A 57,671-nucleotide genomic window follows, 5' to 3' on the forward strand; every position below is an offset into this window, starting at 1 on the left:
TGTCTACGCTTGGATTTACAAAGTGATCGACGTTTTGTGGAAGTATACATTCGTTCACGTATACGCCAGGGTTATGGACCTTTAAAAATAAGTCAGGAATTGAGTAGTAAAGGAATTGATAGGGAATTAATTCAGCAATTCTTACAACAAGAAGAAGGTAATTGGTTGACTTATGCTTTGGATGTTTGGCATAAAAAAAATAAAGGACAACTTGATTTATCTTTTGACGAATTGCAAAAACAACAGCGTTTTTTGCTGTATCGTGGATTTGGAATGGATACCATTGTTCAAGTGAAAAAAGAATTGAAAAAATAAAAATGAAATCGTAGTCTTGGGGAAAGCAAAGCCTCTGTAGCCGGATTAGCGCAGCGTAATCGGGAGTTCCGATCATAATACGGTGCTATAAGTGGAGATCCATCGCTAGGTTCGGGATGATGAAGCGTCTCGCTGCGCCGCCCCAGGTTATGATTAAAAATTAAAATTAACTCAAATTGGTGTTGATTAGAAAATGAAAAGTTCTGAAATTAGAAAGGCATTCTTTGATTATTTCACACAACGTGGTCATCAACTCGTGGAATCCAGCTCTTTAATTCCTGCAAATGATCCTACTTTATTATTTACCAATGCAGGTATGGTGCAATTTAAGGATTTATTTTTAGGACTAGAAACGCGTTCTTATCAACGAGCCGTTACAGCACAACGCTGTGTGCGTGCTGGTGGAAAGCACAATGATTTGGAAAATGTGGGTTATACCGCAAGACACCATACATTTTTTGAAATGTTGGGCAATTTTAGTTTTGGCGATTATTTCAAACGCGAAGCTATAAAATTCGCTTGGGAATTTTTAACTCAAGTTCTGCGTTTACCCGAAGAGCGTTTGTGGGTGACTGTTTATAGAGAAGATCAGGAAGCAGAAGATATTTGGTTAAAAGAAATGAAAGTTTCCGCTACACGCTTTTCACGATGTGGTGAAAAAGATAATTTTTGGTCCATGGGGGATACTGGTCCTTGTGGCCCTTGCACTGAAATTTTTTATGATCATGGTCCTGAAATCGCAGGGGGTCCTCCGGGAAGCCCTGATGAAGATGGGGATCGCTATATAGAAATTTGGAACCTGGTATTCATGCAGTTTAATCGGGATAAGGATGGAAACCTACATCCGCTACCCAAACCTTCCGTGGATACAGGTATGGGGCTCGAGCGACTCGCAGCAGTAGTGCAAGGCGTACACAGTAATTATGAAACAGATACTTTCCAATATTTGATTCAATCTACGGCAAAACTTGGAAATATTACTGATTTAAACCATACCTCGTTAAAAGTGATTGCTGATCACATTCGTTCTTGTGCGTTTTTAATTGCTGATGGAGTAATTCCGGGCAATGAAGGGCGGGGGTATGTGCTGAGAAGAATAATTCGCAGAGCGATAAGACATGGTAATAAGTTAGGTTTGCCAACTCCATTTTTTTCAAGGTTAGTTGAACCTTTAATTAAAGTCATGGGTGATGCTTATCCTGAATTGATAAAATATAAGCCTCATATAGAAAAAATTCTTAATCAAGAAGAGAATCAATTCGCTCGTACTCTTGATCAAGGTTTACGCTTATTGCAAGAACAAATGCATTCCCTTGGCGGCCATGAAATATCAGGGGAAATCGCATTTAAGCTCTATGATACTTATGGTTTTCCTGTTGATTTAACTGCTGATATCGCCAGAGAACAAGGCCTCTATGTGGATATGGAGGGTTTTAATCAATTGATGCAACAGCAACGCGAACAATCTCAGGCTGCCAGCCAATTTAGCGTCGATTACAGTACCAGTGCACCATTGGATTACCAATCTGATTTTCATGGGTATGAGAAAAAAGAGATGGAATCCAAAATTATTGCTTTGGTTCAGGATGGAAAAGAAGTTAAAACTTTAAACGAAGGCATGAAGGGAGCTATAGTCCTTGATCACACGCCGTTTTATGCAGAGAGCGGGGGACAAGTAGGCGATAAAGGATTGTTAAGAGGACCAGGTTTTAGTTTTCGGGTCGACGACACTCAAAAGAAAGCTCAAGCCATTGTGCATTATGGAGAAGTAGTCGAAGGTAATGCATCCCTAGATCAGTTAGTTAAGGCGCAAATCGATAACGAACGTCGAGAGGCAATTCGTTTAAATCATACTGCAACTCATTTGTTGCATGCAGCACTTAAAACAGTCGTTGGGCCACAAGTCCAGCAAAAAGGTTCATTAGTTGATGCAGAGCGTGCGCGTTTTGACTTTTCTCATTTTGAATCATTAACTGCAGAACAAATACAAGCAATTGAACAATTGGTCAATGATCAAATTCGTGCAAATAATGAAGTTGTAACCCAGATTATGGATATTGAGTCTGCTAAAAAAAGCGGTGCGGTCGCTCTTTTTGGGGAAAAATATACCGATAAAGTGCGTGTATTATCCATGGGAGAATTCTCTAAAGAACTTTGTGGCGGAACACATGCACGAAGGACCGGTGATATCGGGTTGTTTAAAATCGTTGCCGAATATGGGATCGCCAGTGGGGTACGACGTATCGAGATGGTAACCGGTCGTTATGCTTTAAGCTGGGTTAATGAGCAACAGTTTTTATTAAGTGAATTAGCCTCTTTATTAAAAACCACAACCAATAATCTACCAGATAAAATCACGCAACTCATCTCTGAAAATAAGGGTTTGGAAAAGGAAATTACGAAGTTGCAAAGTGAGAAAGCACAAAAATCAGGTGCCGATCTGGCTAATGAGGTAGAAAAAATCAATGGGATTAGTTTGCTTGTAAAGCAATTGGAAGGAGCAGACAGTCAAACCATGCGTACTACCTTGGATCAATTGAAATCAAGACTTGATTCCGCTGTGATTGTTTTATTTACACTCGATCAAAATAAAATGAATGTGATTGCTGGAGTGAGTAAAAATATTTTAGGTAAAGCACCTACTGCAGCCACTCTGGTAAGACATCTCTGCGGAAAAGGTGGTGGTCGGGATGATATGGCCCAAGGTGGAGGAGTTGCTCCGGATGACTTGGAGAAGAAGATAGAGGAAATCAGAGAAATGGTTCGCCATTCATAAATCTATCGGATGTAGCCTGGATTGTTCCAGGTTACCTTTGTAAAAATGACAGTATATAGGGAGATGAGATGCGATTTTTACAAGAGTTTAAACAATTCGCCATCAAAGGAAATGTAATTGATCTTGCTGTCGCAGTGGTTATTGGTGCAGCATTTGGCAAAATCATTAGCTCTTTGGTAAGTGGTATTGTCATGCCTTTAATTGGTCTATTATTAGGTGGAGTCAATGTTGCAACTAAAACGTTTACAGTCGGTGATGCAGTGGTGAAGTGGGGCGAATTTCTCCAGGCAGTAATTGATTTTACTATCATTTCATTTTCAATTTTTGTAGCAATTAAAGCGATTTCCCTATTAAGAAAAAAGGAAGAAAAGAAAGAAACGCCACCCACAAGAGAAGAAACTTTATTGGCTGAAATTCGTGATCTATTGAAGGAAAAAACAGGTACACCAGACCATTAGTTTTTATTGTAGCCTGTGTTCTGCTTCGATGCACCCAGGCTAGATATACTATTTTCTAGACAGGTTCAACCTTAAGTATTTGTAAATCTGCTATAGTTTTAAGAATACATCTTATTAAGGACAGTCATGAGCGGGTTACTGAATTTAATTGCAATAATTGTTGTTTTTGGGTTGGTGTTATGGTTAATAGATACTTTTATTCCTATGCCACCATCAATTAAAAGTCTGTTAAATGTACTGGTGCTTATTATTCTAGTTATCTACATTTTGCAGTTTTTTGGATTGATAAAAACAATCTTACCTATGATTACAATCTTTAAGTGAGTTCATTAATTTTGGTGCATTTTAGATTAACGGATCATTTCTGAAAGAAAAATCACAGGAGTGATTGGCTAAAGAAGATAGTCAACAGACTGGCGTGCGTATTGAATTTTTAGGCCAATTTACATTGCACCTCTTATTCAATCTAGAATAGGAGATGCATTAATTAAAGAGACTAATGTTCTTGCTCCTTATCGGGCTAGGCGTTAAATCAAAAATACTATCAAATCTTGCCCATTTTCTTGTAAAGAAAAAATGGCAATCGAGTAATTACCGCCATAATCATTCGCCAAAAATAAGGATAATAGAAGATCCTTCTTCTACGCATCAACGCTTTCCAGCAAGCTTTTGCACAAGACTCTGGTGGTGCTGCATAAAAAATTCCCGGAAGGCCATAGGTTTGTTTGGTGTCAATAAAGCCTAAGCGGGCGATGGTGATGTGTTGATTATTGCTGGCAGCCTGTTGTAGGCCTTGAAGATAAACTTCGATACTTGCTTTACTTGCACCATACAGACTGTTTTTGGAGCGTCCTCTGCATGCCGCAACGGAACTTAAAAAAAGTAAATGATGTTCTTTTTGCTGACGATTTAAATAGCTGTGGATGATTAGGGTAGTCGTTAGAATATTGAGTCTGATGAGGTGGGTTATTGTCTCGACATTAAGATGCTCATTATCGGTGAAATCACTGTGGGCAATGAACAAATCCAATTCACTCTCTGTTGTTTTAAATACAGTGATTAACTTATCGACCTGTTCAATCAGATCCACAACAAGTATGTCGCAATTTATGTTATATCGAAGCATAATATCATTGGCAATGATTTGGAGCTGCTTTTGTTGGCGTCCTACCATGAGTAATTGATGCCCCGAACGAGCAACAATATGTGCAAATTTTTCGGCAATAATGGAGGTTGCGCCGAGTATCACCCAAGTTCTTTGCGTCATTTTATAATCCCTAATCGTTTTGCTAGATCAGAGTGCATTGTACAGCCATAATGGCCTAGAGTCTGAGAAAATTGTTGATGATTCTCATACATGCTATGAAATTGTTTTTCATTCAAAAACAAATCTTTAGCTAAGTAAATTCGACCGTTAAGTTCAGTGATTCGCTGATTCATCGCAGATATTGCTTGTGTTGCCTGAGGATTATGGACGAAATCAACGGCTAAGGTAAATCCTGGTTTACAAAAAGAGAGTAAGCCCTCACCGGGTTCGGTAAACAACTTGAGCACTGCGAGAGTAGGGGTGGCTTTATTAATCCGCATTAATTCGATTAACTGCTCCAAAATAATTGGAGCATGATCGACATCAAATACAGCTTGGAATTGGAGCAATCCTCTTGGGCCATAAAGTCTATTCCAGTGCATGAGTTTATCAAGTGGATTATTAAATTGTTCCAGTGCTAGTGTTTCTTGACCTTTTTTACTGGTAAAAAAATGCTGATTAAACAATTTCATATTCCATCGCTTGATCAGAGAAAATGGAATTTTAGGTACGGTATGGATCTTTGTTTTCTTTGTGTTGACAGGTTCACAATGATCCGCTGTAGATAGAATGGCTCGAGGGGTAGAATTCAGAAGATCAAGCCAAGAGACTTGATAGTCATAATGAATACCCTCGGCTACCATATATTCAGTTAATGCTCGGATGGATTCAAATTGCTTGTGTTCTGCATGAACAAAGCGAGGAGCTTTTTTTAGACGAAGTTCGGCTCGAGTAATAACACCGGTGAGTCCTAAGCCTGCAATGGTGGCATGAAATAAGTCGCTGTTTTCTTCACGGCTGCAATGAAGTTTTTTATTGCCCATGAGTAGATCAAACCCAAGGAGATGATGGCCAAAACTACCAGCCTGGTGATTGTTTTTTCCATGCACATCATGAGCAATTCCTCCGGCTACGGTAGCATGAACGGTACCAGGAAGAACTGGAGGAATGAAATCAGGATGTACTAAAAATAAATCTTTGAGTGATACTCCACCTTGACATACTACAATCCCGGTCTCATGATTAAAATTGATAAAATGATTCAGACGCGCGGTGTCGATAATCATACCATTAGTATTAAAACAACTGTCGTTATAACTTAACCCTGAGCCTCGTACGAGAATGTTTTGCTGAGGATTATGAGCAAGATAATCAGCAAGTTGCTCTTCATTATCTGGACGTAAGCAAAACGATTGACTAAAGCGTGCACGGCTAAAATTCGTGAACTTTCTTGTTTTGCAGTGCATTTTTTCTTCATTCAATTATATTCTATACTAAGACTATAATTCATTTAGGAACACATTTAAAAGGAATTATCATGAAAACATATTTAATCTTTTTCGGACTTTTCTTTTCTTTTTTAGTTTTTGCAGCTGATATCCCTCAAGATAATTTAGGCGCACAAAAATATGACAAGTCGCAGTGTTTTAATAATACAGCCCAAGATTGTATTAACTCACAATGTTTGAACTCAGATCAAATTGATTGTCAGGATAATTGTCGGAAAATGGCACAAGCGAAATGCCAGCAACAAACAAATGAATAAAGTTGCTTGTATTTTTACCCATTAAGTTTGAATGCATAGTCAAATGATTGGCATATGATTTTTTTGACTGTCAAATTAAATAGGTTCCTCATCCGGCGATCCGTCATCACAAGGGCAACTAGGAATCCCTCAAAATACTGTGCTATGCACGGAAAGCCCTCGCTACGCTCGGGGGGACGAGAGTCGCTCGGGATGAGCAGATTGGCTTGAGCTGACGAGTGTTGCTTGGGTGATGGGATCCGATGAATCATTCTGCCGCGCTGTATCCAAGTTGCAAGTCCTACTCCTATGACAACGCTTTATATAAATGGCATATAGTTTGCATAACGTAGATACTCAATAGAAAAATCAGGTGGTTCCTTGAATTTAATGAGTGAATTCAAGTTTAAAATTAGTATGGATTGCTTATATGGCTGATAAAAACGTTTTATCGCAAGAAGAAATAGATGCTCTGCTGAAAACTGTGGATGAAAATCCTGAACACCTCCATCAAGACTCAGAAGAGCCTGCGGTAACTGATGAAAAAGACGACAATAAAAGAACAAAAGCTAATAAAAAGAAGGTTACTGAGGCTGTATTTGAGACAGTAGAAATAAAAGACGAAAATGATGTAAAAACACTGAATTTCACGGCTCAGGAACGCATCGTCAAAGGCAAGTTACCTGTATTAGATAGAATTTATGATCGCGCTGTGCGCTTATTTGCATCCGATGTCTATAACGTTACCGCCAAAGATTTTGAGATTAAACAAGATCCATTGCTCATTACCAAACATCGCGATTTTATGGAGAGCCTACCCAATCCGAGCTTAATGTGTATTTCTAAATTTAAGCCATTACGTGGTAAAGGGATTATTCTTTTTGATAGTACTTTTGTCTACGATCTGGTCGACTATTATTTTGGTGGAAGCTCGCAATTTTTTGCTCAAAAAGACAAAACTGATTTTACTGCGACTGAGTTACGTGTAATGGATGTGATTACCAAGAAACTCATTGCCAACTTGACTCAGGCATGGAAGCCCATTATCCAACTTGAGATTACCAAGTTTAATGATGAAACAAACCCACAGTTAGTCAATATAGCAGAACCTGAAGAAATGTTGTTAGTAGCACGCTTTTCGATGGATTTTGGCAAAGAAATAGGAACTTTTTATTTCATTTTACCTTACTCCATGGTTGAACCGATTAAAGAGCAATTGGAACTTGGTGCTTCTAGACCCGATGATGAAATTGATCCTAACTGGGTTAAATCGCTGAAAGAAGAATTAATGGATGTTGAATTAACGGTAAGCTCTGTCATGGCTGAAACAAAAAGCACTCTAGGGGCAGTGATGTCATGGCAAGTAGGTGATTTTATACCAATGGAAATGAAAGAAGTGGTTACTTTAGATATTGAAGGAATCCCAGGTTTTACGGCAACTCAAGGTGCTGCAAATGAAAAACGTGCAGTAAAAATAATAAAAAACATTAGTTATTAGGAGATAAGTAATGTCTCAAGAAATGGAACAAGCCAAACCAGCAAATACTCTTTCTCAGGAAGCAGACAGCGATAAACTGGATTTAATTTTAGATATACCGGTATCTGTAAAGGTAGAAATTGGTCATACCAAAATGACCATTCGTAATTTGCTTCGATTAAACCAAGGCGGGATTGTTGCCCTGGATCGTTTAGCGGGTGATCCGCTTGATGTGTTAGTCAATGGCACTTTAGTCGCGCACGGAGAAGTTGTAGTAGTGAATGATAAGTTTGGGGTGCGATTAACCGACATTGTCACTCAAGCAGAACGAATTAAGCGATTAAGATAATGCAAAGTGCACTCAATCAGGGAGAGCTCATCCGTGTGGTGATGGGCCTATTGGTGGTTTTATTACTCATCATGGTATTGTCTTGGGTAGTGAGGCGATTTCATGGTATGCACATGGGCTCGACCAAGGGATTTCAATCCATGGCCAGTATGATTTTGGGACCTAAAGAAAAAATCACCTTATTAAAGGTGGGGACTCGTTATTTATTGGTTGGCTCAGGTTCCGGAAACATCACATTGCTCCATGATTTTGGCGAACAGCTTCCACCAGGATTTGAGGACACTCTAAATAAACCTTCATTTGCGGCTCTGCTTAAATCGGTTGTGAAATCATAAGATGAACATAATAAATTTAATTATCCATTGGTATCCAATATTCTCTAATTCTCATGAGGGAAGTCTCCATCATTTCGAATGTCGCTCGGGATCTTATCGCTTTAGCACAGGGTTGCGATGGGCGATTTCTCGTGACAATCGGGATGATGGCCAAACATCCCGTATTCCGCTGCGCTGTACCCAGGCGACACTATTTCTTATTTTATTTTGTTGCTTCCCACTGGTTTTACAGGCAGCACCGTTATCCCTGCCTGCAATGACCGTACAACCTGGTGCCAATGGAGAACAGACCTACAGTGTGAACCTCCAAATTTTGATTTTTATGACGTTGTTAACCGTGTTGCCTGGGATGTTGATGGCAATGACAGCGTTTACAAGAATAATTATAGTGCTTTCCATTTTACGTCAGGCTATAGGGATGGCTCAAACCCCGACCAATCAAATTTTAATTGGTATTGCGCTATTTATGACTTATTTTGTGATGTCACCTGTATTTAATAAAATCAATGACACTGCAGTACAACCTTATCTCAAAGAGACTATTAAATTTCCTCAGGCCCTGGCCAATGCACAAGTACCTTTACGGGAATTTATGTTAAATCAAACACGCAAAAATGATTTATCCATGTTTGAAAAATTCGCTCAAGAAAATCCCGCTACGCTTAATGAAGTACCCATGAGTGTCGTGATTCCAGCATTCATCACCAGTGAATTAAAAACAGCCTTTCAGATTGGATTTATTTTATTTTTGCCCTTTTTGATTATTGATATGGTGGTATCCAGTGTTCTGATGGCAATGGGTATGATGATGTTATCGCCTTTAATTATTTCATTACCCTTTAAGATCATGCTTTTTGTTATGGTGGATGGTTGGACACTCATTTTAGGCTCACTGGCTTCAAGTTTTGCTATGAGTTAATGCGGTATTACGTCCAGAGTTATAAATTAAAAGGAAATAGGGACTCTTTACAATGCGCTATCCTACTCCACTTCATTCCTCCTTGCAGTGGGAATGACCTAGGGATGGGGCCGAGAAAGTAGCGGTGTAAACAGAACCCCAAATTATAGGGAAATAATATGACTCCAGAGTCTGTAGTTTCTATATTCAGTGAAGGTGTGTATTTAATGCTGCTATTGATCACAGTGCTCATTCTTCCTGGTTTAATTATTGGTGTTCTCGTTTCTATGTTTCAAGCAGCAACACAAATTAATGAAACGAGTTTGAGTTTTATACCCAAATTATTTATTACCTTTTTGATGCTTGTATTTGCTGGTCCTTGGTTATTGAAAACGATGGTGAATTACACGGATTCGTTAATTACCAATATTCCTTACTTAATAGGCTAATTCAAGATGAAGCTGGATTATCCAACAATTATCGGTATGATAAGTCAGGCCATTTGGCCAATGGGTCGTATTGGCGGGTTATTGCTTACAGTACCAGTATTTTCTTCTGCCTTATTACCAGCGCGCATTAAAATTATTTTCCTTTTTGTACTAAGTTGTGTCTGTGCTTTTATGGTTCCTAAAGAACTTTCTTTTCTGAATTTCAAAGGAATTTTTTTAGGATACATCCTCCAGGAATTGCTCTTTGGTTTGTTAATGGGATTTGTCTTACAACTCGTTTTTCAGGTTTTTGTTTTGGGCGGACAAATTATTGCAATGCAGGCAGGCCTCAGTTTTGCAGTGATGATGGATCCTGCAAGCAGAGCCAGTGTCCCGCTTGTTAGCCAGCTTTATTCCATGATGATGACCTTAATTTTTTTGGCACTTAATGGTCATTTGACTGTTTTTGAAACCTTATTGGATAGTTTCAGAATCATGCCTATAGGACAGCTTTCTGTGACTCAATCTATGGTTTGGAATGTCATTTTATTTTCGGGCTGGATGTTTAAACAGGCCCTATTGATTTCAATTCCAGCTTTATTGTCTTTACTTATTGTGAGTCTTGCCTTCGGAATTATGTCTCGCGCAGCACCACAATTGAATATTTTTTCTTTAGGATTTCCTATAACGTTGATCATGGGAATGGTTGTGATTAAGGTGGGTTTGCCTAGTGTTGCCGCACAAATGGCGGATCTTATCAAAGATGGGATGCGTTTTATGATAGGGATGTTGCACTGATGGCAGAGCAAGAACAAGCACAAGAAAAAACCGAACAGCCCTCGGCCAAACGGCTCAAAGAAGCGCGAAAAAAAGGTCAGGTTGCTCGCTCAAAAGATTTCAACACCACAGTGACCTTACTTTTTACTGCTTTGGGATTTCTTATTTTTGGTAAACAGTTAGCACATCAGATGGCAACAATGATGCGTCAAGCTTTTGAATTTGATACACGCGTCATTATTACACCCATAACAAGTTTAGAACGTTTATTTTTTCTGGCTAAAATGGGATTTTGGTCTTTAATACCCTTATTGGCTGTAATTTTTCTGATTACTTTGGCTGCTCCTTTGCTGATGGGGGGCTGGGTGTTTAGCGGGCAAGTGATACTACCTAAGTTTTCACGACTCAACGTATTTCAAGGACTTAAACGAATGGTTTCGGTGAAAAGTTTTGCTGAAATGATTAAATCGTTTTTCAAGTTTCTTTTAGTCGCAGTTGTAGCCATAGTGGTATTGAAATCACAAGTACCTGCCTTGTTAGCTTTGGCTCATGTTCCCATAGAAACAGCAATTGGCAGCGGTGCTTTGATCGTAGTGAAGTCATTTGTATTAATTACTGCCAGTTTGATTGTTATCGCTGCTTTTGATGTGCCTTTTCAATTGTATGAGCATCAAAAAAACATGAAAATGACGATGCAAGAATTGAGAGATGAATATAAAGAAACAGAGGGTAAGCCTGAGGTAAAAAGTGCTATTCGTCGCGCCCAGCAGGAAATCTCGAGGCGGCGGATGATGAATGAAATATCTAAAGCGAATGTCGTGTTAACTAACCCCACTCATTATGCCGTAGCCATTAGTTACAAAGAAAAGAGTCATAAGGCACCCATAGTTGTGGCAAAGGGCAAAGACTTAGTTGCTTTTCAAATAAGCAAAGTTGCAAAATCACATCAAATTCCCATTATATCGGTGCCACCCTTAGCACGTGCTCTCTATTTTTCTACCAAATTAAATAAGGAAATACCCAGAGGACTCTACGTCGCTGTAGCCCAGGTTTTAGCCTATGTGTTTCAACTGCGAGATAAGGAACGTTACGATTATAAACCCACGGTATTACAGGATGTTCCTATTCCGCCCGAATTAGCGCGCAAAGCAGAGGAGAATGTGAATGAATAAAGCATTGCACTACATTCAATATTGGCTGCGTCAAGGTTTAGGTACGCCTTTAGTGCTTGTCATGATGCTTGGCATGATGATGCTGCCTTTGCCTCCATTTTTATTGGATGTGTTTTTTACTTTTAATATTGCTTTATCTCTTGTAGTGCTGTTAGCGGTAATATACAGCGAAAGACCTCTCGATTTTGCTGTATTTCCAACCGTGATACTGCTTGCTACCTTGTTGCGATTGTCGTTAAACGTCGCTTCAACTCGCGTGGTGTTACTCAATGGTTATAAAGGAACTGATGCTGCTGGGCATGTGATTCAATCATTTGGTGAAGTAGTTATTGGTGGAAACTATGCGGTAGGTCTTGTCGTATTTATTATTTTAGTAGTAATCAATTTTGTTGTGGTCACCAAGGGTGCGGGTCGTGTATCTGAGGTCAGTGCTCGTTTTACTTTAGATTCTTTACCTGGGAAACAAATGGCTATCGATGCTGATTTGAATGCGGGGTTAATCAATCAAGAGCAGGCAATAAAACGTCGATTAGAGGTAGCACAGGAAGCAGATTTCTATGGCTCTATGGATGGTGCCAGCAAATTTGTTCGTGGTGATGCAATTGCTGGAATTTTAATTTTGGTTGTAAACATTATTGGTGGTTTGATTATTGGTGTTTTTCAACATGGAATGAACGTTTCTGATGCGCTGCATAATTATATCCTATTAACTATTGGTGATGGTTTGGTTGCGCAAGTACCTTCTTTAGTTTTATCCACTGCCGCAGCCATCATTGTTACGCGAGTTTCTAGTGCGCAAAATATGGGACATGCAGTTATTTCCCAATTGCTGGCTAACCCGCGTTCATTAATTATTGCAGCGGCAATTATCGGATTGATTGGTATTATCCCTGGAATGCCTCATGTCGCATTTATTTTACTTGCCGCAGGTTTGTCGGGAATTGCTTATTTGTTTCAACAGCAAGAAAAAGTAAAACGCAAAGAACAACTCAATCAGGAAAATGAATCTCTGTCTATGCAAAGTCCTAGTATTTCATCGGAACTCTCATGGGACGATGTGAATCCAGTTGATGTGATTAGCCTCGAAGTAGGATATCGCCTGATACCTTTAGTCGATCAGTCACAAGGCGGTGTTTTACTTTCTCGCATCAAAGGGGTTCGCAAGAAAATATCTCAAGAACTGGGGTTTTTAATTCCCTCTGTGCACGTACGTGATAATTTGGATTTAAAACCTAACCATTATCGAATTAGCTTGGCGGGAGTTGTAATGGGAGAGGCCTCAATTCATTTAGATCGTAGTTTGGCTATAAATCCAGGACAAGTTTTTGGCGAAATAGAGGGAATAAAAACTCATGACCCAGCATTTGGTATGGAAGCGGTTTGGATAAATGAAAGTCAAAAAGAGCAGGCACATACTTTGGGGTATACTGTAGTAGATGCCTCAACAGTCGTTGCCACGCACTTAAGCCAAATACTAGAGCAAAACAGTCAACAGCTATTAGGTTATGAAGAAACACAGCAGCTCTTAGATAAGCTGGCAATAAATTCACCTAAATTGGTAAAAGAGCTGGTGCCTGATGGACTTTCATTAGGCATGGTCAGTAAAGTATTACAAGGATTACTAGTAGAACACATTCCTCTAACTGATATTCGGACAATAGTCGAAACTTTGGCGGAGCTAGCGCCAAAATCTAAAGATACAGAGTACTTAATCAGTCAAGTACGTATTGCCTTATCACGATTAATTACGCAAAAAATCAGTGGTATCCATGAAGAGCTGCCGATTATCACATTAAAACCCGAGTTGGAACAATTATTGCAAAACATTATTCAGAGTAGTGGATCTGGAGGCGTAAATTTTGAGCCAGGAATGGCAGATAAGATACAACATTCTTTAACACAATTAGCAATGCAACAGCAGGCAAAGCAGGAGAGTTCAGTTTTGGTTGTACAACCGGGGATACGCGCAGTGTTGGCACGATTTGTGCGTAATATCTCTCATGACTTTCATGTTTTGTCGTATCAGGAGATTCCTGATAACAAACAAATAAGAATAGTAGGCACAGTAGGATAGAAATGGTCACTTTTTCCTCATGGAACAGTGACCTAGGCCAGGAAAACGGAGCCAAAGAGTATAAATTTCTCAGTTTTCCTACAATCGGACTACAATTTCTATAGAGGCATTGCGTGAATAGTGGCAAATTTCTTCATAAGCAGGAGGCTTTATGAAATTAAAACGTTTTGTTGCGGCCGACACACGCAGCGCTATGAAACAAATTAAAGAGACACTTGGTGCTGATGCCGTTATTTTGTCCAGTCACCACATAGAGGGTGGAGTAGAGGTCGTTGCGGCCATTGATTTTGATGAAACAATTCTATCAGCTTCTGCGGCAGTTGCTTCGGCTGAGCCACCGAGTCAGATGAATAAATTTCAAATGCAAACGCCTCTTGATGATATGCGTCAAGAAATTCAAACGTTAAGAGGCATGCTTGAAGCCCAATTACGGGGAAATGTGGGTGTTTACGAGCCTTTGCATACCATTTTGCTGCAGAAGCTTTTGTATCTTGGCGTAAGTCATACGACCGCTGCCGCTTGGGCATGTTCCGTACGCCCCGATTTTAATCAGCAAAAAGGATGGGACGCGATATTGAATTTAATTTCTGAGCAATTAACCATTCGTGACAACCATAGGATAGAAGAGGGCGGCGTTTATGCTTTTGTTGGACCAACTGGTGTCGGAAAAACGACGACCCTGGCCAAAATTGCGGCGAGATTTACCCTGAGATTTGGGGCAGATAAGTTAGGGCTTGTCACGATGGATACCTATCGAATTGCCGCACAAGAGCAACTCATGATGTATGGAAAAATTTTGGGGGTAAAGGTTTGTGTTGCTCAGGATGAGGTCTCTTTGGCGCGAGTATTACGACAACTAAGCGATAAGAAATTAATTTTGATTGATACTGCGGGGATGAATCCGGCAGATGAACGAGTTGTAAAACAAATGCATGTATTGAGTACTTATTTGCAGTCGATTTCGAGAGTTTTGGTTTTACCTGCAACCAGCCATTATCAAGTATTAATTGATGCAATAAGACGTTATGAAGCCAATCAAGTCGATCAGTGCATTTTAACCAAGCTGGATGAGTCATTAGCTGTAGGTGGTGCACTCAGTGCACTCATTGAATCAGGTTTGGGGGTCAGCTATCTCACACACGGACAACGTGTCCCTGAAGATATTAAAATGGCAACACGTCACCAGCTTATTGAGCTGCTTGCGGAGCAGGAAACACAATTGTTTCGGGGGGACAATGCTGGAAAAGCACATCAAGGTGCTGGGAGAGAATATCATGTCTAAAGTAAAGCAGAATATAAGTGATCAAGCTTCAGGTCTGAGGAATCTATCACGTGCGAAACCCATTAAAGTAATTGCTGTTTCTGCTGGGAAAGGAGGTGTAGGTAAGAGTAATGTTTCCGTCAATCTGGCAGTTGGTTTGGCTCAGCTTAATAAAAGAGTCATGATACTTGATGCCGACTTAGGATTGGCAAATATCGATATCATGCTCGGATTGCATACTAAATACAACTTGTCTCATGTAATTCAGGGAATCTGTCATTTAAGTGACATTATTTTGCCAGGACCTAATGGCATTAGTGTCATTCCTGCAGCCTCAGGGACAGAGTTCATGACTCAACTCTCCTCACCAGAGCTCGCCGGAATCATCGATGCGTTTAATGAACTCACCGATGATTTAGATTACATGATTATAGATACCGCTGCGGGGATTTCAGAAACCGTTCTCAGTTTTACTCGTTCATCGCAAGAATTAATTGTCGTTGTATGTGATGAACCGACCTCATTAACTGATGCATATGCTTTAATTAAAGTAATGAGCAAGCGTTATGAATGGACTCGTTTTCATATACTGGCCAATATGGTGAGAAATGAAAGAGATGGGCGGGAATTATTTAACAAATTATTCAAAGTTTCCGAGCAATTTCTTGAGGTTCAGCTAGACTATTTAGGAGCGGTACCTTTTGATGAACACATACACAGGGCAGTAAAAATGCAAAAGCCTGTATTAATTGCTTATCCTGATTCTGCTGCTGCTTCGGCACTCAGGCAGTTAGCAGATGAAGTCTCTGAATGGCCTCCCAGTTCTTTATTGGGCGGTAATACCAGTTTCTTTTTAGAGCGTTGGGTTGCAGGTGAATTTTAAGGAGAATATTGTGGATGCTTTGGCTGCCTATAGCAAAGTAAATCAGCAAATCCAAGAAACGCTGGTAAAAAACCATGCCTTGTTGGTTAAACGCATAGCACATCATTTATTGGGGCGTTTGCCTCAAAGTGTGCAGTTGGATGATTTAATACAAGCGGGAATGCTTGGATTGCTGGAAGCAACAAAACATTATGATTCTTCCAAAGGCGCATCATTTGAAACCTATGCAGGAATTCGAATTAAGGGGTACATGCTTGATGAAGTAAGACGTAATGATTGGGTACCTCGTTCTGTATATCGAAATTCAAGAATGATCTCTGAAGCAGTAAAATATCTCGAGCATCGGTTAGGAAGAGAAGCTAAAGATTCAGAAATTGCAGCTGAGCTTGGCATCTCACTCGATGAGTACCATGAAATGTTACAAGACTCCGTGAGTAGTCATTTATATGGCTTTGAAGATCTGGGAGTTACCGATGATGTTTTGCAAGTCGAAGATGGATATGCTGAGCCTCATGCCAGTGTATTCCATAGTGATTTAATGCGTCGTTTATCGGAGGTTATTCGCGGATTGCCGCATAAGGAGCGAATGGTCCTTTCTTTATACTATGAGCAGGATTTGAATTTAAAAGAAATTGGGGAAGTTATCGGCGTTAGTGAATCACGTGTTTCACAGATTCTTAGCCAGGCAACACATCGGATTAAATCACGTTTACCGGAATAAAAAAGAATGGATGTTTTAACTTTACTAGGAATGTTAACCAGTTTTCTAGCCATTATAATCGGCCAAGTGTTTGAAGGCGGTAATATGCAGGCATTAGTCAATTTGTCTGCATTGTTTATCGTGCTTGGAGGAACAATTGGTGCGGTTATGGTACAAACACCACTGATTACCTTTAGGAGAGCATTTACTATTTTACCTTGGGTCATCAGACCACCCAAACTTGAATTTGAATCCTGCCGTAACAAAATGTTTGAGTTGGCACGAAAAGCGCGTCAACTGGGATTGCTTTCTTTGGAAGAACATTTGGAAGTTGAAAAAAATCCACTCATTAGCAAAGGATTGGAGTTATTGGTTATTGGTGTAGATAAACTCACTATTAGACAAGTTCTGGAGGATGAGATTGAGCGAATTGAAAATCATGACCTCCATGCAGCACAAGTTTTTGAAAGTATGGGAGGGTACAGCCCAACTATAGGAATCATGGGAGCAGTATTAGGGCTCATTCAAGTCATGCGTCATTTAGCCGAGCCCAGCGAATTGGGATTAGGTATTGCAGTTGCTTTCGTAGCGACTATATACGGGGTTGGCATGGCTAATCTTATTTTTTTACCTGTGGCGAATAAATTAAAAAGTTGTATTGCCCATAAGGTGCACTACGATGAGATGATAGTAGAAGGTTTAGTCGCCATCGCCTCTGGGGAAAGTCCTGGGATCTTGTTGTTAAAACTCAATAACTTTGGCCAGCACAAGAAAGATGAAATCAAGAAAAAAAAGAAATGAACAACATAACGACCACCATCGTTGGGTAGTCTCCTATGCAGATTTCATTACCTTGCTTTTTGCATTTTTTGTAGTGATGTATGCTATTTCTTCCGTGAACACATCTAAATACAAATCGCTCTCGGAGGGGATGAAATCGGCGTTTAATAATAAAGATGCGGCCCGTGCGATTAAGTCAACGGACAATAAAAAAGACGGACCACAAACCAAACAAGTTCATGGACTCTATAATGATGGTCTTGATGAATTAAGCCAATCGTTATCAGAATTGGAAGATGGCAATTATAAAATTGACCGCCAGGAAGGCTGGATTGAGCTGGACATCAAATCAGGAGCTTTGTTTGAGTCAGGTGAAGCAGATTTAAAACCAGATGCTTTTGTTAAGTTAATGCGATTGGCAAGTAAAATTAAAAAATCATCCTCTATTATTGCTATTGAAGGGTATACTGATAATGTCCCTATAGAAACCCCTCAGTTTCCATCAAACTGGGAACTTTCAGCCATGCGTGCGGCGGTTGTTGGCCGGACTTTAAATTCATTTGGCATTTCAACGGAACGTATTTTAGTAACAGGTTATGGTGAACAATTTCCAGTTGCAGACAACATCACAGATCAAGGGAGAGCGGCAAATCGCAGGGTGAGTATCGTTATCGCCTTGAATCGAAATATTCCTCGTCTTTTGAATCCGGCATTAAGTGAGCCAACTCACCGCGTAGTCATCGGGAATTCTGGAAATAAGGATACAAAATGATTATTTTTCTTTTAAGCTTAAATGCAGTCATTCTCTCATTAGGAGTGAATTACCTATTGAATCAGCGAAAAAAATTAATCGCGTTTCAGGAAAAGTTAGATACACAACAAAAATCAATCGATGAAATTACCAAAGATCACCCCATGTTAATTCATGCTGATTTATTATTCTCCAAGCAATTAAAGGAAATTAATACGCAATTAATCAGCATGGATAATCAAATTCAAGATTTGGAAAATAAACGAGATAATGATGGGGGTTATCGTCACGCGTTGCGCATTTTGGAAATGGGTGGTAATCGAGATGAAATTGTCGAAAGTTGCCATTTGTCTCCTGCTGAAGCTGATTTACTAATGAACTTACAAGCCTACCGAACAGCAATGAAGACTTCATAAAGTTGTTTTTTTCATTGCATTCACGGTAAAATCTCAAGCTTATTTTTTACTAGGTTAAGCTTACATAAAATTGTAGCCCGGATTAGTCAGGTATCCCGGATTAGTATCGTGTAATCCGGCTATGAAACATGCGGTTACAATTAGAGTATTGACTCAATCACTATTTTTTAAAGAGACACTTATGTTAGAAGTAAACCAAATTAATCTTAATCTGGTGGATCTTGAAAAGCGAGTAGAAGCGCTTAGGGGGTATCTTTGACTTTGACGCTAAAAGTGAGCGCTTGGAAGAGGTTGTTCGTGAACTGGAATCGTCTTCAGTTTGGGATAATCCGGAAGTTGCTCAAGCGTTAGGACGTGAAAGAACACAGCTGGAAGCAGTAGTTTCTACTTTAACTCAATTAAATCAATCCATTATTGATTTCCATGAATTATTTGAGATCGCACGCGAAGAAAATGACGAACAAACGATAAATGAAATTGGTGAAGAGTTATCCTCGGTTGAGCAAAAAGTTGCTGATCTTGAGTTTCGTCGTATGTTTTCAGGGAAAATGGATAATTCAAATGCTTATTTGGATATTCAATCCGGTTCAGGTGGAACCGAAGCCCAGGATTGGGCTGAAATGTTATTGCGCATGTATCTGCGTTGGGGGGAACAACACGGATTTATTACTGAATTAATTGAATGTTCTCCTGGCGAGGTCGCTGGTATTAAAAGCGCTACAATCTATTTTAAGGGCGAGTATGCTTTTGGATGGTTGCGCACAGAAACTGGGGTGCACCGCTTAGTACGAAAATCTCCTTTCGATTCGGGAAACAGGCGACATACTTCTTTTGCTGCAGTATTTGTTTCACCTGAAATTGATGATGACATTGATATAGAAATTAATCCGGCTGATTTACGTATCGATACGTACAGAGCGTCCGGAGCTGGTGGACAGCATGTTAACCGAACTGATTCGGCGGTACGTATTACTCATGCTCCCAGTGGGATTGTAGTACAATGCCAGAATGATCGAAGTCAACATCGTAATAAAGATCAGGCAATGAAGCAGCTGCGTGCAAAGTTATATGAATTGGAAATGCAAAAGAAAAACGCGGAGCAGCAGGCATTAGAAGCCAGTAAATCAGACATAGGTTGGGGATCTCAAATCCGTTCTTACGTATTAGATCAATCTCGTATTAAAGATCTACGCACTGGTGTTGAAACGAGCAACACCCAGGCAGTATTGGATGGTGCATTGGATCAATTTATTGAAGCCAGTTTAAAGGCAGGAGTAGGGCAGCATGAGTGATGAGCAAATAGAACATATCGATGAAAGCGAAGTTTATTATATTCGCAAACAAAAATTGGCTGAATTACGTACAAAAGGTTTTAATTTTCCAAACCAATTTCGTCGTGAAAATTTAGCTCAGGAAATTATAAAACATTACGATTCATTAGATAAGGAAACCTTAGCACAACAGCATGTTAAAGTAATTGTAGCGGGTCGTATTGTATTAAGACGTATTATGGGAAAGGCTAGCTTCTTCCATATTCAAGATTTTTCTGGACGTATTCAAGTATACATTCGCGCGAATGATCTCCCTGAAGACTATGAAGAATTTAAGCATTGGGATTTAGGCGATATAGTCGGTGTTCAAGGTGAGTTATTCAAAACAAATACAGGTGAGCTGACAGTACATACCGAACGTGTCCAATTATTAACGAAATCATTGCGCCCTTTGCCTGATAAGTTCCATGGCCTAGCCGATCAAGAAGTGAAATATCGCAAACGTTATGTTGATTTGATTGCTAATGATGAAAGCCGTCTTACTTTTTTAACGCGCTCGCGATTAATTCAAGCGTTTAGACAATTTATGGATAAAAACTACTTTCTGGAAGTGGAAACACCCATGATGCATCCTATTCCAGGCGGTGCTATGGCTCGGCCTTTTGTTACGCATCATCATACATTGGATATGACCATGTATTTGCGTATTGCCCCCGAGCTTTATTTAAAACGTCTTGTTGTAGGCGGTTTTGAGCGAGTTTATGAAATTAATCGTAATTTCCGCAATGAGGGTATATCAACGCGTCATAATCCAGAGTTTACAATGGTTGAGTTTTATCAAGCCTACGCAGATTATAAGGATTTGATGAATTTTACTGAGGAATTATTACGCTATCTCTGTGATACGGTAATAGAAAAGCGCCAAGTTGAATATCAAGGCCAAATTATAGATTTTGATAAGCCATTTACGCGCATGACTGTAAAAGAGGCAATTTTACATTACCATCCTGAAATTGATGCGTCTCAACTTGAGAGCATTGTCAGTTGTCGTGCGATTTTACAGAAAAAAGGTTTTCCTTTTAAAGAAACTGACGGCTTAGGTAAGCTGCAAATTATATTGTTTGAGGAAACTGTTGAACATCAGTTATTTCAGCCTACTTTTATTACGGGTTATCCCACTGAAATCTCACCTTTGGCCCGCCGCAGCGATGATGATCCAGAAGTAACTGACCGTTTTGAATTCTTTATTGCGGGCCGAGAAATTGCTAATGGATTTTCTGAGTTGAATGATGCAGAAGATCAAGCAGAGCGTTTTCGTAAGCAAGTTGAAGAAAAGGATGCAGGTGATCTCGAAGCCATGCACTTTGATAGTGATTATATCGAAGCTCTGGAATATGGCTTGCCTCCCACAGCAGGAGAGGGCATTGGAATAGATCGCTTAATCATGTTATTTACCAACTCACAGTCAATCCGTGATGTGATTTTGTTCCCTCATCTGCGGCAATAAAATGAAATCCATCTCCTGCTTGTGAGCAAAGAGGTGGAGGCATTGTTATTAAGTTAAGAAGAAATCCCTCTCCCATTGGTGGGAGAGGCGTAGGGGTGAGGGTTCATTTGCTGTAATCAATACCCACATCTGCCCCGATGGGTCCCTTCTCCCGTATGTGGAGAAGGGACAATACAACCTGAATATTCTAGAATGTACCCAAAGATCCTGATGGTAACAATCAGGCAGCATTTTTAGAGTTTTGTAGGACTCCCAAGTACAAAAATAATAATAATTATCAGGAGGCTTATGTTTGTTACTCAACTCCAGAAGGCGATTACATACATTAGAGAAACGCAAGAGATAGCCCTATTTATTACAATGGCTGATACAAGGTTATCAGCGATGTTTCGTATATCACCTTTATTTTACATCACATTGCCTTTTATAGGTTTTTTGTTGACGGTAAATGCGATAATTAACGGGTATAAACTTGCAAAAGCCAGCAACCGCAATTTTGATCAATGGTCACTTTTTTTAACTTCTGCAGTTTGTGCGGTATTAGCAAGTATATCACTTTATGGCGCTGCTCTATCCAAATTATTTAGTTTTAGCTTTGCAGCAGGTCCTTGGTTTTTTTTCAGTAGCTTAGCCTTATCATTAGGGCATCAGTTGGTCATGTTGGCACTCAATTCATATAGAGCTTATGAGTCTCCCCAAAACAGTACTCAACGAATGCATTACCTACAGGCGGCTTTCAATAACTTGTTTGTGATATCTTTCTTAGCTGCCGCCTTAGGGGCAGTTGTATTTGCCTTACTCTTTCCTATTGTTCCTGCACTAGGTACGGTATTTTCCCTTGCGGCGGTCGTGTTTACTGGTGTTGATATCTTGTGGCGTATGATTCCTCATGAGATAAAAAAATCCATTAAGGGATGGTTTTATTTGAGTAAACCTAATGTCATCCAAGATGCGATTGCAAATCAGGAGGAAACTTTAATACCCCAGGATTCTAACGAAATGGAGCCGAGGCATCATAGACTGTTTACTTGTTGTGATTACAGTGCATTGATTCGCACAATGGCTTTGGAAGAGGCCAAACCTTATCTGTTAAAACTTATTCGTCAGAAATTAATCAGATTAGCGCACAATCAAGATTCACAGAATGAGACAATAAAAGATAAAATTTACTTATTGACAGCAATGTCAAAAGTAATACAAAGCTCAGAAGATATCTCTAAAAAGGATGTGTTGACGAAATTTCCTTTAGCTTTTCAACACTTTTGGGCTGAGAAGGGAGAGGTAGAGCAATTATTTGATGCTGTACTTGTTTTTCGAAACAGAGAGCAAGCAAATCAGGATACTCCTTCATCACAAGTCGTATTTACTGGATAGCTTTTACCTCTTAATAAGTATTTATCGAGTCGTTATGAGATGGGAAGTTAATTGGTTTTTCTTTTCAGATTTATTTTATTTGCTGTATAATTATCTTTCTTTGTGATTTGAATATCACTCAATTGCTTTGTGCGTGGGCTATATTAATACTATGCATTACTAAAAAGTCTCCGAGATTAGAGAGTTATCATGCCTTTTAAATATCGAGCAATTACAGCAAATTGTGGTAATGATACTATTGGTATTGAAGCCAGTAGCAATCTTGCCAATAATATCGATGCGGATGGAGCAGATTTTTATATTATCAACTGTCAAGAAACCCACTTTGAGAAAACTCAAAAACAGCTTGAAGAAGCGTTAATTAAGAAGGGCTATAAAGTCAAGTGTTTGGCGCAAATGGCTACCCATACTAAAGCGGATACTCAACTTCATTCGAATACAGGAATAGCAACCTTTATTGTTTATAAGAATGAATTAGATTTAAGCGATATCAAGTCAGCCGAAGCAAGACGTACTCCTGCAAGTGGTTTTTTGGAGAGAATCAGTAGTGGTTCAGGATTCAATAAAGGAGGATTGGTTACTAATTTTGCCATAAAGCGAAACGATGGGGAGCGTATCGATATACAAGCGGTAAGTGGGCATTTAGATGCAAGCAGTATGTTGAAGCGCAATCAAGATTGGCATATGCTCCATAAAAAAACGATAAAAGATGTGCGCAATTGGGATCAACTTCTGGCGGCCTGTCCTAATTTAATGGTTTCAGGATATGATGCGAATACTCGCAACCGACTTAATGATAAAAACGAAGAAATTAACATGTGGGATAATCCGGAGAAATATCCTGAAATACACGCACTTGATCGTGCTTCTCTTGCGGCAGCTCGATATAGTGGTCAATCCACCTATGCTCATGCGCCAGGCCCGGATCCTAAACGACCGGGTTATGCAGGAGGAGGTATGCTTGATTTTGTGACCATTTATGATGGAAAAATATCCAAAGAAGGAATTGTAACTGATGAGCAAGTTGTACAACAGTTCGAACCCGAGCTCAATTCTGAGCGAGATCATAATGTGATTGTTAGTCCACTCTGTACCAGCCTTGAGGCAAGCCCTTTTGAACGAGTTAAGAATCTAATGGCTTCTCGCTTATATGGCGTTGCGCCTCTCTTGGCTGAGGAAATTCAAAAAATGAAGGAGACTGATGAGGGCAAAGATCGATTAGTAGAAATTTATCAACAATATTTAGGTCCAGAGGGTTTTTTAGATCAAGCGATTGCGTTGCATCAAAGCAAATTGGTGTATGTTCAGCAGTTAATGAATCTTTCATTGGATGAACGTTTGAAAGATGAGGTTTCAAAGACGCTATTTGGTGAACTTGAATGGTGTGCTGGCAACCCAGACCAATTAGCAGCACAACAAGAATTAATGAAAGCATTTCTTAATTCGCTAGCTGAGTGTGAGCATGCGGTAGGAATCAAAGCGCGTTTGGATTGTTATCTTGAGTTGAAAGAAAAGATCCGCAAGAATGAACGAATCAATGCAGCTGAAGCGTTTCAAGATGCAGCAGTTCAAACGTATCAAAAACTTTATATTAATTTTGCAACAAAATTATATAAGCATACGGATTCTCTACCAGAGCTTCAAGGTGCAATGGAGAAATTATTAAAACGTCTTGATGCAATTGCTGATCATAATGTTGAAGCTGCATTGAAAAGTCTGGATCCAAAGAAATTGGATCTGTTGACTCATATTATTGCACAGTGTGATGATAGCTTTAATTTTTCACATGCAGGTGAAATCGAGGACATGGAAAAAACCAACGAGGAATTAATGAGTCTTTCTCATGAGGCAATGGGCAGTTCTTCTCCATTATGGCGCGCTTTGGCTGAGGCTGTGAAATTTTTTGTATCTATAGTTTCTAAGGTATCACCCGACTCAACGTTGGCTGAACAGGGAGAGCTTGTTAAGAGTAAAAAATTATCGGATTCTATAATAAAGTATAGGACTGCTTTGCATGATATGCGTCCCCAAGAGAACAGCGGAAGCGATGACGAAAATATAATGACTTTGGATTGATTTTTTCAAATAAAATTAACGAGATATAGTTTATGGTTTGGGAAGATACCTTAAAAAAAATCAGCAATAAAACAGCACTTGAAGCGGCTTCGCAATGGGTTGATCGACCACATAACCTGCAACTGATTAACAATCAAATCAATTGTGTTTATCGTTTTGAATCTGCGGGAAAGGGATTCTATTTGCGCATGACTCATGAGCAGATTAGACCACAAAAGGAACTGCTTGCTGCCATCGATTTTCAACAACACTTGCTGCAAAATGATGCACCAGTTTCTGACGTTCTCGTGTCAAACAACGGGTGTTATATTGAAAGCGTTAGACAAGATGAACTCTTTTTTTGGGCCCAAGTATGCTCTGAAGTGCCAGGGACAATCATGCATTTTGGATATGAGGGTAAAAATACCTACTTTCTCTGGGGACAAGCTTTGGCGCGTTTACACCGTGCTGCGGGAACTTATCAAGCGAAAGGACATCATTTTAGAAGCTGGCAGGACTTGTGGAATGAAACAGCCGATTACCTTGCTGATGAAGAAACGGCGATTCAGGATTTATTTCATAGCCTTGACCAACGCTTTGGATACTTTACGCCGAATAAGGTCAATTTTGGCCTCACGCATGGAGATCATCGTCCGGGTAATGTGCTGTTTGACGGCAAACAAATCCATTTTATTGATTTTGATGAGCCTGTCTATCATTGGTTTATCGCCGATATTGCAAAACCATTTTTAGACTTATGCAGTAGACCTTATGCTGAATGGGCAGAAAAATTTGCATGGATGATTGAGGGGTATCAGAGTATTTTGCCTATAGACGCGCATTTATTGCAGTCGATTAATGATTTTAGCCAAATGAAGAGTTTGGATATTTATCTTTGGTGCAAATATAATTGGTTCGAACCTACAGCTCCAGGAGGAACGCCAAGAGCGCAATGGTTGAATGAATTACGTCAAATGGCTTTTACTCCTCTATTCAATCTTAAATGATTTAAAAAATACGTTTCTTACCCTTGCTGTTAATGAACATTCTAAATTTTCAATAAATATTCCCTTATCTCACCGCATACTTCATTATCTTCGTTCAACCATCCCATGCTCTTCATTATTTCCTGACTGCGTTTTCCACTGCCTTGTTTGGAGTGTCCTTGAGCATGATCAACTAACTCTTTTAAGGACATATCCTTCTTAACATAGCTGGTAGCAAAAAATGAATACAAACCACACCAGGCGTTTTTATCGGAGGTCAATTTTGCATCATATTTTTGCATAAAATTGCTTTTTAAACGTTCTAAGTTTGCATTTAGTTTTTCCAACTCTGCCTGTTCTTTTGCTAAAACTAGATGGCTATTTAAAAAGTCAATATTGCTGGAATTTCCATATTTTTTAGCTTCAGCCATAATTTGCTCAATATGTTCTTGGGGCAAATCATTAGGATTAGGGTAGATCTTGAAAGCACGCTGGAGTAAATCAGGCTCTTCAAGTGAGAGAGCTGACTTCATCAGTTGAACAAAACCAGCGGGATTTACATTTTTATTTTCAATATGGGTTAACTCATTTAAGAGTTCAGTAAATAAAATAATGCCTTTCTTTCTTGCTTGAGTTAGAGCGATTTTAAGAGTTTCGTCATTGTTTAATACCGGCATTAAATCTTCTTCGATTCCTCTTACAAAATCAAACCCATTTTCTATACCACCCTGTTTTTTAGAGGACATTTCATACATGGTACAAGCAATGTTATTTGCTAAAAAGCTTAATCCTCTGAGAGGACCATAAAAAAAGTCGGATTTGTTCCTGGTTCCTGATTTCAATTCTTCCAGAGTTGGCACATAGGGTAAACTTGTTCCTGAAAAATCTGAGACAACATCCCAAAACATAAAGCCTATTACTGGCGGTTCTGTAGACTGCTCTGGAGGTAATTTAAAATAAAAATGTTCGCTATCATCTAAGGACCCCAAAATGCTAATGGGCAAGGAAAAGGTGAATGCAGTTGCGTATTCATTGATGATATTTTCTACCATTTTTAGTGCAAAAATCTTATCCTTCAAGCGTTCTTTTAAGGTAATAATATCGGGTGGTGTACCAATAACCCTTTGATCCCCTTTGGCGTTATAAATGACAATAGATTCTTCTTGGCAAAGACTTGTAAAATCTTTTGTTACAAGAACATTAATGGTGTAGGTTGGCTTGCCGGGTTCTTGTATTTCGATAGGAGCAATTTCAAATCGTTGTGTTTTTAATCCCAAGTCCGTGATTTGATCAAGCAGGAATTTTTCCGTGCGAATTTTGTCATCCCAATTAATCCAACCTTTGTTTGGAACAAAAAAGCATAGGTTTGTGTCTTTAATCTTATAGACATGTTTTTCGGAACCCCCTCCAATTCGTTCACAATCGGTTTTTTTAAAAGTTTTACCGTTTAAAGTTAAGGTGATGTTATGATTTTGGGTATAAAAACGCTGTAACCATTCTCTCATTTGATGTAAAAAAAAGTTGATTTGCCTGATATTTTGTCATTAGAGCAAAATAATAGCAATGCCATATATAAATTGATCGGATTTGTTGGCTTTTAGTCAACACCTAAAATATAAACAAATTATATAGAGACTCGATAGCATGGTTTGCACAGAAAAAATACTTGATTTCTTAATTTAGATGAAAGCTACCAGTATTAGGAAAGGCCAAGCTGGGATTGTTATCTTGTTTAATACTAAAAATGGTGCTCGTATTTACTACGAGCAATGCTTGAGATTTTGCTTGCTTTAGCTTCTCTACTTCCTCATCGATTTCGAGATTATCTGAGCTAATGTTCGTGCTTTAAGGAGAGATTGTTCCGCTTTTTCCCAATTTTTTTCCAATCGATAACAACAGGCCATATTTAACCAAGCATTAGTTTGAACCTTTCTGTCACTGGTTTGCTCAAGAATCATGGCAAACTTTTTTCTTGCTTCCGTATACATCTCTTGCTTGAAGGAACACATACCTGCTTGATTGAGTGCAGGAATATGACTTTGATCCAATTCAAGAGTTAAGGAATAGAGTTCTTGTGCTTTTACATATTCTTTACTTTGATACAGATGATGACCAAATTGAACATAACATTCAGTTAGATTTTCTGTAATCACTTTTTGGAGTGCGCAATCCTCCTTCGGGCAATGAGCTAAGGCTTCACGATAATAGTGAATGGCACACATAAAGTGCATGCTGATTTCCTCTTGCGTATATTTTCCTACTGATGATTGATTTAATAGATGAATATATAGTTCATGCCAACTTGCGGCGGTATGTAAAAACTTAGGATTATCACTACATAGTTCCAGGACTGAAATGAGTGCAATTTGTGCGTCCCTAAGTAAAATAAAGCAATTTTGTAAATTGGACTTGAGATAATCTTGAGCCAGCTTCATATAGCTCAATCCCAAATTATGTCGTGCTGACACACAATTAAAGTCATTCTCAATCGCAGCAAAGTAGTATGTAATCGCTACCTCATTCTGGTTGTTTGCCGCATAACACTGTCCTAGAAGATCAAATGCATCAGACCAGTTTCCCCGATTTTTTATTTTGATAGTTAATTCAAAAAATCGGTTCAAATAGGAAATCGCCTCGTTTTTTTCATCAGACAAAAAACATGATTTGCCTAAAAGAAAATAAGTTTCTGGACTTTCATGATTTAGATTAATTTCTTGGAGGAATAGTTTTTTTGCTTGTATATACTCGCCTCTTTTAAAAGCTTCTACACCTTGTAAATGGAACGAATCAAACATTTTGCCGTCCTTAGAGTAGTTAAATGCTTTTATTATCTATATGCCAAATACCAGATTAACCCCAAATTTAGAATATAATAAGCAGATGCTTTTTAATAGCCATTAAACTTTTGAGGGTATCTTATGGTAATGATCCTTGGTATTAGTGGGGTATCCGGTGCAGGTAAATCAACACTAGCTTCGGCTCTAGCAAAAGATTTAGATGCTGTAATCATTAGTTGGGATGAGTTTGATGCAATTTCAATCGCTCCAGAGGATTATGTTGAATGGCATCAACGCGGACAAGATTATCAAGAATGGAATTACTGTGAACTTGCGCAGGTTCTCCAGGTATTGAGATCAGGAAACTCTATTGTGCACCCTATAACTCATGAGGTATTGAAACCGACTGAGTTTATTATTTTTGATTCACCTTTAGGACGTTTGCATCAGCAGACCGGACAATATATCGATTTATGCGTGCATATTGAAGTTCCTTTGGATGTTTCTTTATGCAGAAGAGTGTTGCGTGATTATACAGAAGAAAATAAAGACAAAAAGACGCTTTTGGAGGAGTTGGCGTTTTATTTAAATGAAGCAAGAACTTTATTTATTGATGAAGAGCTGAAAAAAAGTGCAGATTATATTCTTGACGGCATGGCTAAAATTGAGTTTCAAGTACAATTCGTTAAGAGTTTTTTAAGTCATGGGAAAAAGAAGTAATGCAAACAAATCTTATTATTGAACTGAGGCTTTGGTTGGAACATGAACGAGGAGCAGGTGCTCATGTTCTATGCCTATCTACAGGATGAATCGTCAGATATTTGGGAGTATGATTTAAAATATGAACGATGGTATTTACGCTGCTTATCACCCTAAAAATTGTTTTCCAAGATCTAATGAAAAGAAGTTAGATGAACCAGAGGGATTGATTCACCTAACTTTATAATCATTTATTTTCTTATAGGAGAAGTTAACGAATTCTGCTCAGCTAGCCTGTCATAAGCTTTTATCAAACAATCGGTAGCGCATTGTGTGACTCGTTCATAGTCGTCAACAGTGAGTACCGTTTCAAAATATTTGAATAGTTTTTCAATAATATCTTGAAGCTCTAGTCCTAAAAAGGACACACTCGATTGGTTTTCAGTACTAAATTGCATTCTTAAATGAAGAATAAATTTTTCAGGGGATGGCGTATGGACAAATGAACGAACAAATGGCTTTAAAAGAATGGAATATTCTTTTGATAAACCTCTTAGCTTTTCAGTCGCCTCGATAGCTGTTTCTGCATCCTTGCCACTTGCTAATAAAAATAGCTGGACTGCCATTTGAATGGCGGGATTAAATTGTTTCCCTTTATATACTGAACTTTCTTGCTTTAAATTCATCGCGGCAAACAATAGAGTATGGGCAATTTTTGCTAGAGATTTTTCAGCTTTTTTACCTTCTGAATATTCAGTTCTTGAATAGAAATATGCGTCAGCCCATTTTTTGAATTCATTTAAAAACAGTTTACTGCCTTCTGTAGCTTTGGCCAAAATAGGTTGTGGCAAATGAATTTGCGGTGCAAGATTAGGTTGCGGCATCGATGACACGTTAATCTGCTCATCATCCATCATCATGGAAGCTATATCAGTGGCAGTAGTACTTAAAAGTTCCAAACCACTCAATTCGGGTGTATCTTCATTCTCAAAATGTCTTGATTCGGAACTGGATGCACTGGTTTGATCCCTTGTATCATCCTTTTTCTTCTTTGCATCGGATAAATGTTCTGTATCTGCATGACTATCATCGGTTTCAAGGTGATAACGTTTTGCTGTTTGTTGTGGCGGTGGGCTATCGAGTAAATTTCGTGCTGATTTAAGCCCTTCCTGAATTGAGTCTAGGAGTGTACTGTCAATTGAAAGTTGCTCTCGGAGAATGCGATCTTTATATCTCTTAGCCAGAATTTTTTTAAAATGGGTATATTCAGCAATAATATCTGTTAATTCTTCTCGTTCTGAGCTGGAATTTTGCAAATTGTTCTTTAAAATAAAAAAAAGCCGCATTTCAGCTTGAAGAAATTTAATCTTATGCAGCTGAAAGTTCGCAATGAGCAGATGCTCTGAGTGTTCTTTATTTAAGAGGGAAGGAGGAAGTATCGCGGTGTAATTAATAATTTTTTGAAAACAAGCACTTGCTTTGCTACAAAGATTCAGTAGATCATTAAGATTTTTGCTATTATTTTTTTTTGCAAGTGCATAATGAATGTAGCTGAACGCCATCGTTAATAAAGCCTGGTTATTTTCCAATAAGTCAAAAGCAGATACTTTTTTGTAGAGTTTTCTTAAATAGGAGTTAGGTATCTCTTCAAATAGTCCAATATTTTCAGCCAATAAGTCTACTTGCTTTGGATCAGCTAAATAATTATTTAAATTAGTTTGTATTTTTTTAAGTATTTTCGTTAACTTGGACATGGGTTCCCTTCGATAAAATTGATATTATTTAAAGCCAACAGCCTAAGGCTGTTCCACTCATTTTTTATGAAGGGCGAATTATGATGCAGAATGATGAAAAAAACACTATCAAAATGACACTTTTTTTGTGAAATTGTTCAGTGTGTAGGGTTTTAATGCAGGTTGGGTTTTACAACCCAACCTGTCTGAGCGCTTACATCCCAGAATAATTAGGCCCACCGCTTCCTTCAGGTGCATGCCAGACAATATTTTGTCGCGGATCTTTGATATCACAGGTTTTACAATGAATGCAATTTTGAGCATTGATTTGTAATCTAGGGCCATTTTCTTCTTCAATGATTTCATATACTCCTGCAGGGCAATAACGACCCTCAGGTGATGCATAAGTTTTTAAATTGACCTCTATTGCCAATTGAGGTTTTTTCAAGACAAGATGGCAGGGCTGATTTTCCTCATGATAGGTGTTGGATAAAAAAACAGATGAAAGCCTATCGAAAGTAAGAACTCCATCAGGTTTAGGGTAGTCAATTTTCTTGGCTTTTCCTGCTGGAATTAAGGTATTGTAATCGGCATGATTTCTCAAGGTCCATGGAGAATAGCCTTGTGTGATATAAGTTTCCAGTGCGGCATTGAGCAAACCAGGAATCAAGCCGTATTTGAACCCTGGTCTTATGTTACGTACTGAATAAAGCTCTTTTTCCAGCCATGAGTTTTTGACTTTTTGGGGGTAGTTGGTGAGCTCAAATGGAGTGGGGTGATCCTGTTGTAAAGATTCGAAGCATGCTTCTGCTGCGAGCATACCTGATTGCATGGCTGTATGGATTCCTTTAATTTTAGGAACATTAAGGAACCCCGCTGCATCACCAATTAATGCACCACCAGGAAAAGTAAGTTTGGGTAGCGATTGCCACCCCCCTTCATTCAGGGCTCGCGCACCATAGCTGATTCGCTCACCTCCAGTTAAAACAGGTTGTATCAATGGATGTGTTTTAAAACGCTGAAATTCAGCAAAAGGACTTAGCCATGGATTTTTATAATCTAAGCCCACTACAAAGCCAATGGCAACACGATGATTAGACAAATGATATAGAAATGAACCACCATAAGTTGCGTGATCCATTGGCCAGCCTACGGTATGGATGACTTTTCCAGGTCTATGTTGTTCTGGTTGAACCTGCCAAATTTCCTTTATACCTAGACCATAAGTTTGGGGGTTGGCTTTATCCCTAAGGTGATAGCGGGACATTAGGCTTTGGCTAAGCTGTCCTCGACATCCTTCAGCGAGCAAAGTTTGTTTCGCAAGTAAATGCATTCCAGGCTGGTAATTGTTTGTTTTTTCTTTATTTTTGTCGAGGCCTACACTCCCGGTTGCAACTCCAATCACTTGATTTTGATCATTATAAAGTGCTTGAACGGCAGCAAAACCAGGATAGATCTCACAACCCAGAGATTCTGCCTGTTGCGCGAGAAATATGCAAAGCTCACCTAGGCTAATAATATAATTGCCTTCGTTATGCATCGGTTTAGGAGTTGGAAGCTTGTAGGCGTTTTTTTTAGTAAGAAAATAAAAAAGATCTTCAGTTACTGCGGTATCTAAAGGTGCATCTTGCCAAGTTTCTGGAAGAAGCTCTTTGAGACTTCTCGGCTCTAAAACTGCTCCGGAAAGAATATGAGACCCGATTTGAGCCCCTTTTTCTAGAATGCAAACTGATAATTCTTTTTGAGCGGCTAAAGCCAATTGTTTTAATTTAATCGCGGCAGATAACCCCGCCGGTCCTGCACCGACGATGATTACATCAAATTCCATGGTTTCGTATTCCACTCGCGCTCCTAACTCTGATTTCAAAAGATAAAATAATCGCTTTTCTATGCTTTAAGATCAAGATTTATATTGAAAATTATGGAATCGAGAGTTTTAGCCAAGTGCAGTTACGGAACCCTGGCTGCAGGGTATTAGGGGGCCATACCACTTTTATCGATAAATGAGAAATGAATCATTGTCTTCACCACAGTCAGTTGTGCCTGTAACGACTGTAACAGTTGAGCGAGTAACGATAGAAAGAAGGCTATGAGGAATACTAAGAACGGTTAGTAATGCACCAGCGACAGTCCCAAGAAGTGTTAAACCTTCAAGAGTGAGGCTGTTTGCGATGCCTTCTAATGCTGTATTACGATGTTCAGCACTCATCATTATAATTGACGCCAGACCATACAATAGGAAGCCTACGAAATAACACGCGGCAATGAGTGCGGTAAATGCCATAAGAGCGGCACCAATTGTAGAAGCTAAAGGATACCAAATCGGTGCCACTAATTCTCCCGCAAACTCATTGCCATTTTGATATGGAGTAAAGAACCCAGGACGTTCTCGGTACTTACTCACCGCTCGTTGCATAATTCCTGAGAGGTAATTTTCATCTTCTGCTTCATCATTTAAATCTAATATGTCGCTTATTTCATACCAGCCAATTAAATGAAACATAAAATCCTCTCGATGATTTAACTTCGCGCAGGGTATCTAATTTTGTGAATACAGTCAATGAGTTAAAATCAGTCGGAATGCTACCCTAACTTTTATCATTTAAGTCAGAATCATATTTTAAGCAATGCATTGCTTTGGATAAAAGAATCACAGAAACTGGTAAAATAGGCTAAACTGATGTGTAGAATATTCAAAAGGAGCTGGTGAATGAAAACTGTGCTTGGTTTATTACTTCTCAGTTGTTCGATGATGAGCTATGCAAATGATACTTCTACTATGAAAGTGAATGCGAATAATTCTAATTTTGTAGTGACGTTACCTGCTAATCCAACTACAGGATTTCAATGGAAGGTAGTTAGTTTTGATAAAAATTTATTAATCCTCAGCAACAGTACTTATGAAAAGCCAAAGACTAATCTTATTGGGGCTGGTGGGCAAATGCATTTTACTTTTGAATTACAGAAAGGGAAAAGTTATCCTGCAAGTACTATGATTGTTCTTAAATATGCTCGTTCTTGGGAGCCTGATACTGCAACAGTTAAAAAAATTAAAGTGAATTTTGTAAAAAACTGATAAGAATTAATGGTGAGTTCGTTTCACTGAACATCCAACTTATGAAAGAGAAATAAAAAAATAATTTGATCTGATTTTTTTATCTAACAAAGCCTCTCAACATTCAAGGGCAACAAGAGTGTTTTGGGCTCTCTTGCACAAGTTCAGCCATGTTGAAATTTTTGTATTGTTTAATACACTCTTTATTAGAATAGTCCGATTCAGAGTGTTAACTATAATTATCAGACAATAAGAAAGAGAAATTGGATAATAATAATAAGGATGTTCTCTCATGAAAAAAATTATAGTTTGTGGCGCATTATTTCATTTAAGCATGGTTCCAATATATGCTGCACAAACTCCAGCTATTCTTTCTGAAAGCATATCTACGAATTTCAAATCTCATCAAGGGATACAAAAAGCAGACACAACTAACCCCAAAAAGAACACGACATCAAAAAAGCCGCAATCAGTTGGAATCAATTGTGATTATCGGATTTCTGGTGACACTCAAAAAATTGATAAAGCCTTGGTTGTAAGGTGGGCCGAATATGCTGTGCTCCATTCTTTTGATTTTGATTTTCAGTCTTTTGATACCCAGTTAAAAAATTTAAGAGCTTGCTATACTAAAAATGGGTGGACTAGTTTCGTTAATGCATTACACGATTCAAAAAATATTAATTCAATTAAAACTCAAAATCTAATGGTGAGCAGCAGCTTAGATGGGGAAGTTCAATTGATTGATACTCAGGAAAATCAGTGGCAAATGAATGTGCCCATTAAAGTTTTTTATAAAAATGATAAAGAAGAGGTGACGCATTTCCTTAATGTTTACATAGTTATCAGCTGGAGAAACGCATTTAAACTCGGCATAGCTCAAATTGTCGCAACACCACGTGCTGCCCCGTTATCTCAAAAAGCAATAACAATAAGAGAAGCAATGAAAGGTTTCTCTTTGAGTGTAACTCAGCAAATGGATAATGTTGAAAACATACAAAAAACGGTTGGTTCGTTTCTCACTTCGTTATTCACCAGGGCTCCAATAAAATCTTTTTCTGAACTAGATAAAGCACTAAACCTGCCCAAATTATGTCTAAAATCAGTGCGCGATGATGCAAAAAAGACCCGACCTCAATTACAAAAACATCAGGTACAAAATCATAAGAAATCAATGGAAGCTCAGCCAGTAAATTTAGCTTCTATTGATAAAAATCCTGAGGAAGTTGTAGCGATAGCAAATCCTTCCAAAGCCAATGGATTTGAATGGGCTCAAAATCAGTTGCTTGCTATTAAATCAGATTTCGTGGATACAAAATTGCCTCAGTTATTCACCTATTTGAAAGAACAAGGTGCAGTTGGATTAAAGGTTGCATTAGAACATTTAGATAAAATAGAAACGCTGAAAACTCAAAATTTAGATAGCCAACAGAGAGACAAGAAACGTCAACTCGCCAAAAATAAAAAAAATCAATGGAATATTAGTTTCCCCATGCAACTAGTCCACCCAAATGATAAAAATCAAATTACTCAATTAAATGTAAATTTAACCATAGGCAGGAAAAACAGTGGTGAGCTTGTCATTTTAAAAACGAACGCTATTCCTAGTGTTAATTCCTCATCTTTCAATCATGCTGAAGTTTTGGTATCCAATGCGCATATCCCTTCCATTAACCAGCGACCTGGTTCCATGCAACAGACTAATAAAATTCAACCTGTACAAGCTCTCGAACTTTTGCAAGCCACGCAGGTCCCCAAAATAATTTTTAACACTACTTCTGAACTACTAAAGACCCCAGAGGCTATCAATTGTGAATTCAAAGTTCCGGACGGAATCACCAAGATCGATGAAGAACTAGTTAAAAAATGGGCTGAAAATGCCGCAATCCAATCTTTTGATTTTAACTCGGATTCTATAGATACTCAGTTACAGAAATTAAAATCTTGTTATACAGCAAAAGGTTGGGAGCACTTTAAGAATGCTTTAGATAAATCAGGAAACATTGAGGCAATCAAATCACAAAATCTTATGATGAGCAGTAAGGTGAGTGGTCAAACAAAACTCATTGCAACACGAAATAATCAATGGAATATGGAGTTACTTTTACAAGTTGTTTATCAAAACAAACAAATTAAAGTAATTAAATTTTTGAATGTTGATTTAACCATGGAGCGTAAACCTTCTGGTGATTTTGGTATTGCGCGAATTATTGCTACCCTTAATGATCCCGCTAACGCAAATACAGCAGTGACTCATTTATCCAATAAGAACATTGACCCAGTTCAAAAAGCGCAACAAGTTCAAGCAGAACAACAAAAGAAAGCAGAGTTGATTGATTGTGATTATAAAGTTTCTGCTGAAACTCATGAAATCAATGAAAACATTATATCGGATTGGGCTCAGTATGCTGTAACAAAATCGTTTAATTTTGACTCCGAGGCCATAGATTTACAATTGAAGAAATTGCAGTCTTGTTATACCGAGCAGGCTTGGTATGAGTTTATAAGTTCCTTGGAAAAATCAGGCAACATGAGAACATTTAAAACCAAAAAATTAAGGGCAACAAGCCAAATAGATGGAAAAATACAAATTGTTGAATCTAGGGACAATACATGGACACTAACCCTTCCTTTAAAGATTAATTATCAATATGAAAATGGGAATGTAATCCAATTACTTAAAGTTGATTTAACTATAGGTCGGAAAAATACTGGTGGCCTTGGGATTATCCAACTCAATTCCTCTTTACGTGTCGCTTCTATACCAAGAAGTATGGAGCTTCTTGCAAATCCTGAGTATGCATTCGGTTAAAAAATGAGGGAAATGGGGGAGGGGGGCCATCCCTAGTGCAACGGGAGATCTCCTATTATAAATAAGATGCTACAGCTTGGAGATCTCTCGTTGCACTAGGGATGACGTTGGCTCGTTGTGCACCAAGAATCAATTTTTTTTCAATTTAAATGGCAAATATCTTGGTTCCCAAAACATATCTGCTACCAATTTCTCCAAATCTGCGTCATGGTTTTTTTGCGCAAGGCCAGAATCGATTGCACAACGTGCTACAGCTACTGCTATTTCCTTAGCAACAGTTTGGGCATCATCTAGAGAAGGTAATAAAGGTAAATAACTTTCCTTTTTACTCGGTGCAAATTTACATAATGCATGTGCTGCAGCCAGAATCATTTCCTTTGTTAATTTTGTTGCATTAACAGCAAGTACTCCCAAGCCTATCCCGGGAAAAACCAATGCATTATTGCATTGAGCAATTTGTACCATGCGATTATGGTATTCAACAGCAGGAAACGCTGTCCCTGTAGCAATTAATGCCCGTCCTTGACTCCATGTTAAGATATCTGCAGGTTTCGCTTCGCATCGTTCATCAGGATTTGATAATGGAAATATAATAGGGCGTTCACAATTAATGGACATCGTCTCAATGATGTCTTGAGAGAATGCTCCTGGTTGAGCAGAACAACCGATAAGAATAGTCGGTTTAACATGTCTTACAGTATCAGTCAGTGAAGGGTGTTGTTTTTCATTGATAGCCCATGCCTCAATTTCTTTGGAGTTACGAGCATAGCATTTCTGTGCCTCAGTTAGGTCAGGGTCAGTATTGAGTAATAGCCCTTGGCGGTCTATGAGCCAAAAACGTTGATAGGCTTCTTCATGACTGAGTCCTTCGCGAACCATAGCGTCAATAATCTGATCGCTAATCCCTGTTCCTGCCGATCCTGCGCCAAATACCACAATACGTTGTTCATGTAATTTTGAACCGGTTACATCGCATGCCGCCAATAAAGCAGCTAATGTCACCGCACCAGTACCTTGAATATCATCATTAAAGGTACACAGTTGATCTTGAAATTTATCCAGAATGCGTCGTGCATTGCCTCGACCAAAATCCTCCCAGTGTAAAAAGGCATTGGGGAATTGTTTGTGAATTTCATGAACAAAGGTTGAAATGAATTCATCGTATGCTGCTGAATTAATTCGTGGATGGCGGCAGCCCAGGTACATGGGATCATTAAGAAGCTCTTGGTTGTTTGTACCTGCATCTAGAAAAATTGGCAGGGTACGGGTCGGCTCAATACCGCCGCATAAACAATAAACCATCAGTTTGGCAACAGGAATATCCATGCCTCCAATCCCTTGGTCCCCAATCCCCAGAACACCTTCTCCATCGGTAACCACTATTACATCAATTTCAGGATTGGATCGATTTTTTAATATTTCATCGATTTGATTTTTATCTGAATGAGAAATATACAATCCTCTCGGCTGCCTGTACTCATGACTAAAGCGTTTTACAGCGGTTCCTACTATAGGGGTATATATTACAGGCAGCATTTCACCTAAATGCCGATTGATTAATTTATAGAAAAGGATCTGATTCTTATCATGTAAGTTATTGAGATAAATATTTTGTTGTAACCGTGTGGTATAACTCGAATATTGTAAGTAGGCGCGTTTGACTTGTTCATCCAATGTTTCAACTCGATGAGGAAGCTTACCTAAAAGTCCAAACTCTTTTCTTTCTTCATTAGTAAATGCTGTACCCTTATTTAATTGGGGCGTAGTAAGGAGTGGTTTACCACAAAGAGAAGTTTCAATATATTGTTCTCCTGTTTGCAGATCACGTAGCAATTTAAAATCAAGCATGGTTATCTCTTAAGATGGCGTTAGCAGTTGTCTAATGATAATATCGCTTTTTTGTAGTTTATAATAGGTTGAGTATGAATAAATATTTGGCAGTGCTATTCGTAATTTTAGGAGTGACATCATGTTCGCAAAGCAATGAACATTATTACAAATCGCACCCCAATGAATTGCAACAAGCGATAAAGAGTTGTCCAAAAAGACAACCACGGGGCTTGACCTGCGACCAACTCGAAGCCCTTGCCAATCGGATGAACCAACTGGCTTATCAATTACAGCTCAGTCCCCAAGGTTTTGGGAAAAAAATACTGGCTTTGCAGGAAACCATAGCAAAGCAGCAGGAACAATTAAAAACTGGGGCTACTAATACCAATTTACAAGCCGAGTTAACTAAAAACAAAAGTGACTTAACGGATCATTTGGCAGTAGTAAAATGGTTTGAATCACCAACGAGTTAAAAATGAATGTATTGATAAGTAATGATGATGGAGTTTTTGCACCCGGAATTAATGTGCTGGCAAAAGAATTATCAACTTGTGTGACTGTTGATGTGGTTGCGCCAGATAGAAATCGAAGCGGAGCAAGTAACTCTTTAACTCTGTCTCAACCCATAAAAGTCAAAAAACTGGACAACGGTTATCATAGTGTTGAAGGTACACCGACTGATTGCGTACATCTAGCAATAACCGGTCTTTTAGATACTCAATTTGACATGGTTGTTTCTGGAATAAATGATGGTGCTAACTTAGGGGATGATACTCTTTATTCCGGCACTGTAGCTGCCGCAGTGGAGGGGCGCTATTTGGGTTTGCCTGCTCTTGCGATTTCTATGGTGGGAGATAACATTCAACATTATGAAACAGCCGCTATTATTGCCAAACATTTGGTGATGAAATTGAGCAAACACAGCCTTCCGTCACAAACTATTTTAAATATTAATGTTCCTGATATGCCATTACATCAATTAAAGGGTTTGCAAGTAACTCGCTTAGGAACTCGGCATAGCGCGGAACCTATTGTGAAAGACCGGGATCCCAGAGGACGTCCTATTTACTGGATAGGCTTGCCTGGACCACAAGCAGATGCAGGTCCTGGAACTGATTTTTATGCAATAAGCGAAGGGTATGTTTCAATTACACCACTTCATTTGGATATGACGAATTACAAAATGTTTGATCAATTAGCCAATTGGCTCAATGGGATCCGCATCGAATAAAACAATTGTGTTTGAGGTAATAAATGATAGGTACATTTTGCAAAAGATTATTATGTCTTTTCCTCGTCATCACCTTAGTTGGATGTGGTAGCAATTTAGCTCCTGTCACTGAGTTAAAATGGAATCCCTGGCGCCAACAAAAAGTTTATGTTGTAAAACATGGAGATACACTCTTTTCCATTGCATTTCGTTATGATACGGATTATAGAACTCTGGCACGCTTGAATCATATAAGCCCCCCCTACTCATTAAGGGTTGGGCAGGTAATCAACTTACAAGGTATTATTCCAAGGCACAGGCAAACAGTTCATCGAAGCGTTCCAATGAGGCATTACTCCATGAGACCTCCAACAAGGCCTTATGTCATTCATTCGCCTGCAAACCGATTTGCTCGTTCTCCTTCAGGATGGTTGTGGCCTGTGAGTGGGCGTGTAGTTACCTCCTTTGTCCCTGAACAAGGTAAAAAAGGCATAAATATTGCTTCTAGAAAAGGAGAGAAGGTAATCGCTGCGGCAGCTGGGGTAGTCGCCTATGCTGGAAGTGGCCTGGCTGGTTATGGTAACTTAATTATTATCAAACATAATTACGGTTATTTAACTGCTTACGGGAATAACTCAAAAATTATGGTTTCCGAAGGACAACATGTAAGAGCAGGGCAAATTATTGCCGAAGTTGGGGTTGTAGATCGTAAATATACCGGTGTTCATTTTGAAATCAGAAAATCGGGTATACCAGTCAATCCTTTGAATTATCTACAAAAAGGTTGACAGATAGCTTATAGTTATAGCAACAATAATCTTTGTTTTGAAGTATAATGTAGTTATGGAATAAATTTCGCAACATGACTAACACTATAGGTGAAAAAGAATGCACGAAGACGATGAGTCAATTAAAGAACCGGAACTTAAGGATGGGGAATGGACTGAACCAGACGATGAATCGCTCTTAATGGCTGAAGACATTGATTCGCTTCTTGAAAAAGATGATGAAGATGAAGAGCTTCATGATTTTACTGATGATATCGCATTTCCTACTTTTCGTGGCAAAAATGCTCTAAAAATGATGGATGCGACTCAACTGTATTTGAGCGAAATCGGATTTTCTCCTTTACTTAGCGCTGAAGAAGAAGTGCATTATGCAACCCTTGCTTTGAAGGGGGATGTTGCTGCCCGAAAAAAAATGATCGAGTCCAATTTACGTTTGGTCGTTAAAATTTCACGTCGTTATCTTAATCGTGGGTTGCCGCTTCTTGATTTAATTGAAGAAGGCAATTTGGGGCTAATGAAGTCCGTAGAGAAATTTGATCCGAAACGAGGTTTTCGATTTTCCACTTATGCGACATGGTGGATAAGGCAAACGATTGAACGTGCAATCATGAATCAAACCCGAACAATTCGCTTACCTATCCATGTAGTTAAAGAGCTGAATGTGTATCTTAGGGCGGCAAGGCAACTCACCCAAAAATTAGATCATGAGCCTTCACCCGAAGAAATTGCGGAAATGGTTGATAAGCCTCTGGAGGATGTGCAAAAACTGCTGGGGTTAAACGATAAGGTAACTTCTGTAGATACCCCCATAGGCTTTGATGAAAATAAATCACTATTGGATACGATCGCTGATGAAAACAGTGTGAATCCTGCAGAACTCTTAACCAATGAAAATTTACGCTTACATATAGAATCTTTATTGGATAAATTGACTGAAAATCAACAGCAGGTTATTGCAAGAAGATTTGGCCTGAGGGGTTTTGAAAAAGCAACTCTGGAGGATGTGGGTAAGGAAATTGATTTAACAAGAGAACGTGTTCGTCAAATTCAAGTTGAAGCATTAAAGACATTGCGTGGTTTGTTGGAAAAAATGGGATTAACGCAGGAAGATTTGTTTTAAAGAACCTCTCCCGCTTGCGGGAGAGAGTTAGGTTAATGTATTAGTTCGGTTTTTTCTCAGCCTGATTTACGGACACTCAAAATTTGCTTTAAGCCCTTGCCAGCAGTTTGCGTAATCTTTTTGCATCTGAGGAATACGCATTGCTTGTTCCGTAACTTGCCATACGTCCTTTGTTTCAAACATAAAGGCTAAGGTATTTAAATAAAGTTCAGGTTTAAGTTTTTGTGTTGCAGCCTTTTCGTAACTTATTTGATCCGGCCCATGGGGTGTCATGCAATTATGAATACTTACTCCACCGGGAGAAAATCCCTCTTTTTTTGCATCATACTCACCTCGAACAAGGCCCATGAGCTCATTCATGTAATTACGATGGTAGTAAGGAGGTCTAAAGGTATGCTCAGCAACCATCCATCGAGGAGGGAAAATGACGAAGTCTAAATTGGCTACGCCGGGTGTATCACTTTCTGATGTTAATACTGTGAAAATACTTGGATCTGGGTGATCAAAACTTACCGAATTAATTGTATTGAATAAACTCAAGTCATAACAATAGGGTGCATAATTACCATGCCAGGCTACTACATTAAGCGGAGAGTGATTGCATTTTGCTGTCCATAATTTATTTTGATACTTACAGATCAGAGTGACTTCAGTAATACCTTGTTCAAATGCAGCAAGTGGATATTGAAAATGTCGAGGGTTAGCTAAACCGTTTGCGCCTATAGGTCCTAACTGAGGCAGAGTCAGCGGATTACCGTTGTTTTCACAAAGGTATCCTTTGGTTTCAGGACCAACAAGCTCCATTTTGAATTTAACACCGCGGGGAATGACGGCTATCATACCAGGGCAAATATTTAATTTTCCAAATTCAGTGTGTAAATTAATTTCGCCAGAGTAAGGAACAAAAAGCATTTCTCCATCATTATTAGCAAAGTATTTGTTTTGCATGGATCGAGTACAATGATAAAGATATGCATTCACATGTTGACTTCCAGCAAGGTGGAACATTCCTTCTACAAAATCAAAATCCTCTTCTTTAAATAAATCTATGGGAGACCAACGTAAGGGATTAGGTGACTGTTCTGCATGATAGGGTTTAAACAGTTCCATTTCATAGGCTTGATAGTTGCCTTGAACTACAGAAGGTAGTATTCGATAAAGCCAGCTGTGCAAATTATTTTGCCTTGGACGAGTAAAGGCCGTTCCACTTAATTGTTCAGCATAAAGCCCTAAGTTACAGTGTTGTGGTGAATTTTGGCTGGTGGGTAAAGCACCTGGAACTGCTTCAGTTTGATGATGATTACCAAATCCTTGCAAATACACTGTTGATCTCCTTTAGCGTTTATGATTCATTGAATAGCTTAGATGTTTGTATTCGTCATCCCAAGTCAACGAGGGAACACCAGAATGTAATTCGGGATGATAGGGGCAAATAAAGCATCAAGGCTACATTTCAAAAATTAAAAACTTAATGTTGGTGGCTACTATAGTCTAAAAAAGTTAAAAATGTCGAGCCTAAATGAAAGTTAAGTTATTCTTTTTAACAAAAGAGCATGTATAATTTATACAAAATTAAATAAGGTTTTGAGGTAGTATTATGGCAGGTCATAGTAAGTGGGCAAATATTAAATTCCGTAAAGGGGTTCAAGACGCAAAACGTGGAAAAATATTTACTAAATTAATTCGTGAGATTACCGTAGCAGCACGTATGGGAGGAGGGGAAGAGTCCTCCAATCCGCGTTTAAGAGATGCGGTTAAAAAAGCGCTTGGTGCAAATATGAAGCGTGATACAATTGATAATGCCATCAAACGTGGTGTTGGCGGACTTGATGGCGAAGCAATGACCGCAATGCGTTACGAAGGTTATGGACCTGGCGGAGTTGCGGTTCTGGTAGATTGTTTATCTGATAATAAAAATCGAACTGTCTCCGAAGTGCGTCATGCATTTACGAAAAATGGTGGCAATTTGGGAACGGACGGTTCAGTATCTTATCTCTTTACCAATCAGGGAGAGATTTTGATGGCATCTGGTCAGTCTGAAGAACAGGTTATGGAAATTGCGATAGATGCAGGAGCCAGTGATGTTTCTGTAGATGAAGGACAAATTGAAGTAATTACTCCTGTTGAGGCCTATCATAGTGTATTAAATGCGCTAACAGAGGCAGGCCTGGAAATTGAACAATCTCATTTAACCATGCGGGCACAAACTTTAGTCCCTATCGACGATGATTCAGCAGAAAGTCTTTTAAAGTTAATTGATATGCTGGAAGACCTCGATGATGTGCAAGAGGTATATAGCAATGCTGAATTTTCAGAAAAATTATTAGAATCAATGAATTAATGAGCATTATTTTAGGGATAGATCCCGGATCAAGGATAACCGGATACGGTCTGATAAAAGAATCAGACCGTAAAATCGAATACATTGATAGTGGCTGTATACGTACTAATCCAGATAGTGAGTTAAGTCAAAAATTATTGCAAATCTATGATGGTATTTGTCAATTAATGGATCATTATTCACCAGCCGAAGTTGCGATCGAACAGATATTTATGCATGAAAATCCCAATTCAGCGTTAAAATTAGGGCATGCTCGCGGCGTGGCGATGGTTGCTGCAGCATCACATCGCGTGAAAGTAAGTGAGTATTCAGCGCGTGAAATCAAGCAAATGGTGGTTGGTTATGGGGCTGCAGAAAAAGCTCAGGTAAGCCATATGGTTGTACATCTTCTTGCATTGAATAAGGCACCACAAAAAGATGCTGCGGATGCATTGGCTATAGCAATATGTCATAGTCATATGCGTCATAATTTATCATCTGTAATTGGCAGACGAGGATTGAGGAGACGGAAGAGATGATTGGTTGGTTGGATGGGCAGATTATAGATAAGCATCAACCAGGAAAATTGGTTCTTAATGTCCATGGCGTTGGATACGATGTTGAAACTTCATTAAATACCTTTTTTCAACTAGAAAGCATCAATGGTTCTATAGGATTACATATACATACAGTAGTGCGTGAGGATGCTTTATTGTTATATGGTTTTCTAGAGCGACAAGAAAGAGAGTTGTTCAGAGCGTTAATTAAGGTAAATGGTATTGGCCCCAAAGTCGCTATGTCGATACTTTCTAGTACTACTCCGAATGAGTTTATACAATGCATTCAACAGGAAAATGCCTCTTTTTTAATGAAATTGCCTGGTATAGGTAAAAAAACTGCGGAGCGTTTGGTTGTTGAAATGCGTGACAGTATAAAACAATTTTCTGGCTCCGTTTCTAACTCACTGAGTAAAGCGATTCCTCTGATGAATGGGCCAGATGAAGCAGTGAGTGCTTTAGAAGCCTTAGGCTATAAGCCTCAAGAGGCATTAAAAGCAGTCAATAAGATAAATGATGGCTCTAAAAGTTGTGAACAGTTAATTCGTGATGCACTACAAGTTTTGGCGGTTCGATAAGGTAACAAATGGTTGTTTAAGTGTTTTTAGCCTGGATTACGCTACATTAATTCGGCTACAGAAAATAAAAGGTTCACCTTATTTTTCCTCGATAGGAACAAAAAATCTTACAATTAAACCGGTGCCTTCTTTTGGAGTATCCAACATGAGTCTTCCACCATGTAACTCGGCAATCTGTTGAACTATGGCCAAGCCAAGACCACTGCCTGGGCTCTTGTTTCCGAGGACGCGGAAGAAACGTTCAAAAACACGCGATTGCAATTCTGGAGGAATACCTGGTCCATTATCACTGACCTCAAGCATTATCTCATTTTGCAGTTTAGCTAAACGCACTATAATCCGACCATGTTCATTACAGTAACGTATCGCGTTATCTACAAGATTACGAATTAATATTCCCAGCGCAGTTGAGTTGCCATAAACAGTTAAATTTTCAGCATCGCTTTCAAATTCAAGGTCAATTTGTTTTTCCACAGCAGCTGGTGCAAGCATGGCAAGTATTTCGCGGGTTAGCCTGCTTAAATTGACTTCATCCTTTTCTTCCATATGAGCCGCTTCGGGTACAAGTCGACTCATAGTTAGTAATTGTTGGACTATATGGGTACTGCGATTAACGCTTGCAATAAGTTTTTGTAATGCCTGGTTTTTTTCTTCCACGTCATTAGAATGCAATGCAACTTGTGCTTGGGTTTTAAGTGCAGCCAGAGGTGTGCGTAATTCATGTGCTGCATCAGCAGCAAATCGTTTTTCGCGTTCAAATCCTTCTTTAAGTCTAAAGAACAATTTATTTAACTCATCGATCACCGGCTTAATTTCTTCAGGTACCTCATGCAAATCAACAGGCTCAAGATGGCTGGGAGCACGGTTGGCTACCTCTTCGGCCACTTTATCTAAGCTATCTAATCCTCGACCAATAATAATCCAAATTAGCAAACCAGATAATGGAAAAGTTAAAAGCATAATGTAGAGATCATCTTGCGCGATTCGATGACCCAGTTCATTTCGTGTATCGTAACGCTCGGCTAAAACAGTACGGATTCCTGCTTTATCATTGTAGGTAGTGAAAACACGCCAATCTTGTTTTGATATTTTTTTATCACTAAACCCATCTACTTCAGAGGTTAAAGGGATTTTGGGGGCTGAAGACGAGTGTAACAATAATTTTCCACCATTGGTCCAAACTTGAAAATTAAACTTATCCAGGTAGTTTTCCGGAGGTTCTTCATTCAAAAATCGTTTTTGATAGTAGGTATCAATTTTTTGAGGGATCGTTTCAAGTGCTTCTTGAATTTTAGACAGAGGGCGCTCATGAAGATCATCACCTAATAACGCTTGATATGAAAGAGCAGAAACGGCCATTAAACTGTCCAAGTGATCTTGAATGTCTTTTTGATCCAGGTAATAGTTACCTATAGCAGTTAATGTGGTCGTTATAGTAATTGCCAACAATAGATTTATGAGAAGAAATTTTCTTATAGATGATTTCACGATACAGCTATACCATCATTTTTTTCTGCCATATATCCAACACCTCTTATCGTCCTGATAAAGTTGGCATTAAGCTTTTTACGTAAATTATGTATATGAACTTCCAATGCATTACTGTCTACATCTTCTTCCCAGCCATAAATGCTTTGCATCAGTTGTTCGCGGGATAAAACTTGCCCGCTGTTTTCGAGAAGCTTTTGTAAGAGTGCGAACTCTCTGCGTGGCACATTAACTAAAACATCATCAACGAATACTGAGTGAGCAGCCGGATCCAGGGTAATATTTCTATATTGCAGAACTGAATCAGCACGACCTTGTGACCGTCTGACCAGAGCTCTGATTCGTGCACTGAGTTCATTGAGGTCGAAGGGTTTTATCAGGTAATCATCTGCTCCACTATCCAAGCCTTTTACTCGATCTTCGACTGATTCGCGAGCAGTTAGAATAATAATGGGAGTAGGATTGCCATCATGTCGTACACTTTGTAATAATGCGAGTCCGGAGAGTTTAGGTAAACCTAAATCTAAAATAATTAGCTCAAATGACTCAGATTTTAAAGCGGCACGAGCGGCTTCACCATCTTTAAGCCAATCTACAATATAGCCAAACTGGGTTAAGCCGGTTTTAACCGCATCACCAAGTAACTCGTCATCTTCAACTAGCAATAGTCTCATTCTTGCTCCTATTGTTTTTCAAGGCCGGTTTCATCCATATGTTTTGTAAGATAAAAAGCTTGAATTAACACAAAAAGCAGAGTAAAACCAACCCCACCAAATAACTTAAAGTTAACCCAGGCATCAGTATTGAAGTTATAGGCAACATAAATATTTACTGCACCCATTAAAAGGAAAAATAATACCCATGCCATATTAAGCCTATGCCATATTTTTCCAGGGAGTGTTACGTTGGCTTCCATCATTTTTTGGATTAATGGCTTACTTCCAATATAACCCGAGCTGAAAAAAGCAAGAGCCGAGAGCCAATAAATACCTGTTGGTTTCCATTTAATAAACCAGGGATTGTGGAAGAAAAGCGTTGCCCCCCCCAAAACCATGATGATGGCGAGGCTTATTAAATGCATTTTTTCATAATGTTGGAATTTTAATCTGTAAAAAGCTACCTGACTTAAAGAGGCAATCATAGCAATAGCTGTCGCGGTATAGATACCAAAAAATTTGTATACTATAAAAAATAAAACTATAGGAAAAAAATCAAATAGTAATTTCATATATCTTAAATACAATAAAATAAGTTACTTTGATTATAACACAAGTTTTTGTGCTCTCCTCCTTGCTTTATACCAGAAATGAAAAATAATTGTTAATAACGTACAATTGTGGAGTTCATAAAAACGATCCGCCTATTTAAGGATCAGAATGATAAAAACCTAAAATCAAAAAAAATCTTCTTAGTTCTTCCTAAGACAAAACTAACCAACGAATAATTTTTGTCCAGAATATAATGGGTCATTCCGCTTAAGCCCTGGGTTTAATGCAATGATACGTTCTATGCTGGTTTTATGTTGTTGGGCAATGGCGCTAAGGCTGTCGCCTTTTTTTACAATATATTGAATGGGTTGATTTACTTTTTTCCATATCAAAAGTTGTTGCCCTTTTTGTAATGGTTGATTGCTTGCTAATTTATTCCATGCCTGAATATCTTGGGGACTGACACCATAAGTTTTTACCAGTTTTTGGTACGTATCATTTTCCTGAACAATGTGAATGACACGATGATTTCGTACCGCTGCTATTTGATGTTCCAAGGGGATGGTCGCAGCAGCGGGTTCTTTTTTAACAACAGCAGGAGCATTTTTGGTACTGGGGATCAAAATGGATTGATTGGGGCTAATTTGATCAGTTGTTAGCTGGTTTAATTGTTTTATTAAACTAACTGTTGTGTGATATCGAACGGCAATGTTGTCTAGGCTATCTCCCGGTTGCACGGTATGTTTTTCCCAGCTTACCCGTTTTTCCTCAGGAAGATTGGCAAGATTTAAAATGAATTGGTGTACTTTCTGCGCGGGAATAAGCAATTTAATCGGTTTATGGGGATCAGTGGTCCAACGATTAAATCCTGGGTTTAATTTAATTAACTCTCTATAGCTAATCCCCGCCATTTTTGCAGCGTGATTCAAATCAATTGGGCTTCCTATATTTACTTCCTGGAAATAAGGAAGATAGGGAATTTCAGGCAATATTAAATGATATTGACCTGGATTTTTTATGATTTCCGCTAAGGCAAATAGGCGTGGAACATAAATTTGAGTTTCACTTGGAACAGGTAATTCCCAAAAATTTACTGAGCGATTCCCTGTGCTTTTGATCGCCCGATCAATCGTGCCTTCTCCGGCATCATAAGCTGCTATGGCTAATACCCAATTGCCATTAAAGAATTTATTGAGATACATCAGATAGCTTAGTGCGGCATCAGTTGATGAGCTGATGCTACGTCGGGCATCAAACCACCAATCTTGTTTTAAGCCTAAACCTGCTCCTGTACGTGGCATTAATTGCCATAATCCAGCAGCACCAGCTCCAGAGTATGCAAAAGGGTCAAAAGCGCTTTCAATCATGGGGAGTAGGGCCAATTCACCAGGAAGCTTTCTTTTTTTTACTTCAACAATTATATGATAAATGTAGGGTTCGGATTGACGACATACTTTATGAAGATAGCTCGGATGAGCAACCAGCCATCTAATTTGCGCTTGTACTTCAGCTCGTGACGTTTCATGATTTAAAGAGAATTCATTGCGTAATACTTCCCATACATCAGGCGCTGCAAGTGCTAATGACCCATTAGTAATACCAAAAAAAATGAGTAAACAGAATAAAAAATCTTTTATTTTGAAAAACTTAATTTTCAATGGCTATTACCTATGAATATTATTGGGTATCGAGTTTACTAAAATTAGTTATAGGATTAAACCCTTTTTGCATTCAACTAATCCATAAAGAACCAAATTAATCCTTTTTGGTTAAATTATTTAAATGAATTTTTTTCTTCTCTTAAAACTCTAAATATTTCTAATGAGCTCTTTGATGTCGCTCCATGTGTCAATGCGTATTTTTGCACTTCTGCTTGATCAGTACGTAAAAAGGGATTAATCAATAATTCTTGTTCTAACGTTGACGGAAGGGTACAGGAATAGGGTGAGTTTTGTATTTTTTGCAAGTATTTTTGAATCGTAGAGTTATTAGGTTCTACTGTTTGTGCAAAGCGTAAATTTTGTTGGGTATATTCATGGGCACAAAATATTTTTGTGGTGAGAGGTAATGCTTTAAACAGATTTAGTGATTGATGCAATTGCTCTAAAGTTCCATCAAAAACACGCCCGCAACCCGCTGAAAAAAGTGTATCACCGCAAAATAATAATTTTTGCTGAGGTTCATAATAGCTAATATGGCTTGAGGTATGTCCTGGATTGAATAAAATTTTGAAAACACATTTTCCCACGTTAATAATTTGATTCTCTTGCACCGTAGTATCTATATTGGGAATGCGTGGATCACTGGGACCGTACACTGTGCAGGAGTGATAGGCCTTGAGTAATTGACTTACACCACCAATATGATCTTGATGGTGGTGAGTTAATAAGATGGCACGCAATTTTAGCTGATTTTCCTGAGCAAATTGCAATACTGGCTCTGCGTCACCTGGATCTACGCAGTCAAATAAGCCTGTGGTTTTGTCAACAATCGACCAAATATAATTATCTGAAAAAGCAGGAATAGGAACAATAGTCATGAATGGCTCTCAATAAGGTAAGAGGAAACACCTGGATTAAAATAAACTTTCAGTGAGTTTAATACTATTTGCATTTCTTCAGCTAAGGTAAAAGGGGGATTGATTATCCATAGACCACAACCAGTCATACCCTCGATGGAAGTTGATGTCAGACTAAACTCAATGTGTAAACTATTTTTGGCGTTAATTTCTTTCATACCTCTATTGAGTTTATCCGTTAATTTTTTATTGACCAATGGATACCAAAGACAAAACACTCCTGTAGCAAAACGCGAATAAGCATGTTTTATTGCAATGGGAATTTCTTTATATTCTTCTTTTACTTCAAACGAAGGATCAATAAAAATCAGCCCTCTCTTTTCTGGCGGAGGAAGTAATGCGTTCATCGCTACTATGCCGTCAGTATTGCTAAAATGTACCTTTTTATTCAAGCGATGCAATTGGTTCAGTGCTTCAAATTCCCTAGGATGAAGCTCGCAAAAATACATTCTATCTTGTACCCGTAATTTATTTATGGTTAAAAAAGGCGAACCGGGATAGGATCTTAAAGCATGAGTAGGATTAAGCTTCTTAATGACTTGAATGTAGTCTTGAAAAACAGGAGGAAGTGAATCTCGTTCCGACCAGACCAATTCAATACCCTGTTTGTATTCTTGTGTTTTTTCAGCTTGTTTGTTTTTTAAATCATATAAACCCTTTCCTGAATGCGTTTCAAGATAAAATAGGGGCTTTTCTTTACGAATTAGGTAGTCCAGAAGACGTGTTAAAGCAATATGTTTGATTACATCTGCAAAATTTCCTGCATGATAGCCGTGTTGATAACTGAGCATGTGGTTCCTAAAACATTTTTAATGATTGTCTACTATACTCTTTTTAAGACAGTATAAAAGGGGAAAGCTATGGGACTTCACGAAGATTATGATGACCAATCATTCTCTGATTATAATTATGATGACGATATTGACTCTTCAGATCATCGAAAGAACGTGAGACGTATGCTCGAAGAAAAGCTAGAGCGTAAACGTTTAAAAGAAGAGTTTAAAGATGATTTTGATGAGTTGAGTGGTGATTTTGATTGGGATATTTTAGACAAATAATTATTTTGACCCCGGCCTAGACGTTTAACCCAGGGCAAATAACCTTTAAGTGCTTGCTTTGCACACTATCTATTTCTTAGAGTTGCGGCTTTAAGTGTATTTTCAAGCAATGTCACTATAGTCATAGGCCCTACACCTCCTGGTACCGGTGTAATCCATGAAACTTTGTTTACTGCGTTTTTAAAATCTACATCGCCGCGAATACTGCCATCTGCTAATCGATGAATACCAACATCGATGATGATGTGATCTTTATGAAGCCAATCGGTATCAAGAACATCCATTTTCCCTGTTGCTACGATAACCAGATCAGCGATGTGTACCAATTTTTCTAATTGTTGGGTGAATTTGTGGGCAATTGTGACTGTTGCTCCAGCCAGTAGTAATTCTAAACTCATAGGCCGACCAACAATATTCGATGCGCCAATCACAAGCGCATGCTTTCGTTTAACCTCAATCTGATAATGTTTCAATAAGTTCATCACACCCAGCGGGGTACATGGACGAAGTAATGGATTACGCTGAGCGAGCCGTCCTAAATTATAGGGGTGGAATCCATCAACATCCTTTTCTGGTTTGATGTGTTCAATAACTACTCGTTCATTGATATGTTTGGGTAATGGGAGTTGAATGAGAATTCCATCAATGTGATCAAAGTGGTTTAAATCATCGATAAGCTTAAGTAATTCTTCTTGAGTTGTTTCTTCAGGTAAGTCAAAGGAGTGCGAGCTAATACCCACCTCAGCACAAGCTTTACGCTTGTTCGCTACATAAACAGTAGAAGCGGGATCGTTGCCAATAAGAACGACAGCAAGGCCAGGTGCTCGATGTGTTTTTTTTAAAAACTCGTGTACGTGTTCTTTCAATATATCTCGACGAAGAGAAGAGACGACTTTTCCATCAATTAGAGATGCTGACATAGTTACCCAGAAGAAAAGCAAGGTAATAAATTATGAATTAGAGGGGGTGGTAATGCAATAGGATTAATGGGGCTAGCGTCATTCCTCAGCGCCCAATCATTTCTTGCATAGCGTGGTTGCGCTAGCTATTAACCCTGTGTCTCAATAAATTGTAAGCCCAAGCTACGATATAACTTCCAATGAAGGTACTAACCGATACGGCTATTCCAGCCAGCAAACATTGGAGAAATGAAAAATCATAGGTAATGTATATTGCCCCCATCGTGCCATTAAAGGGCTTCCCAGTGTTAAAAATTAAAATCATCAATCCCATAAAAAAGGTAGATGTTCCAGAGAGAACGCCAAGAGATACGCCTAAGGAAACGGGATCTATTTTCCCAAATGCCATGATAATTACCTTATTCTTCATAATAACCAATTCCATTATTAATCATTATTCTAGTCATGGGAAGTGGTTGCATAGCTGGGATAAATTAAAAATGTGCATTCATAAGGATGAAATGTTGTAATTGCAAAGAGAAAGAGCATAAATGACGCAAAAGGTTTACTGAAGAAGTATGATTGACTCATGAGCTTGCTGTGTCTATACTGGAAAATCATTGATTTTATGGTAAATATCGTGGATGAACTAACTGAATTACTTAGACCATCTTGGGGTGCTGAAAAATGGATTTTAGAAGGGTGGAACAAGATTACTGCAGATGAGAAACAACTCATTAAAAATAGGATAAATGAGTTATTTTGCGATGGTTTACCTTTTGAGCTTCAATCTGACAAACTTTTTTATATTTATACATTTTCACTTTTAGCACAGCTCGAAGTATTAGCCGTTCAAATTCCTCTTAAATTTGAATCCAAAATGTCTACTGCGGAATACAGAGAACGCATGCGTCAACAATTACTAGACGAAATATTTCATGGTTTAGTATTTACTAAAATTGTTTATATGCTGTGCGCGCCTTATGCCTCTCCACCTCCATACAGTCCTCAGATCGAAATTATTTGTAACTATATACGTAATGAGACGTGTCCCAAAGTAGCGATTATGTTGCTTAATCTTATTGGTGAAGGATGGATCGAAGAAATTTTTGAGAGTTTGCATCGATATGGTGTGGCACCAAAAGTATTCAAAACAATTCTAGAAGATGAACATCGCCATGTTTGCGAAGCAGATTTATATCGTGATATTGGATTGCCAGACGTTGACCAAATAAGGCCAAAAATTGCTTATTTGGAAGAACAATTGATAACCAATATTTTTATGCAATATAAATATATGTCTTCTGTATGTGCTTTATTAGGCGTCGAAGGGGTCATTTATTTTAAAGAGTCTCTCAATAAAAAACATACGCAGCAACTCAGCAAAGTGAATCTCCAACCTAGTGAAAATTGGAAAAACTTTATTGAATTTGCGGATGAGGTATTACCAAGAGTTCAAAATTATACCGAATCAAATCGGGAAGTGGAAATGACTCCCATTCGAAAAGTCTTCATGACTCAGTGGGATGGTCCAAGTGATCCAACCATGACAGGACAGTTTAGTGTCGATATCTCCTGCCTCGATTTTTTTAATAAAAAATTTGCTTCAGAGACTTTGACTACGTTGATGTTGCAGGCTGTTAGTTCGTGGATGACCATATCCGATCATCATAGAAATTATTTAAGTTTTAGAAAAATCTTTCAAACCAAAGAGGCTTATGTTGGTCTGGTTGTTATGTTACCAGGCTGTGGTGATCATTTAGGGACTATTGTTTTTGAAAATTGTCATAATCTTAGTTTTTATGAATTATCCGCAAAAATTCGAACTATAGTGTCTATGATGGTTTATTGTTATAAAAAACGCGAGCAACTAGAAAAAACAAATCCACGAGTACAACAGCTCATGAAAGATATGGTTTATGAATATGCTTATAATACTTATCCATATCCACTTGCAGGAACTCCCTATATTACGCTAAGTAATATTGGCGTGTTTGGCTATACGCAATCTATGGCTCCTCTTCGCAAAACCGAGGCCATGAGATTTACTATAATGGAAGTTGACCGAAAACTTGTTTGGCAAAAAGATACTCAATCATTCGAACCTAAAGATATGCTGCCGGTATCCATCAGTGCGGACCATCGTATTTTTGATGGTAATTCTACGGTTCCAAGAATGGTAGAAGAAAGGTTTCAGAATATGTTTGCCAAAATGTGTAAAGAAAAACCGAAAGCAAAACAACCAATACATCAGCAGGAGCAATTGCAATTACTTTTAGATCAACTCATTGCAACAAATATCGAAATGGGCTACAAGACTTTAATGTTATTGCAAACTTGCTGGTATGATTTTATTTCGATTGAAGAGTGTTATATAGCGTCCAATTATCATGGTATTGCACACAACCAGGATCAAACTCGGGAAACGACACTTATCTAATGTAATCAAGTAGAAAGTTGTATATCCATGCAACAATATAACTACTAATGAATGTGTTGATGAGTACTATAGCTGCACCTAGGCCAGCATTAGCCAGAGAGGGATTATAGGATAAATACATAGTTCCAACCATGCCTACAATGGGTTTATCAGCAAAAAAAACAAATGCTGCTAGACCCATAAAAAATGAAGCAATTGCTGATGGAATACTAATAGAGATTCCCAAAGCAAGCGGATTAATTTTAGTGAACTCCATGATTTCTTATCCCTACTATCAATAAACAATTCATTCTATTATTAATCATTCTTCTTGATATGGGAAGCTCATTTTTGTCAGAAATTTTAAAGGAGTGACTCAACTATTTTGTAGAAAAATAGGAATAATAAGCGATAATTCAGAAATAGGAATTTACAATTGAAGTATTTCTATATTAAATGTTCAATAAAGTTCTAATTGCTTGAATAGATTAGGAAATAATGTTAATTTTTTTTAAAAACCAATTTCCTTTCTTCAACCCGCCAAGGGCATGGAGCTCTGATTGAAAAAAACTGCTTTATTTTCATCCTTATTTTCACTGACGGTGCCTATATATGTTTATGCACTTGGTTTAGGTGAAATGAAAATAGAGTCAGCTTTAGGCCAGCCTTTTCTTGCTGAGATTGCGCTAATTGATGTCCACAATATTTCTTTGTCAAATATCAGGGTGGGGCTTGCTGATCCACAAAGCTACCAAAGTTTGGGGATTGAGCGTTCTGAAGCGGTTGGTGCTCTTTTTTTCGATTTGAGACAAAATAAACACGGATTTGTTATACAAGTTCATTCCAACGAACGGATGACAGAACCTTATATGCAGCTTATTGTGGACTTAAACTGGCCTAAAGGACAAATCTTTAAAGTTTATACTGTTTTGTTAGATCCACCAGGGTATAAATTAACGAGTACTATGGCGCAAAGTGGTTTAACTTATCAGAGGAAGTTCTCAAACTATCAACAGAATACAACGGCCTCTTCTGGAGAATATCAAGGTGAGTCTGGCGAGAAAAAGAAAAAAACAATTTATGGTCCTACAGTGTCCAATGAAAATGTATGGCAAATTGCTCAAAGATATAAAACTTCAGACGCAATTTTACCGCAAATTGTTCTTGCAATTGTGGGAGCAAATCCTGGGGCATTTATTGATGGGAATTTAAATGGATTAAAAACAGGTGTTCGCCTTAAAATTCCTTCTGCCCAAGAGTTCCTCGAGGTACCAGCTGATTTAGCTACAGTTGAAGTAATGGCTCATGATAAGTCATGGAATGAAAAAACAACGATCAATCATGTGTTGGCTCCACCCTATATGACAGGACAAACATCCAATGCCGCGACGGTTGAGTACTCTCAAATACCCCCTGTACCAAAGTTTTCTGAGACCGAAGCTTCTATGCCCGACAATATTTTGTCTTCAATTCCGTCTTTGGTGACTCCGAAACAAGTAAGTCCAGAACAAAACAGGACACTCAAGGCTGAAATATCAATAACCACTGCTGCAGTAGATTCCTTAAGAGAGTCTAATGCTCTGTTGACAGAACAATTGAGTTTTTTACAAGCACAAAATAAAAAACTGCAAGGTCAATTGGATGAACGTGATAAAGAACTTCGATTAATACATAACCAAATTCAAACCATGATGAAAGAGCGAATGGCAATTGCAGGACAAGCAAGTTCCATGAACTCAGCCAACAATTCATCTTCCGAATTTTGGCTTTTAGTCATACTGTTACTTATTGGTGGAGGCGCTGGTGGTCTTGCTGCTTATTTCTATTTAAAACGATCGGAGCAAGCAAAAAGAAGAGTGGCTCCTTCTTCAGCAGCGGATAGATCTACCTTAACATCTTCTTCGAGTCAGTCCATTATTAGTATGAAAGAAGGGATGGTTACGCAAGAACCACAGCAGGAAGTAACGCCAGAAACCAAATTAAAACAGTCTGATTTAACTGCTGAGCCTGAGTTAACCCCTGAGCCTGAGTTAACCCCTGAGCCTGAGTTAACCCCTGAGCCTGAGTTAACCCCTGAGCCTAAGTTAACTCCTGAGCCTAAGTTAACCCCTGAGCCTAAGTTAACCCCTGAGCCTGAGTTAACCCCTGAGCCTGAGTTAACTCCTGAGCCTGAGTTAACCCCTGAGCCTGAGTTAACCCCTGAGCCTGAGTTAACCCCTGAGCCCAAGTTAACCCCTGAGCCCAAGTTAACCCCTGAGCCCAAGTTAACCCCTGAGCCCAAGTTAACCCCTGAGCCTGAGTTAACTCCTGAGCCTGAGTTAACCCCTGAGCCTGAGTTAACCCCTGAGCCCAAGTTAACCCCTGAGCCCAAGTTAACCCCTGAGCCCAAGTTAACCCCTGAGCCCAAGTTAACCCCTGAGCCTAAGTTAGCCCCTGAGCCCGAGTTAACCCCTGAGCCTAAGTTAGCCCCTGAGCCCGAATCAACCCCTGGGCCTGGATTAAATATAGAGTCGGTTGATGAGTTTGCAGAAAGAAATTCTCTTGCGATTGAACCTCAATCCACAACAACAAATGATGAGCAATTATTGGAAATTACCCCGACTGAAAATGAGAATAAACCATCTTCTCAGACAGATGAAGACAAAAACCCTAGTAGTGATATAACTCAGGA

At 38.7% G+C, this 57,671-nt stretch carries 55 protein-coding genes (2 of these 55 running past the window's edge); 37 read left to right on the forward strand and 18 right to left on the reverse strand.

Features of this window, described 5'->3' with window-relative positions:
• The 4 genes from recX to EL022_RS16365 form a co-directional block, all read left to right on the forward strand.
• On the forward strand, positions 1–315 hold the 3' portion of the coding sequence (gene recX, locus EL022_RS09200) for a recombination regulator RecX (protein WP_028381961.1). It extends 126 nt beyond the left edge of the window; only the last 315 of its 441 coding nucleotides appear in the window; the start codon falls outside the window, past its left edge; the stop codon is at positions 313–315.
• A gap of 193 nt (positions 316–508) precedes the next feature.
• The gene (gene alaS, locus EL022_RS09205) at positions 509–3,091 is read left to right on the forward strand and encodes an alanine--tRNA ligase (protein ID WP_028381960.1); all 2,583 of its coding nucleotides are present in this window, start codon (positions 509–511) and stop codon (positions 3,089–3,091) included.
• A 68-nt stretch (positions 3,092–3,159) separates the two neighbouring features.
• The gene (gene mscL / locus EL022_RS09210; RefSeq protein WP_028381959.1) at positions 3,160–3,549 is read left to right on the forward strand and encodes a large-conductance mechanosensitive channel protein MscL; all 390 of its coding nucleotides are present in this window, start codon (positions 3,160–3,162) and stop codon (positions 3,547–3,549) included.
• Positions 3,550–3,675: 126 nt separating this feature from the next.
• Complete coding sequence (locus tag EL022_RS16365) at positions 3,676–3,873, forward strand: Thivi_2564 family membrane protein (protein ID WP_028381958.1); 198 nt, start codon at positions 3,676–3,678, stop codon at positions 3,871–3,873.
• A 220-nt stretch (positions 3,874–4,093) separates the two neighbouring features.
• On the opposite strand, the gene EL022_RS09220 is transcribed toward EL022_RS16365, so the two are convergent.
• The gene (locus EL022_RS09220) at positions 4,094–4,816 is read right to left on the reverse strand and encodes an SDR family NAD(P)-dependent oxidoreductase (protein WP_028381957.1); all 723 of its coding nucleotides are present in this window, start codon (positions 4,814–4,816) and stop codon (positions 4,094–4,096) included.
• Positions 4,813–6,102 carry an FAD-binding oxidoreductase gene (locus EL022_RS09225; RefSeq protein ID WP_028381956.1) on the reverse strand — a complete coding sequence of 430 codons (1,290 nt, stop codon included), beginning with the start codon at positions 6,100–6,102 and terminating at the stop codon, positions 4,813–4,815. Before EL022_RS09225 ends, EL022_RS09220 begins: the two co-directional genes overlap by 4 nt.
• A gap of 71 nt (positions 6,103–6,173) precedes the next feature.
• Between EL022_RS09225 and EL022_RS09230 the strand changes: the two genes are divergently transcribed.
• The 20 genes from EL022_RS09230 to EL022_RS09325 all read left to right on the forward strand — a co-directional run bounded on the left by EL022_RS09230 (position 6,174) and on the right by EL022_RS09325 (position 25,895).
• On the forward strand, positions 6,174–6,401 hold the full coding sequence (locus tag EL022_RS09230; protein ID WP_028381955.1) for a hypothetical protein: 228 nt from the start codon (positions 6,174–6,176) through the stop codon (positions 6,399–6,401).
• Between the two features lie 409 nt (positions 6,402–6,810).
• A complete protein-coding gene (fliM, locus tag EL022_RS09235) occupies positions 6,811–7,878 on the forward strand; it encodes a flagellar motor switch protein FliM (RefSeq protein ID WP_028381954.1) in 1,068 nt (355 codons plus the stop codon).
• 22 nt (positions 7,879–7,900) lie between these two features.
• Positions 7,901–8,206 carry a flagellar motor switch protein FliN gene (gene fliN / locus EL022_RS09240; protein WP_237761377.1) on the forward strand — a complete coding sequence of 102 codons (306 nt, stop codon included), beginning with the start codon at positions 7,901–7,903 and terminating at the stop codon, positions 8,204–8,206.
• On the forward strand, positions 8,206–8,541 hold the full coding sequence (gene fliO, locus EL022_RS09245) for a flagellar biosynthetic protein FliO (protein WP_028381953.1): 336 nt from the start codon (positions 8,206–8,208) through the stop codon (positions 8,539–8,541). The genes fliN and fliO overlap by 1 nt, the downstream gene beginning before the upstream one ends.
• 1 nt (position 8,542) lies before the next feature.
• The gene (gene fliP / locus EL022_RS09250) at positions 8,543–9,460 is read left to right on the forward strand and encodes a flagellar type III secretion system pore protein FliP (protein WP_237761267.1); all 918 of its coding nucleotides are present in this window, start codon (positions 8,543–8,545) and stop codon (positions 9,458–9,460) included.
• Between the two features lie 158 nt (positions 9,461–9,618).
• On the forward strand, positions 9,619–9,888 hold the full coding sequence (gene fliQ, locus EL022_RS09255; protein WP_028381951.1) for a flagellar biosynthesis protein FliQ: 270 nt from the start codon (positions 9,619–9,621) through the stop codon (positions 9,886–9,888).
• 6 nt (positions 9,889–9,894) lie between these two features.
• The gene (gene fliR, locus EL022_RS09260) at positions 9,895–10,665 is read left to right on the forward strand and encodes a flagellar biosynthetic protein FliR (RefSeq protein WP_028381950.1); all 771 of its coding nucleotides are present in this window, start codon (positions 9,895–9,897) and stop codon (positions 10,663–10,665) included.
• The gene (gene flhB / locus EL022_RS09265) at positions 10,665–11,816 is read left to right on the forward strand and encodes a flagellar biosynthesis protein FlhB (protein WP_028381949.1); all 1,152 of its coding nucleotides are present in this window, start codon (positions 10,665–10,667) and stop codon (positions 11,814–11,816) included. Before fliR ends, flhB begins: the two co-directional genes overlap by 1 nt.
• Positions 11,809–13,890: a flagellar biosynthesis protein FlhA gene (gene flhA, locus EL022_RS09270; RefSeq protein ID WP_028381948.1), complete on the forward strand. Its 2,082-nt coding sequence runs from the start codon at positions 11,809–11,811 to the stop codon at positions 13,888–13,890. Before flhB ends, flhA begins: the two co-directional genes overlap by 8 nt.
• 151 nt (positions 13,891–14,041) lie before the next feature.
• Positions 14,042–15,172 (forward strand): flagellar biosynthesis GTPase FlhF, encoded by a 1,131-nt coding sequence (gene flhF, locus EL022_RS09275; RefSeq protein WP_028381947.1) that lies wholly within the window; start codon positions 14,042–14,044, stop codon positions 15,170–15,172.
• On the forward strand, positions 15,165–16,034 hold the full coding sequence (locus EL022_RS09280; protein ID WP_028381946.1) for a MinD/ParA family protein: 870 nt from the start codon (positions 15,165–15,167) through the stop codon (positions 16,032–16,034). The genes flhF and EL022_RS09280 overlap by 8 nt, the downstream gene beginning before the upstream one ends.
• Before the next feature lie 10 nt (positions 16,035–16,044).
• Entirely contained in the window at positions 16,045–16,755 is a 711-nt protein-coding gene (locus EL022_RS09285; protein WP_028381945.1) for an RNA polymerase sigma factor FliA, read from the forward strand.
• 6 nt (positions 16,756–16,761) lie between these two features.
• The gene (locus tag EL022_RS09290) at positions 16,762–17,535 is read left to right on the forward strand and encodes a flagellar motor protein (RefSeq protein ID WP_028381944.1); all 774 of its coding nucleotides are present in this window, start codon (positions 16,762–16,764) and stop codon (positions 17,533–17,535) included.
• A complete protein-coding gene (locus EL022_RS09295; protein WP_028381943.1) occupies positions 17,510–18,286 on the forward strand; it encodes a flagellar motor protein MotB in 777 nt (258 codons plus the stop codon). Before EL022_RS09290 ends, EL022_RS09295 begins: the two co-directional genes overlap by 26 nt.
• A complete protein-coding gene (locus EL022_RS09300) occupies positions 18,283–18,681 on the forward strand; it encodes a DUF2802 domain-containing protein (RefSeq protein ID WP_028381942.1) in 399 nt (132 codons plus the stop codon). The genes EL022_RS09295 and EL022_RS09300 overlap by 4 nt, the downstream gene beginning before the upstream one ends.
• A 181-nt stretch (positions 18,682–18,862) precedes the next feature.
• Positions 18,863–19,973, forward strand: a protein-coding gene (gene prfB, locus EL022_RS09305; protein WP_126325168.1) for a peptide chain release factor 2 whose coding sequence is annotated in 2 segments (ribosomal slippage) — positions 18,863–18,937 and positions 18,939–19,973 — 1,110 coding nt in all. Because the reading frame shifts where the segments join, the coding sequence is not laid out codon by codon here.
• Entirely contained in the window at positions 19,966–21,459 is a 1,494-nt protein-coding gene (gene lysS, locus EL022_RS09310) for a lysine--tRNA ligase (protein WP_028381940.1), read from the forward strand. Before prfB ends, lysS begins: the two co-directional genes overlap by 8 nt.
• Positions 21,460–21,747: 288 nt before the next feature.
• The gene (locus EL022_RS09315; RefSeq protein WP_028381939.1) at positions 21,748–22,833 is read left to right on the forward strand and encodes a hypothetical protein; all 1,086 of its coding nucleotides are present in this window, start codon (positions 21,748–21,750) and stop codon (positions 22,831–22,833) included.
• 189 nt (positions 22,834–23,022) lie between these two features.
• Positions 23,023–24,909 carry an exonuclease/endonuclease/phosphatase family protein gene (locus tag EL022_RS09320; protein WP_051544496.1) on the forward strand — a complete coding sequence of 629 codons (1,887 nt, stop codon included), beginning with the start codon at positions 23,023–23,025 and terminating at the stop codon, positions 24,907–24,909.
• A gap of 32 nt (positions 24,910–24,941) precedes the next feature.
• Positions 24,942–25,895: a phosphotransferase enzyme family protein gene (locus EL022_RS09325; RefSeq protein WP_028381938.1), complete on the forward strand. Its 954-nt coding sequence runs from the start codon at positions 24,942–24,944 to the stop codon at positions 25,893–25,895.
• Positions 25,896–25,936: 41 nt separating this feature from the next.
• Here the strand turns inward: EL022_RS09325 and EL022_RS09330 are convergent, their stop codons facing one another.
• Both EL022_RS09330 and EL022_RS09335 read right to left on the reverse strand, forming a co-directional pair.
• Positions 25,937–27,379, reverse strand: a complete 1,443-nt coding sequence (locus EL022_RS09330) for a hypothetical protein (RefSeq protein WP_028381937.1) — start codon at positions 27,377–27,379, stop codon at positions 25,937–25,939.
• Positions 27,380–27,673: 294 nt separating this feature from the next.
• A complete protein-coding gene (locus tag EL022_RS09335; RefSeq protein WP_241972150.1) occupies positions 27,674–28,669 on the reverse strand; it encodes a tetratricopeptide repeat protein in 996 nt (331 codons plus the stop codon).
• Positions 28,670–28,792: 123 nt separating this feature from the next.
• On the opposite strand from EL022_RS09335, the gene EL022_RS09340 reads away from it, so the two are divergent.
• A complete protein-coding gene (locus EL022_RS09340) occupies positions 28,793–29,371 on the forward strand; it encodes an AAA family ATPase (protein WP_028381935.1) in 579 nt (192 codons plus the stop codon).
• 230 nt (positions 29,372–29,601) lie between these two features.
• On the opposite strand, the gene EL022_RS09345 is transcribed toward EL022_RS09340, so the two are convergent.
• The 3 genes from EL022_RS09345 to EL022_RS09355 all read right to left on the reverse strand — a co-directional run bounded on the left by EL022_RS09345 (position 29,602) and on the right by EL022_RS09355 (position 33,586).
• A complete protein-coding gene (locus EL022_RS09345; protein ID WP_028381934.1) occupies positions 29,602–31,104 on the reverse strand; it encodes a hypothetical protein in 1,503 nt (500 codons plus the stop codon).
• Between the two features lie 193 nt (positions 31,105–31,297).
• Positions 31,298–32,926 (reverse strand): electron transfer flavoprotein-ubiquinone oxidoreductase, encoded by a 1,629-nt coding sequence (locus tag EL022_RS09350; protein WP_028381933.1) that lies wholly within the window; start codon positions 32,924–32,926, stop codon positions 31,298–31,300.
• Positions 32,927–33,076: 150 nt separating this feature from the next.
• Positions 33,077–33,586 carry a hypothetical protein gene (locus tag EL022_RS09355; protein ID WP_028381932.1) on the reverse strand — a complete coding sequence of 170 codons (510 nt, stop codon included), beginning with the start codon at positions 33,584–33,586 and terminating at the stop codon, positions 33,077–33,079.
• 207 nt (positions 33,587–33,793) lie between these two features.
• Here EL022_RS09355 and EL022_RS09360 point away from each other — a divergent pair, with 207 nt between their 5' ends.
• Together EL022_RS09360 and EL022_RS09365 are read left to right on the forward strand one after the other, a co-directional pair.
• On the forward strand, positions 33,794–34,159 hold the full coding sequence (locus EL022_RS09360; RefSeq protein ID WP_028381931.1) for a protease inhibitor I42 family protein: 366 nt from the start codon (positions 33,794–33,796) through the stop codon (positions 34,157–34,159).
• A gap of 271 nt (positions 34,160–34,430) precedes the next feature.
• On the forward strand, positions 34,431–36,947 hold the full coding sequence (locus EL022_RS09365; RefSeq protein ID WP_028381930.1) for a DotI/IcmL family type IV secretion protein: 2,517 nt from the start codon (positions 34,431–34,433) through the stop codon (positions 36,945–36,947).
• Positions 36,948–37,076: 129 nt separating this feature from the next.
• Here EL022_RS09365 and EL022_RS09370 read toward each other — a convergent pair whose 3' ends face one another.
• Positions 37,077–38,795 (reverse strand): NAD-dependent malic enzyme, encoded by a 1,719-nt coding sequence (locus EL022_RS09370; protein WP_028381929.1) that lies wholly within the window; start codon positions 38,793–38,795, stop codon positions 37,077–37,079.
• Between the two features lie 74 nt (positions 38,796–38,869).
• On the opposite strand from EL022_RS09370, the gene EL022_RS09375 reads away from it, so the two are divergent.
• The 4 genes from EL022_RS09375 (at position 38,870) to rpoS (ending at position 41,895) form a co-directional block, all read left to right on the forward strand.
• Complete coding sequence (locus EL022_RS09375; protein ID WP_028381928.1) at positions 38,870–39,250, forward strand: hypothetical protein; 381 nt, start codon at positions 38,870–38,872, stop codon at positions 39,248–39,250.
• 2 nt (positions 39,251–39,252) lie between these two features.
• The gene (surE, locus tag EL022_RS09380; protein WP_028381927.1) at positions 39,253–40,008 is read left to right on the forward strand and encodes a 5'/3'-nucleotidase SurE; all 756 of its coding nucleotides are present in this window, start codon (positions 39,253–39,255) and stop codon (positions 40,006–40,008) included.
• 23 nt (positions 40,009–40,031) lie between these two features.
• The gene (locus EL022_RS09385) at positions 40,032–40,775 is read left to right on the forward strand and encodes a peptidoglycan DD-metalloendopeptidase family protein (protein WP_028381926.1); all 744 of its coding nucleotides are present in this window, start codon (positions 40,032–40,034) and stop codon (positions 40,773–40,775) included.
• Positions 40,776–40,875: 100 nt separating this feature from the next.
• Positions 40,876–41,895, forward strand: coding sequence for an RNA polymerase sigma factor RpoS (gene rpoS, locus EL022_RS09390; RefSeq protein ID WP_028381925.1), 1,020 nt, complete (start codon positions 40,876–40,878; stop codon positions 41,893–41,895).
• Positions 41,896–41,961: 66 nt separating this feature from the next.
• Here rpoS and hmgA read toward each other — a convergent pair whose 3' ends face one another.
• Positions 41,962–43,218, reverse strand: a complete 1,257-nt coding sequence (hmgA, locus tag EL022_RS09395; RefSeq protein WP_028381924.1) for a homogentisate 1,2-dioxygenase — start codon at positions 43,216–43,218, stop codon at positions 41,962–41,964.
• A 274-nt stretch (positions 43,219–43,492) separates the two neighbouring features.
• On the opposite strand from hmgA, the gene EL022_RS09400 reads away from it, so the two are divergent.
• Genes EL022_RS09400 through ruvA form a run of 3 tightly spaced genes read left to right on the forward strand, consistent with a single transcriptional unit; the run spans position 43,493 to position 45,350 of the window.
• Positions 43,493–44,236: a YebC/PmpR family DNA-binding transcriptional regulator gene (locus EL022_RS09400; RefSeq protein ID WP_028381923.1), complete on the forward strand. Its 744-nt coding sequence runs from the start codon at positions 43,493–43,495 to the stop codon at positions 44,234–44,236.
• Positions 44,236–44,754 (forward strand): crossover junction endodeoxyribonuclease RuvC, encoded by a 519-nt coding sequence (gene ruvC / locus EL022_RS09405; protein WP_028381922.1) that lies wholly within the window; start codon positions 44,236–44,238, stop codon positions 44,752–44,754. The genes EL022_RS09400 and ruvC overlap by 1 nt, the downstream gene beginning before the upstream one ends.
• A complete protein-coding gene (gene ruvA, locus EL022_RS09410) occupies positions 44,751–45,350 on the forward strand; it encodes a Holliday junction branch migration protein RuvA (protein ID WP_028381921.1) in 600 nt (199 codons plus the stop codon). Before ruvC ends, ruvA begins: the two co-directional genes overlap by 4 nt.
• Before the next feature lie 78 nt (positions 45,351–45,428).
• Here the strand turns inward: ruvA and EL022_RS09415 are convergent, their stop codons facing one another.
• From EL022_RS09415 to EL022_RS09440, 6 genes are all read right to left on the reverse strand, one after another.
• Positions 45,429–46,838: an ATP-binding protein gene (locus EL022_RS09415; RefSeq protein WP_058387604.1), complete on the reverse strand. Its 1,410-nt coding sequence runs from the start codon at positions 46,836–46,838 to the stop codon at positions 45,429–45,431.
• Positions 46,835–47,512: a response regulator gene (locus EL022_RS09420; protein ID WP_028381920.1), complete on the reverse strand. Its 678-nt coding sequence runs from the start codon at positions 47,510–47,512 to the stop codon at positions 46,835–46,837. The genes EL022_RS09415 and EL022_RS09420 overlap by 4 nt, the downstream gene beginning before the upstream one ends.
• An 8-nt stretch (positions 47,513–47,520) precedes the next feature.
• The gene (locus EL022_RS09425; RefSeq protein ID WP_028381919.1) at positions 47,521–48,066 is read right to left on the reverse strand and encodes a septation protein A; all 546 of its coding nucleotides are present in this window, start codon (positions 48,064–48,066) and stop codon (positions 47,521–47,523) included.
• Positions 48,067–48,267: 201 nt separating this feature from the next.
• Complete coding sequence (locus EL022_RS09430) at positions 48,268–49,704, reverse strand: lytic transglycosylase (protein WP_028381918.1); 1,437 nt, start codon at positions 49,702–49,704, stop codon at positions 48,268–48,270.
• 116 nt (positions 49,705–49,820) lie between these two features.
• Positions 49,821–50,585 (reverse strand): hydroxyacylglutathione hydrolase, encoded by a 765-nt coding sequence (gene gloB / locus EL022_RS09435; RefSeq protein WP_028381917.1) that lies wholly within the window; start codon positions 50,583–50,585, stop codon positions 49,821–49,823.
• Positions 50,582–51,415: a 23S rRNA (adenine(2030)-N(6))-methyltransferase RlmJ gene (locus tag EL022_RS09440; protein ID WP_028381916.1), complete on the reverse strand. Its 834-nt coding sequence runs from the start codon at positions 51,413–51,415 to the stop codon at positions 50,582–50,584. The genes gloB and EL022_RS09440 overlap by 4 nt, the downstream gene beginning before the upstream one ends.
• Positions 51,416–51,484: 69 nt before the next feature.
• On the opposite strand from EL022_RS09440, the gene EL022_RS09445 reads away from it, so the two are divergent.
• Positions 51,485–51,682, forward strand: a complete 198-nt coding sequence (locus tag EL022_RS09445) for a PA3496 family putative envelope integrity protein (RefSeq protein ID WP_028381915.1) — start codon at positions 51,485–51,487, stop codon at positions 51,680–51,682.
• Between the two features lie 65 nt (positions 51,683–51,747).
• Here the strand turns inward: EL022_RS09445 and folD are convergent, their stop codons facing one another.
• Both folD and EL022_RS09455 read right to left on the reverse strand, forming a co-directional pair.
• Positions 51,748–52,602 (reverse strand): bifunctional methylenetetrahydrofolate dehydrogenase/methenyltetrahydrofolate cyclohydrolase FolD, encoded by an 855-nt coding sequence (folD, locus tag EL022_RS09450; RefSeq protein WP_028381914.1) that lies wholly within the window; start codon positions 52,600–52,602, stop codon positions 51,748–51,750.
• A gap of 121 nt (positions 52,603–52,723) precedes the next feature.
• Complete coding sequence (locus EL022_RS09455) at positions 52,724–53,011, reverse strand: hypothetical protein (protein ID WP_237761271.1); 288 nt, start codon at positions 53,009–53,011, stop codon at positions 52,724–52,726.
• A gap of 159 nt (positions 53,012–53,170) precedes the next feature.
• On the opposite strand from EL022_RS09455, the gene EL022_RS09460 reads away from it, so the two are divergent.
• A complete protein-coding gene (locus tag EL022_RS09460) occupies positions 53,171–55,021 on the forward strand; it encodes a 2-oxo acid dehydrogenase subunit E2 (protein ID WP_241972151.1) in 1,851 nt (616 codons plus the stop codon).
• Here EL022_RS09460 and EL022_RS09465 read toward each other — a convergent pair.
• Positions 55,014–55,277 carry a hypothetical protein gene (locus EL022_RS09465; RefSeq protein WP_028381911.1) on the reverse strand — a complete coding sequence of 88 codons (264 nt, stop codon included), beginning with the start codon at positions 55,275–55,277 and terminating at the stop codon, positions 55,014–55,016. The genes EL022_RS09460 and EL022_RS09465 overlap by 8 nt on opposite strands.
• 283 nt (positions 55,278–55,560) lie before the next feature.
• Between EL022_RS09465 and EL022_RS09470 the strand changes: the two genes are divergently transcribed.
• A protein-coding gene (locus EL022_RS09470) for a FimV/HubP family polar landmark protein (RefSeq protein WP_197718058.1) crosses the window boundary here: on the forward strand, positions 55,561–57,671 show its 5' portion. Its footprint extends 349 nt past the window's final position; the window shows 2,111 of its 2,460 coding nt (coding positions 1–2,111); it begins with the start codon at positions 55,561–55,563; its stop codon lies off the right edge, out of view.

It is taken from the genome of Legionella cherrii (assembly GCF_900635815.1).
GTDB classification, from domain to species: Bacteria; Pseudomonadota; Gammaproteobacteria; order Legionellales; family Legionellaceae; genus Legionella; species Legionella cherrii.

Excerpts from the sequence above, each read along its gene's own strand:
- EL022_RS09455 (WP_237761271.1), bottom strand. The coding sequence starts at position 53,011 with ATGAAGAATAAGGTAATTATCATGGCATTTGGGAAAATAGATCCCGTT.
- folD (WP_028381914.1), bottom strand. The coding sequence starts at position 52,602 with ATGTCAGCATCTCTAATTGATGGAAAAGTCGTCTCTTCTCTTCGTCGA.
- fliM (WP_028381954.1), top strand. The coding sequence starts at position 6,811 with ATGGCTGATAAAAACGTTTTATCGCAAGAAGAAATAGATGCTCTGCTG.
- EL022_RS09370 (WP_028381929.1), bottom strand. The coding sequence starts at position 38,795 with ATGCTTGATTTTAAATTGCTACGTGATCTGCAAACAGGAGAACAATAT.
- EL022_RS16365 (WP_028381958.1), top strand. The coding sequence starts at position 3,676 with ATGAGCGGGTTACTGAATTTAATTGCAATAATTGTTGTTTTTGGGTTG.
- EL022_RS09325 (WP_028381938.1), top strand. The coding sequence starts at position 24,942 with ATGGTTTGGGAAGATACCTTAAAAAAAATCAGCAATAAAACAGCACTT.
- EL022_RS09460 (WP_241972151.1), top strand. The coding sequence starts at position 53,171 with ATGAGCTTGCTGTGTCTATACTGGAAAATCATTGATTTTATGGTAAAT.
- EL022_RS09440 (WP_028381916.1), bottom strand. The coding sequence starts at position 51,415 with ATGCTCAGTTATCAACACGGCTATCATGCAGGAAATTTTGCAGATGTA.
- fliN (WP_237761377.1), top strand. The coding sequence starts at position 7,901 with ATGGAACAAGCCAAACCAGCAAATACTCTTTCTCAGGAAGCAGACAGC.
- EL022_RS09345 (WP_028381934.1), bottom strand. The coding sequence starts at position 31,104 with ATGTCCAAGTTAACGAAAATACTTAAAAAAATACAAACTAATTTAAAT.
- EL022_RS09300 (WP_028381942.1), top strand. The coding sequence starts at position 18,283 with ATGATTATTTTTCTTTTAAGCTTAAATGCAGTCATTCTCTCATTAGGA.
- surE (WP_028381927.1), top strand. The coding sequence starts at position 39,253 with ATGAATGTATTGATAAGTAATGATGATGGAGTTTTTGCACCCGGAATT.
- EL022_RS09465 (WP_028381911.1), bottom strand. The coding sequence starts at position 55,277 with ATGGAGTTCACTAAAATTAATCCGCTTGCTTTGGGAATCTCTATTAGT.
- EL022_RS09230 (WP_028381955.1), top strand. The coding sequence starts at position 6,174 with ATGAAAACATATTTAATCTTTTTCGGACTTTTCTTTTCTTTTTTAGTT.
- gloB (WP_028381917.1), bottom strand. The coding sequence starts at position 50,585 with ATGACTATTGTTCCTATTCCTGCTTTTTCAGATAATTATATTTGGTCG.
- EL022_RS09295 (WP_028381943.1), top strand. The coding sequence starts at position 17,510 with ATGAAATCAAGAAAAAAAAGAAATGAACAACATAACGACCACCATCGT.
- EL022_RS09340 (WP_028381935.1), top strand. The coding sequence starts at position 28,793 with ATGGTAATGATCCTTGGTATTAGTGGGGTATCCGGTGCAGGTAAATCA.
- EL022_RS09225 (WP_028381956.1), bottom strand. The coding sequence starts at position 6,102 with ATGCACTGCAAAACAAGAAAGTTCACGAATTTTAGCCGTGCACGCTTT.
- fliP (WP_237761267.1), top strand. The coding sequence starts at position 8,543 with ATGAACATAATAAATTTAATTATCCATTGGTATCCAATATTCTCTAAT.
- fliQ (WP_028381951.1), top strand. The coding sequence starts at position 9,619 with ATGACTCCAGAGTCTGTAGTTTCTATATTCAGTGAAGGTGTGTATTTA.
- EL022_RS09360 (WP_028381931.1), top strand. The coding sequence starts at position 33,794 with ATGAAAACTGTGCTTGGTTTATTACTTCTCAGTTGTTCGATGATGAGC.
- EL022_RS09400 (WP_028381923.1), top strand. The coding sequence starts at position 43,493 with ATGGCAGGTCATAGTAAGTGGGCAAATATTAAATTCCGTAAAGGGGTT.
- fliR (WP_028381950.1), top strand. The coding sequence starts at position 9,895 with ATGAAGCTGGATTATCCAACAATTATCGGTATGATAAGTCAGGCCATT.
- EL022_RS09335 (WP_241972150.1), bottom strand. The coding sequence starts at position 28,669 with ATGTTTGATTCGTTCCATTTACAAGGTGTAGAAGCTTTTAAAAGAGGC.
- rpoS (WP_028381925.1), top strand. The coding sequence starts at position 40,876 with ATGCACGAAGACGATGAGTCAATTAAAGAACCGGAACTTAAGGATGGG.
- EL022_RS09290 (WP_028381944.1), top strand. The coding sequence starts at position 16,762 with ATGGATGTTTTAACTTTACTAGGAATGTTAACCAGTTTTCTAGCCATT.
- flhA (WP_028381948.1), top strand. The coding sequence starts at position 11,809 with ATGAATAAAGCATTGCACTACATTCAATATTGGCTGCGTCAAGGTTTA.
- EL022_RS09315 (WP_028381939.1), top strand. The coding sequence starts at position 21,748 with ATGTTTGTTACTCAACTCCAGAAGGCGATTACATACATTAGAGAAACG.
- mscL (WP_028381959.1), top strand. The coding sequence starts at position 3,160 with ATGCGATTTTTACAAGAGTTTAAACAATTCGCCATCAAAGGAAATGTA.
- ruvC (WP_028381922.1), top strand. The coding sequence starts at position 44,236 with ATGAGCATTATTTTAGGGATAGATCCCGGATCAAGGATAACCGGATAC.
- EL022_RS09425 (WP_028381919.1), bottom strand. The coding sequence starts at position 48,066 with ATGAAATTACTATTTGATTTTTTTCCTATAGTTTTATTTTTTATAGTA.
- EL022_RS09385 (WP_028381926.1), top strand. The coding sequence starts at position 40,032 with ATGATAGGTACATTTTGCAAAAGATTATTATGTCTTTTCCTCGTCATC.
- EL022_RS09445 (WP_028381915.1), top strand. The coding sequence starts at position 51,485 with ATGGGACTTCACGAAGATTATGATGACCAATCATTCTCTGATTATAAT.
- fliO (WP_028381953.1), top strand. The coding sequence starts at position 8,206 with ATGCAAAGTGCACTCAATCAGGGAGAGCTCATCCGTGTGGTGATGGGC.
- EL022_RS09365 (WP_028381930.1), top strand. The coding sequence starts at position 34,431 with ATGAAAAAAATTATAGTTTGTGGCGCATTATTTCATTTAAGCATGGTT.
- EL022_RS09375 (WP_028381928.1), top strand. The coding sequence starts at position 38,870 with ATGAATAAATATTTGGCAGTGCTATTCGTAATTTTAGGAGTGACATCA.
- EL022_RS09280 (WP_028381946.1), top strand. The coding sequence starts at position 15,165 with ATGTCTAAAGTAAAGCAGAATATAAGTGATCAAGCTTCAGGTCTGAGG.
- flhF (WP_028381947.1), top strand. The coding sequence starts at position 14,042 with ATGAAATTAAAACGTTTTGTTGCGGCCGACACACGCAGCGCTATGAAA.
- flhB (WP_028381949.1), top strand. The coding sequence starts at position 10,665 with ATGGCAGAGCAAGAACAAGCACAAGAAAAAACCGAACAGCCCTCGGCC.
- EL022_RS09320 (WP_051544496.1), top strand. The coding sequence starts at position 23,023 with ATGCCTTTTAAATATCGAGCAATTACAGCAAATTGTGGTAATGATACT.
- lysS (WP_028381940.1), top strand. The coding sequence starts at position 19,966 with ATGAGTGATGAGCAAATAGAACATATCGATGAAAGCGAAGTTTATTAT.
- alaS (WP_028381960.1), top strand. The coding sequence starts at position 509 with ATGAAAAGTTCTGAAATTAGAAAGGCATTCTTTGATTATTTCACACAA.
- ruvA (WP_028381921.1), top strand. The coding sequence starts at position 44,751 with ATGATTGGTTGGTTGGATGGGCAGATTATAGATAAGCATCAACCAGGA.
- EL022_RS09355 (WP_028381932.1), bottom strand. The coding sequence starts at position 33,586 with ATGTTTCATTTAATTGGCTGGTATGAAATAAGCGACATATTAGATTTA.
- EL022_RS09220 (WP_028381957.1), bottom strand. The coding sequence starts at position 4,816 with ATGACGCAAAGAACTTGGGTGATACTCGGCGCAACCTCCATTATTGCC.
- EL022_RS09330 (WP_028381937.1), bottom strand. The coding sequence starts at position 27,379 with ATGAGAGAATGGTTACAGCGTTTTTATACCCAAAATCATAACATCACC.
- EL022_RS09420 (WP_028381920.1), bottom strand. The coding sequence starts at position 47,512 with ATGAGACTATTGCTAGTTGAAGATGACGAGTTACTTGGTGATGCGGTT.